Genomic DNA, 45,186 nt, shown 5'->3' on the forward strand with positions numbered 1-45,186 from the left:
GGCGTGTCAAGAGCGTCCAGGGATGGATTCACAGCGTGTCCCGGAAAAATGTCCGGAATCCCGGACGCTTGCACCTTGAGCCTTATCCGGATTAAGCGTTAGGAGATCGCCAGCTTCTGACAAAGCCGTAATAACGTCTCCAGCGCCAAACCACTGGCCTGCACCGGACTGTAGGCCAAACCAATCCGTCGCTCCAGCCCGGCCATGGCGATTGGGCGCAGCACCAGGTCCTGACGCTGGCGCAATTGCTCAAAATCCGGCACCAGGGCGCAAGCCACACCAGCCGACACCAAACCCAGCGCATACTCAATGGTATGAATATCGGCCCGAATATCCGGTGTTATACCTTGGCGTACCAACTCCGGATACAGCTTTTGCCAGGCTTCGCAAGGCGTCCGCTTAATCAGGGCCAACCCGTAAAAATCCTGCAAACTGATCCGTTGTTTAAGCGCTAAAGGGTGGCCGGCCGGTAAAGCCAGCTGAAAGTGATCATGGTACATCGGCTGAAATTGCTCGCCGCTTTTTAACAGCTCCGGGGTAATGATGCGGGCATCGCATGGCTGCTCCGGCTCCACCAGTTGCAACTCCAGGCCGGGCAATTGCAGACTGAACTGACGCAACAAATCACTCATCCGCTCCACGCCAAGCGCTCGTATCAGCCCAAGCCGACAGCGAACTTTATCGACCGGCTCGGTAAAGGAGCGCTGCAGCGCCTGAAACTGACCCAGCAGCCGGCAAGCGTGGCCATAGAGACGCTCACCATCCTCGGTTGGAGTAACTCCTTTGGGTTGACGCAGAAACAAGGTGACATTCAGTTGCTGCTCCAACTGGCGAATGGCAGCCGACAGCGATGGTTGGGCAACAAAGCATTGCCGCGAGGCCGCGCTGACACTGCCTTGCTCGTACACAGCGACAAAATACTTCAGATGGCGTATATCCATAGTTTTAAACTATACCAGATACAGAATTAATATATTTTAACTTTACATCAAGGCTGGCTAATCTGGCTAGCAATGCGTTTATTTCTTGAGGAAAAAACACCATGAGCAGAGCCCCATTCAACTGGCAAGACCCGTTTCATTTATCTGAAATGCTAACCGAAGAAGAGCGGATGATCCGCGACAGCGCGCATCAGTATTGCCAGGAGCGGCTGATGCCGCGCATTTTGCTGGCCAACCGTAATGAGCAGTTTGATCGCGCCATTATGACGGAATTGGGAGAGCTTGGCCTGTTGGGAGCTACCTTGCCGGAAGAGTATGGCTGTGCCGGCGTCAACCATGTTTGCTATGGTCTGGTTGCCCGTGAAGTGGAGCGGGTTGATAGCGGTTATCGCAGTGCCATGAGTGTGCAATCCTCCCTGGTGATGCACCCCATTCATGCTTATGGCACCGAAGCTCAGCGCAAGAAATACCTGCCGAAGCTCGCCACCGGCGAATGGGTGGGCTGCTTTGGCCTGACAGAACCAGATGCAGGCTCGGATCCGGCCAGCATGCGCACCACCGCCAGGAAAATTGACGGCGGTTATCTGCTCAATGGCAGCAAGATGTGGATAACCAACTCGCCGATTGCCGATGTGTTTGTGGTCTGGGCCAAACTGGACGGTGAAATCCGCGGCTTTGTGCTGGAGAAAGGCTTAAAGGGTCTGAGCGCTCCCAAAATTGAAGGCAAGTTCTCCTTGCGTGCTTCCATCACCGGTGAAATCGTGATGGATCAGGTGGAAGTATCCGAAGAGGCGCTACTGCCTAATGTCAGTGGCTTAAAAGGCCCCTTTGGCTGTCTGAACAAAGCCCGCTACGGCATCGCCTGGGGTGCGCTCGGCGCAGCCGAGTTCTGCTGGCACGCCGCCAGGCAGTACACCCTGGATCGCACTCAGTTCAACCGGCCGTTGGCAGCAACTCAGCTGGTGCAGAAAAAACTGGCGGATATGCAAACCGATATTAGCTTGGGGCTGTTGGGCTGCCTGCAAGCCGGCCGCCTGATGGATGCCGGTACCCTGGCACCTGAGACCATTTCGCTTATAAAACGCAACTCCTGTGGCAAGGCGCTGGAGATAGCCCGTCAGGCCCGTGATATGCACGGCGGTAATGGCATTGCGGATGAATACCATGTGATCCGCCATGTCATGAACCTGGAAGCGGTCAATACCTACGAAGGCACCCACGATGTGCATGCGCTGATCTTAGGCCGTGCTCAGACCGGCCTGCAGGCTTTTGGTTAAAAGTGCTCTGGGGCTGAAACCAGCCCCAATACGACCCAACAGGAGTTCCGATGGCCAGTTCACAACATCCCTGGCTGCAGGCCTATCTGCAGCGAATTTTGCACCATCAATTACCCGAAGTCGCCCTAAGCCAAGGCGAGCTTGCCCCAGCCCTGCTGTTTCAATTGTTTGAAAGTCAGCTGCAAAGCCGTTTGCTGGATTTACGCTCGCGGCTGATGCAAGCCAAAGGGCAGAGTTTTTACACCATCGGTAGCAGTGGTCATGAAGCCAATGCGGCGGTTGCTGCAGGCCTTCGGCCGACTGATCCGGCTTTTTTGCACTACCGCAGTGGCGCTTTTTTTATCCAGCGCAGCAAACAGGTAGCAGGGCAAACCCCGTTGTACGATATGCTGTTGTCGTTCGCCGCTTCAGCCGAGGATCCCATCTCCGGTGGCCGGCACAAGGTGTTGGGCAGCCTGGCGCTGAATATACCGCCGCAAACCAGTACCATAGCGTCGCATTTACCCAAGGCGGTTGGGACAGCTTTTGCTATAGCGCTGTCCAGGCGTTTGCAGCATGAGGGCAGCTGGCCGGATGACAGCATTGCTTACTGCAGCTTTGGCGATGCTTCGCTGAATCATTCCACCACTCAGGGTGCACTGAATGCCGCTTGTTGGGCTGCTTTTCAACAGGTACCTGTCCCGGTGCTCTTTGTCTGCGAAGACAATGGGCTGGGCATTTCTACTCCAACACCCACCGGTTGGGTGCAGCAAAACCTGAACAACCGCCCTGGTCTGACGTATTTTCATGCCGATGGCCGTGATTTGGCCGGCACCTATCAGGTGGCGCGGCAGGCTGCCGATTATGTACGACGTTACCGCAAACCGGCGGTGCTGCATTTGGCCACAGTGCGGTTGTTTGGCCATGCCGGCTCCGATGCCGAAGTGGCCTATCGCAAGAAAGAGCGCATTACCGACGAGTTGGAGCTGGACCCTTTGCTGTTTAGCACCGCTCAGATCCTGCAGCAGGGCTGGATGAACCCGACTGAACTGAGCGGTTGGGTGCAGGCGCTGGATCAGCGTATTGAGCGCATTGCCGAACAGGCCAGTAGCCGGCCTAAACTGACTTCAGCTGCCGGGGTGATGGCCTCCATTGCCCCAGAGCGGCCTGAAAAGCCATTGCCGATGCTGCCGGATGCGGCTGCACGTGAGGCTTTGTTTGCGTTTGATAAACACAATCAGGGCAAGCCACAACATTTGGCCAAGCTGCTGAACTGGTGTCTGCATGATCTGATGGCGCAGTACCCCGACATTGTGTTGTGCGGTGAAGATATTGCCAAAAAGGGTGGCGTTTATAATGTCACCCAGCATTTGGTGCATGCCTTTGGCTACAACCGGGTGATCAACACGCTGTTGGATGAACAAAGCATCCTGGGGCTGGCCATTGGGCTGGCGCAGCAGGGCTTTGTCGCCATGCCGGAAATTCAGTTTTTGGCCTATGTTCACAATGCCGAGGATCAAATACGTGGCGAAGCGGCTACCCTGCCGTTTTTCTCCAATGGCCAGTACCACAACGGCATGGTGATCCGGATTGCCGGCCTGGCTTATCAGAAGGGCTTTGGTGGTCATTTCCATAACGACAACTCCTTTGCGGTGTTCCGTGATATCCCAGGCTTAATTTTACTTTGCCCGTCCAATGGTGAAGATGCGGCCTTATTGCTGCGCCAGGCCGTGCGGCTGGCGCAGGAACAAAAACGACTGGTGGTGTTTTTGGAGCCTATAGCGCTGTATATGACGCGGGATTTGCTGCAGGCCGGCGATGGCCTTTGGGTGCGTAATTACCCAAGTCCGGAGACGCCGCTGCCAGCTTTGGGCGAGCCTGCGGTGTTTGGTGATGGCCAGGAGCTATGCATTCTTAGCTACGGCAATGGCTATTATCTGTCGCGCCAGGCAGAGCTGGAGTTACGCGACCAGGGCTATAGGTTGCGTTTGCTGGATTTACGCTGCCTGATCCCCCTGCAGCTAGATGCTATCTTGAGTGCCATCGGGCCTTGTCGCAAGTTACTGATTGTCGATGAATGCCGTCGCCGTGGCTCGGTCAGTGAAGAGCTGGTCACTTTGCTGCATGAAGCCAGGCCCGGTCAGTTTCAGCTTGAGCGCATCGCAGCCGAAGACAGCTTTATTCCGCTTGGCGCCGCTGCCTATCAGGTGTTGCCATCGAAAGAACAGATCATCGCCAGGGTACGAAGTATGGCGGATGTAAACATTAGCACCGAAGCACAACCACAGGAGCGCAGAGCATGAAAAAAAACGCTGTGGTGGTCTGCCCGGGGCGTGGCAGTTACAACAAGCCGGAGCTTGGCAGCATTGGCCGTTTGCATGGCGATAAAGCCGCTTTACTGAACGAACTGGATAAAGTCCGCGCTGAACTTGGCCTGGCTGGTATTCGTGAGCTGGATGGCGCCGACCACTATGCCAGTCGTGTGCATCAACAGGCAGAAAACGCTGCTGGCCTTATTTTCAGTGCCGGCCTGCTGGATTATCAGAGCATCAATCAGGCGGAGTTTGACGTGGTGGCTATCACCGGCAACTCCATGGGATGGTACACGGCCCTTGGCTGTGCCGGTGTCTGGCATCCGGCTGCTGCAATGCAGTATGTCTGTCAGATGGCACAGTTCACCGCAGGGGCGGCGGGAGGTCAGTGCATCTATCCACTGGTTAACAACGACTGGCAACCTGATGCAGACAAAATAGCTCTGGTGGATGGGCTGTTGGCTGATTATGCCGGTGAGCTGTTTGAGTCCATTCGTTTTGGTGGCTATGCGGTGCTCGCTGGCAGCGAGGTGGCGATGCAAGCCGTGCTTCGTCGTTTACCCAGGGTTGATGAGCGTTTTCCGCTGTTGTTACCTGGCCATGCCGCTTTTCACTCTCCTTTGATGGCCGAGGCCGCCAGTAAAGCCATGGCAGCCATTCCTGCCAGTGCTTTCGCGCGCCCAGAGCTACCGCTTATTGATGGTTGTGGTCGCATCTGGCAGCCTCTTGCCACTGAGGCGGCGGCGCTCAAGCGTTATACGCTGGATCGTCAGGTGCAGGGCTGTTACGACTTCAGTTTGGCGATTGAAGTGGCAGTGAAAGAATTTGCTCCTGATGTGTTGATCCTGCTTGGCCCAGGCAGCAGCTTAGGGGGCGCTGTAGCGCAAAGCCTAATCCGGCTGAACTGGCAGGGACTTGGCAGCAAAGCTGATTTTAGTGCGCGTCAGCAACAAAACCCACTGTTGCTGTCAATGGGGTTGTCGGAGCAGCGCAGCCTGGTGCTGTAAACTGCTTTTCTCTGTGCACACATCTTGCTTCACACGTCTCTCTGCCGTGCTTGAGCGCTGCCATTTCCCAAAAAACCGCAGTCGGGAGACTGCGGTTTCTTGTAATTTTATTACAGAATAATTAAGCGAACAATGCTGTGGCGTTGGCTAAAAAACAAGCTCTTAGTGAGGTGTTTTGAATAAATATCTGTTTAATATGGATATTTCTATGGTTTATAATGCTTATTTGCTGAGGGTTTTCTGAAAGCCGGTGGTGCCGAGTTACAAAATTTGCTATCATAGCCGCGGTTTTAAAAACGGAGGAGCTATGTTGAACCCATCCTGGCGCAGGATAGTGCTTAAAGTCGGCAGTGCATTAATTGCCCCCGATCCCCAGGCCGGTTGCAGTGAAAAATATTTAGGCCCCATCGCTGATTTCATCCGTCAATGTCGTGACCGCGATATCGAGGTGATCCTGGTTTCATCAGGTAGTGTTGCTGCAGGCAGGCATCATTTTAATTTCAATCACCACCGGGTTCCCATTGCCTTAAAACGGGCCATGGCTGCGGTTGGCCAAAACCAGATGATGAATTTCTGGTCCAATTGTTTTGATTTTCCTTGTGCTCAGGTACTGTTGACGCACGGTGATCTCAGTGATCGGGTTCGTCATGTCAATGTGCGCAATACCTTACGGCGTTTGCTGGATCATCAGGTGTTGCCGATTGTCAACGAAAACGACACCATTGCCACCGAAGAAATCAAAGTGGGTGACAACGATAATCTGGCTGCTATGGTCGCCACCGTTGCAAATGCGGATGCGCTGATCATTTGTTCGGACATTACCGGGCTTTTTACTGCCGATCCTAACAAGGATCCATCAGCCCAGCTGATTCCGGAAGTACGGACCATTGATGAGCGCATTTACAGCCTGGCCGGCGGGGCCAGCTCGAGCGTAGGCACCGGCGGCATGCGGACCAAGGTGCAGGCGGCTGAAAAAGCCACCACCCATGGCGTCGATACACTGATCGTGGATGGCCACCAGCAGGATACTTTTACCCGTTTGCTGGATGGTTTTAATCCGGGCACCATTTTCCATGGCCATAAAGATCCGATGTCCGGTAAAAAGCACTGGGTACGCCATACGCTGCGGGCCAAAGGCGAGATCTGGGTGGATGATGGCTGCATGAAAGCGCTGCGCCATCAGGGGGCTTCCTTGCTGTGCAGTGGCATTGTGCATGTGCAAGGTGAATTTGAGCCTGGCGATGCGGTGATTGTTCGTTGTGGCAGTGGTAAAGTATCCATTGCCAAGGGCGTCAGCCGCTACAGCGCCCGTGAGCTGTTTAGCATCAAAGGTCAGCAGACGAGTGAAATCGCAGAGCACCTGGGGGATATCCTGCCAGGCAGCACCTACGAAGTGATTCACCGTGATGAAATGACATTATTGGAGAGATTATGAGTACCTTTAGCGAGGGAATTAGTGCGGCGACTCTTGCCGCTCAGGCTGCCAAGGCAGCCAAAGCCGTTGCGCATTTATCAACGGAACAAAAGAATTATGTGTTGCAAAGCATGGCCAACGCCATTCGCTCGGCTACTCCGGCTATTTTAGCGGCTAATGCAGCTGAGCTGGAAACGGCCAGAGCCAACCAAACCAGCGCAGCCATGCTGGATCGACTGACCTTAACCCCAGAGCGTATTGATGCGATGGCAGCCGCCATCGAACAAATTATTCATTTGCCCGATCCGGTCGGTAGCAAACGCTTTATTGAAGAGCGTCCCAATGGCATACGCATTGAAAAACGCCGTATTCCACTGGGCGTGATTTGCATGATTTACGAAGCAAGGCCCAATGTCACTGCCGATGCCGGTGCTTTGTGTTTTAAATCCGGTAATGCTGTGATCCTGCGCTGTGGTCGTGAGGCTATTCAGACCAGCCTGGCTATTGCCAAGGCCATGCATCAGGCTCTTGCCGAGCATCAGTTGCCCGAAGATGTGATCACCATAGTACCAAACCCAGATCGCCAGCTGATGTTGGACTTGATTCAGCAAGATCAGTTCATCGACTTAGTGATCCCGCGCGGTGGTGAAGGCTTGATTCGCTTTGTCACTGACAACAGCCGGGTACCGGTGATCCAGCACTTTAAAGGCGTATGCCATCTGTATGTGGATCAAAGCGCCGATCTGAATATGGCGTTGGAACTGTTGTTAAACGGCAAAGTACAGCGTCCGGGCGTGTGTAATGCCTTAGAATGCCTGTTGGTTAATAAACATCAAGCGGCCGATTTTCTGCCGATGGTGGCTGATGCTTTGCGCGCCCATCAGGTGAAAGTGCATGCCTGTGAGCGCAGCATCAGTTACTTTGAGGGGGCCGAGCCCATTGGGGCAGCTGATTTTGGTCAGGAATACCTGGCAGCGGAAATCGCCATCCGGCTGGTAGATGATTTGGACGCTGCCATGGCACACATCGATCAGTTTGGCAGCTACCATACCGAGGTGATCTGCACCCAGGATCAGGCAAGCGCCGATACCTTTATCAATCAGGTGGATGCAGCCGTGGTGATGCACAATGCTTCATCCCGCTTCTCCGATGGTGGTGAACTTGGCCTTGGTGCTGAAATCGGCATCTCGACCAGCAAGCTGCATGCCTACGGTCCGATGGGCTTAGAAGCCCTGACCACAGAACGCTTTGTGGTCACCGGCCAGGGCCAGACGCGTTAAAACGGTTAGATTTCCTGGGACAAGTAAGCCGCCTGTGGGCGGCTTACTGCCGTCTGAGCGCGATGAAAATAGCGGCAAATGACGAAACTGGGGCAGGGGGCTCGACTTGCTGTTTTTCGCTCGCTATAATGCCGCGTCCTATTCAACTACAAGTCTGTTGAGCTGCGGCTCAGGCGAGAATCAGACTCGATTTTTTTCGGCGTGACATCAAGCGCCTGAATTTGATTTTGAGGTAACAAGATGCAAGTTTCTGTGGAAACCACTCAGGGTTTAGAGCGCCGTTTAACTATTACTGTGCCGGCTGATGCGATTCAGTCTGAAGTAAAAAACCGTTTGCGTGATCTGGCTAAGCGCCAGCGCATCGACGGCTTCCGTCCAGGTAAAGCGCCTGTATCTATCATCCAAAAGCGTTATGGTCAGGCAGTATTGCAGGAAGTTGCTTCCGAGCAAATGCAGCGCAGCTTCTACGAAGCTATTATTGAGCAGAAAATCACCCCTGCAGGCTCACCAACTTTTGCCCCTCAGGCATTGGAAGAAGGTAAAGACTTGCAGTTTGCTGCCACTTTCGAAGTCTACCCAGAGGTAGAAGTTCAGGCGCTGGACAAAATTGAAGTCAGCAAGCCAGTGGTGGAAATCACGGATAAAGATCTGGATAAAATGCTGGAAACCCTGCGTAAGCAACACGCTACCTGGGCCGAGAAAAAAGGCAAAGCAGCCAAGAACGACCGCATTATCATGGATTTTGTTGGCAGCATTGATGGCGAAGAATTTGAAGGCGGCAAAGCCAGCGACTTCACATTGGAGCTTGGCCAGGGTCGCATGATTCCAGGTTTTGAAGAAGGTCTGATTGGCAAGAAAGCCGGTGAAGAAACCACGCTGGAAGTGACTTTCCCGGAAGATTATCACGCTGCAAACTTGAAAGGCAAAGCAGCCAGCTTCGCAGTGACTGTGAAGAAAGTTGAGAAGCAGGTACTGCCTGAACTGAACGATGAGTTCGCCGCCCTGTTCGGCCTGGCTGAAGCCACTGTGGATGCGTTAAAAGCTGAAGTGCGCAAGAACATGGAGCGTGAGCTGAAGCAAACGGTTCGTGGCAAAGTCAAAGATCAGGTGATCAAAGGCTTGCTGGCCAACAACGAAGTGGAAGTTCCTAAGTCACTGGTTGCTGGCGAAGTAGACGTACTGCGCAAGCAAGCGATGCAGCGTTTTGGTCAGAACATGGATCCAAAACAACTGCCTGAACTGCCAGCGTCTTTGTTCGAAGAGCAGGCGAAAGATCGGGTGAAAGTAGGTTTGTTGCTGGGTGAAATCATCAAAACCAACGAGCTGAAAGTGGACGATAGCCGGGTTCAGGAACTGATTGCCGATGTGGCTTCTGCTTACGAAGATCCGCAGGAAGTAGTTCAGTACTACAACAGCAATCAGGAGCTGTTGCAAAGCATGCGTAATGTTGCGTTGGAAGATCAGGCCATCGAGCTGGTGCTGAGCAAAGCGACTGTAACTGAAGCCCCTGCCAAGTTTGATGAGATCATGAATCCACAACAGGCTGCCAACTAAGTTAGCTAGTCAACTAAGATTGACTTCTGTTGGTAACGCAGTTTTAATGGCTCGGACAGTTTTGTTCGGGCCATTTTATTTTCAGGCGCCTCGTCGCCAGTCATCAGGAAATCATCTATGTCGTTACACAGCACTCCGCATCAGGATTTAATCAACGCCTTAGTTCCCATCGTGATAGAACAAACCGCCAAAGGCGAGCGTTCTTTTGATATCTATTCCCGCTTACTGAAAGAGCGTGTTATTTTTCTGACCGGGCCGGTGGAAGATCACATGGCCAACCTGATTTGTGCTCAATTGCTGTTTTTAGAGTCCGAGAATCCGGAAAAAGACATCTACATTTATATCAACTCGCCGGGTGGTGTCGTTACTGCCGGCATGTCGATTTATGATACCATGCAGTTTATCAAGCCGGATGTAGCCACTGTCTGTATGGGGCAGGCCGCTAGCATGGGTGCTTTCCTGCTTTCCGGTGGTGCTAAAGGCAAACGTTATTGCTTACCGAATGCCCGGGTGATGATCCATCAGCCGTTGGGCGGTTTTCAGGGCCAGGCTACCGATATTGAGATCCATGCCCGTGAGATCTTAAGTATAAAGGAACGATTGAACCGTTTACTGGCAGAACATACCGGCCAGAGTTACGAGAAAGTGTGTCATGATACTGAGCGCGATAACTTCTTGACCGCCCAGGCGGCGAAAGAATATGGTCTGGTGGACGCAATTTTGACACAACGGGACGCGAAATAACGGCAAATTTTTGCTATGGTATTAAGATACAAAGCGCTCAATGTGTTATTGGGGGCGAAGTGGAAGAGGAAGTTACATGGCTGATAACCGCACTGACGGTGACAAAGGCGGTAAATTGTTGTACTGCTCCTTTTGTGGCAAGTCACAGCATGAGGTGCGCAAGCTGATCGCTGGGCCGCAGGTCTATATCTGCGACGAGTGTGTTGATTTATGCAACGACATTATCCGTGAAGAAATCAAGGATATCTCGCCAAAGCGTGAAGCCGATAAGCTGCCAACCCCGCATGAAATCCGCCATCACCTCGATGATTATGTGATTGGGCAGGAGCATGCCAAAAAAGTACTGGCTGTAGCGGTGTACAACCATTACAAGCGGCTGCGTAATGCTGGCAACAAGCCGGATGTCGAGCTGGGTAAAAGCAATATTTTGCTGATTGGTCCAACTGGTAGCGGTAAAACCTTGCTGGCAGAAACCCTGGCACGCTTGCTGGATGTGCCTTTTACTATGGCCGATGCCACTACGTTGACCGAAGCGGGTTATGTCGGTGAAGATGTAGAGAACATCATTCAAAAGCTATTGCAAAAGTGCGATTACGACGTTGAAAAAGCCCAACGGGGTATTGTCTACATCGATGAAATCGACAAAATTTCACGCAAGTCCGATAACCCCTCTATTACCCGTGACGTCTCCGGGGAAGGAGTGCAGCAAGCCCTGTTGAAGCTGATTGAAGGTACCGTTGCTTCAGTACCACCACAGGGAGGACGTAAGCATCCTCAGCAGGAGTTTTTGCAGGTGGACACCTCAAAAATTCTGTTTATCTGTGGCGGTGCTTTCGCGGGGCTTGATAAAGTGATCGAGCAGCGCTCTGCCAAAGGCGCAGGCATTGGTTTTGGCGCTGAAGTGAAAAGCAAAGAAAGTAGCCGCAGTCTGACTGAATCATTTAAAGATGTTGAGCCGGAAGATCTGGTGAAGTACGGTCTTATTCCGGAGTTTATCGGTCGCTTGCCAGTGGTTGCTACTCTGACTGAGCTGGATGCAGAAGCCTTGGTACAGATTCTTAGCCTTCCTAAGAATGCTTTGGTCAAACAGTTTGCCTCTTTGTTCGATATGGAAGGGGTCGAGTTGGAGTTTCGTGAAGACGCTTTAAAAGCCATTGCGCAAAAAGCGATGGAGCGGAAAACCGGTGCTCGTGGCCTGCGTTCCATTGTGGAAGGAGTGCTGTTGGACACCATGTACGAATTGCCATCAATGGAAGATGTCAGCAAGGTGGTGATTGACGATACCGTTATTCGCGGTGAGTCCGATCCTATTCTGATTTATCAACGTAAAGATCCTGCGGTCGCAGAATCGCATTAGCCCCTCATCGGGCAGCTGGCAGCTGCCCGAGTTTTTCTGGCTTGACACATGCAGATGCAGGAAATCGGCAGCAAGCAATTGAAGTTCTGAAAACCGGCCTCATATAGATACCATATCCTTTTGCAGCTGCATGCAACTTACTCGAGAGTGAAAAATGACTGAACAACAGATTGAACGTCGTCATATGCCGGTGTTGGCCCTGCGCGATGTGGTGGTGTACCCGCATATGGTGATCCCCTTGTTTGTCGGTCGGGCGAAATCCATCAAGTGCCTGGATGCCGCCATGGACAACGACAAGCAAATCTTTTTGGTGGCACAAAAAGATGCCAGCCAGGATGATCCTAAGGCCGAAGATCTCTACGAAATCGGCACTGTCGCGACTATTTTGCAGCTGCTGAAATTACCGGATGGTACCGTCAAGGTTCTGGTAGAGGGCAGCCAGCGTGCTCGTTTGCTGGAGTTTACTGAGACTGAGCACAGTTTTGCGGCTGACATCGAAATGATTGCTTCGCTGGAAGTTGACAGCCGTGAACAAGAAGTCTTCCTGCGCTCTGCCATCAACCAGTTTGAAGGCTACATCAAACTTAATAAGAAGATCCCCCCGGAAGTTCTGACGGCGCTGAGCGGTATCGAAGATGCTGCCCGCTTGGCCGATACCATGGCCGCGCATATGCCGCTCAAAGTTGAAGACAAGCAGAAAGTGCTGGAAATCAGCGATGTTACTGAACGGCTTGAATTTTTAATGGCGATGATGGAAAGCGAGATCGACATTTTGCAGGTCGAGCGTCGTATCCGTAGCCGGGTGAAAAAACAGATGGAGAAAAGCCAGCGCGAGTACTATCTGAATGAGCAAATGAAAGCTATTCAGAAAGAACTGGGTGAGCTGGAAGATGCGCCAGATGAGTTCGAAACGCTGAGCAATAAGATTGAACAGGCCAAAATGCCGGCCGAAGCGGCCGACAAAGCCAAAGCCGAGCTGCAAAAGTTGAAGATGATGTCGCCAATGTCGGCTGAAGCCACGGTGGTGCGCAGTTACATCGATTGGCTGAGCAATGTGCCATGGAAAACCCGCAGTAAGGTGAAGAAAGATCTGGCCGGCGCTGAAAAAATCCTTAACTCGGATCATTATGGTCTGGAGAAAGTCAAAGAGCGCATCATCGAGTATTTAGCGGTGCAGCAGCGTGTTAATAAACTAAAAGGCCCAATCCTTTGCTTGGTAGGCCCGCCGGGAGTCGGTAAAACCTCGTTAGGGCAGTCGATTGCTAAAGCAACTGGGCGTAAATACGTGCGGATGGCATTAGGTGGGGTGCGTGATGAAGCCGAAATTCGTGGCCATCGCCGTACTTACATTGGTTCGATGCCGGGCAAAATCATTCAGAAAATGGCCAAAGTTGGCGTACGGAATCCATTGTTCTTGCTGGACGAAATCGACAAGATGGCGTCGGATTTTCGTGGCGATCCGGCTGCTGCTTTGCTCGAAGTGCTAGACCCGGAGCAAAACACCAGTTTCAGCGATCATTACCTGGAAGTTGACTACGATCTGTCGGATGTGATGTTCGTCGCTACTTCCAACAGTCTGAATATTCCAGCGCCTTTGCTGGATCGGATGGAAGTGATTCGCTTATCGGGTTATACCGAAGATGAAAAGCTGAACATCGCCAAGCAGCACCTGATTAGTAAGCAAATTGGGCGCAATGGCTTAAAGCCTGATGAGATCGTTATTAAAGACGATGCCATTATCGGCATTATTCGCTATTACACCCGCGAAGCCGGGGTGCGTAGCCTGGAGCGGGAAATCTCCAAACTGTGCCGTAAAGCAGTCAAAGAAATTCTGCTGAATAAAGATACTAAAACCGTGGTCATTGAGCAGGCGAACCTGGAAAGCTATCTGGGCGTGCAACGTTTTGATTACGGCAAAGCGGAAGACAACAACCGCATTGGTCAGGTCACCGGCCTGGCTTGGACCGAAGTGGGTGGTGACTTATTGACCATCGAGGCGGCGGCAGTGGTAGGTAAAGGCAAGCTTACCTTTACTGGCTCACTGGGGGATGTGATGAAGGAGTCGATTCAGGCTGCAATGACGGTAGTGCGTAGCCGGGCAGAATTACTCCGTATCAACGATGACTTCTATGAAACCCGCGATATTCATGTGCATGTGCCAGAAGGGGCTACGCCAAAAGATGGTCCTAGCGCTGGTATTGGCATGGTAACGGCACTGGTCTCCAGCTTAACCGGCAATCCGGTACGGGCCGATGTCGCCATGACCGGTGAAATTACACTGCGTGGTGAAGTACTGCCGATTGGTGGCTTAAAAGAGAAGTTACTGGCTGCGCATCGTGGAGGTATTAAACGGGTGTTGATCCCGCACGATAACCTGCGTGACCTAAAAGAAATCCCTGAGAACGTCAAAGCAGACCTGGAAATTAAAGCGGTAAAATGGATTGATGAGGTGCTGGAACTGGCATTGCAAGAGCCGCTAAGCCGCTTCCAGCCTGAAATCTTGCCAAAAAAAGCAGCAAAAAGTGCAAAAATAGAAAAAAATGCCCATTAAAGGCTTTTCATTCTCTATGGCTGTGCTAACTTAAGGAAAGTTCTCCAGCCCTTATTGGATAAGGGCTGGGGCTCAAAGTGGAAAAATAGTTGTAGGATGCTCTCTTCTGCTTGCAAGCGCTCTGAATGCTTGTTATAACATGGGCGCGTACTTACAACATCAATACGTGTAGTTGTTGAAAACAATAACAATTGAAGGGGATGATATTGTGAACAAGTCTCAACTTATCGACAAAATTGCTGCTGGTGCTGAATTGTCTAAAGCGGATGCTGGCCGTGCTCTGGATGCATTTATCGGTGCCGTGACTGATGCACTGAAAGAAGGCGATTCTGTTGCTCTGGTTGGTTTTGGTACTTACTCTGTTCGTGAGCGTGCTGCCCGTACCGGCCGTAACCCACAAACTGGTGCTACCATCCAGATCGCTTCAGCAAAAATTCCTTCATTCAAGCCTGGCAAAGCGTTAAAAGACGCTGTCAACTAAGAATGAGCGTTGCCCGGCGCGCCGGGTAACTCAGCCAGGCAGCAGACTGTTCGCCATCATTGTAAATGAGATGGTCGCGAAGAACCCAGGTTCAGTCGGTAACTGCTTCGCCAAGGCTTCAATCAGAAAGGCGCATCTGTTAAGATGCGCTTTTTTTATGACGTAGCTTCATGATCATGACATAGCTACATGGCATAGTTCATGCGTTGCAAACAGAGATAAAGGCACGATGTTAGAGAAAATCAGAGAAGGTTCACAAGGACTAACCGCCAAGATCATTCTTGGTTTGGTGATCCTGACGTTTGCCCTGGCCGGGGTTGGTGGTTATCTTGGTTCGACCAAGGAGACGCCAGCAGCTGAAGTGAATGGTGAAGGGGTAACCCGTGCAGCCCTGGAGCAGGCCTATCAGAACGAGCGTGCCCGTATGGAGCAGCAGTTTGGCGAGATGTTTGAGATGTTGGCGTCGGATCCTGCTTATATGGCTGGTTTTCGTGCCGATGTACTGGAGCGGCTGATTGACGAAACCTTGCAGAAACAGTATGCCAGGCAGCTGGGTTTGCGTGTCAGCGACGATGCTGTACGTGATTTGATCCGCTCGATGCCAGAGTTTCAGGTTGGTGGTGTCTTTAACAATGATCGTTACCTGGCATTGTTGCGCCAGGCAGGATTACAGACCGCTGAGTTCCGCGATATGTTGCGCGACCAAATGATACGGCAGCAGTTGATCCGTGGTTTGATCCTGTCGGAGTTTGCCACTCCAAACGAATTGCAGCGTTTAATGACGTTGCAACAGCAAAGCCGTGATATCCAGTATATTAAGTTTGCGGCGGAAAATTTCGCTGATCAGGTAGAACTGACCGAAGCTATGCTGGAACAATATTATTATGACAATCTGCTGCGCTATGAAACCGAAGAAAAAATTGCGGTGGAGTACATCGAGCTTTCCATTGAGCAGATTGCCAAAGATGTGATGGTAACTGAAGCCGATGCTCGTGCTTTTTATAATGCCAATCAGGCATTATATAGCACCGAGGAGCGTCGTCAGGTCGCTCATATCTTGTTTGAAAGTATGAGCAGCAATGCTGATATTAAAGCGAAAGCTGAACAAGTGTTGGCGGAGCTAAAAGCCGGAGCGGACTTTGCTGAAGTGGCAGCTCGTGAGTCGGACGATACTTTTTCTGCCGCCGAAGGTGGCGTACTGCCATGGTTAAACCGTGGTGATATGGAGGCTGCTTTTGAAGAAGCCGCTTTTGCGCTGACTGAAGCGGGTGAACTAAGTGCAGTGGTGCAGACTAGCTTTGGTTACCACATTCTGCAATTGCATCGCTTTGAGCCATCAACGCTGCGTGACTTTGCAGAAGTAAAGTCGGAGATTACTCAGGCTTTGCAGCAGGAGCGTGCCTACGATCGTTTCTTTGAAGTTCAGCAGTTATTGGCAGATGTCAGTTTTGATGTGCCAGATAACTTACAGGAAGCTGCTGACGTGACTCAATTGCCGCTTCGTAGTCAGGCACTGTTCTCGCGTCAGCAAGCCGCAGCGCCTTTAAATCATCCTCAGGTACTGCAGCGTTTGTTTAACTTACGCTTTATTGGCGAAGGCTTAAACAGCGAACCACTCGAAGTCGGTGCTCAGCACTTGGTGGTGGCTCGTGTTACTGAACACCAGCCAGCTCGTACTCAGTCGCTGGATGAAGTGCGTGATCAGGTGACAGCCTCTTTGCGCCGTCAGCAAAGCTCTGAGCTAGCGCGTCAGCAAGCGGATCAGATCTTGGCGCAGTTTAAACAAGATGGTGATTTTGCAGCGGCGGCAGCGGCAGCAGGGTTAGAGCCTCAGCTGGCCAGCAATACAGCGCGTTTTGGTGGTAGCCTGGATGCAGAAATTCGTGCCAAAGCCTTTGCTTTGCCTCGGCCAAGTGATGCACAGCCCGTGAGCGCTGATCTGGCCGAGCTGATGAGTGGTGATATGGCCTTAGTTGCAGTCACTGCTGTTCGAGATATCGAAGTCACTGAACAGCCAGATGCTGAAGATTTAGAGCGTTTTGCCAACCAGCATGCCCAGCAAGCCTATGAGGCTATGTTGGCGGCATTAAAAGCGGAAGCCAAAATTAAGCGGCCTCGCCTGGAGATGCCGGAAGATCGCTTCTAAGCAATCGACCATTAAAATGAACCCCGCGACTTTGCGGGGTTTTTTATTGGCAGTGCAGCCAGCCTGGGGCAGCAGCAAAGACTAACTTAAAAGACTAACTCAACCCCATCAATCTACGAGTGTGGGGATGATGAGGCTGTTCTAATAATTGCTCTGTCGCCCCGGCTTCAACTACCTGGCCGTGTTGCATCACCAAACAATGATCGCTGATGTGACGCACCAACCGCAGATTCTTACTGATTAATAAATACGACAAACCCTTTTGTTGCTGCAGCTCCAGCAACAGGTTGACGATTTGTGCCCGCAGGGTTGGGTCCAGAACTGTCAGGGCTTCATCCAGAATCAGAATTTTGGGATCAAGGATTAAAGCTCTGGCTAATGCTACCCGTTGTTGCTGTCCGGCAGAAAACATGTGCGGATAAAAGTTGATGTGTTCATCCATCAGCCCGACTTGTTGCAAACTTTGCAGGATTTTCTGTTGGCGCTGATTCTCATCCAGCACGGTGCTGAAACGAAGTACATCGTCCAGCATGCTACCCACCTTTTGACTGGGGTTCAGAGCCCGCTCTGCATCCTGAAACATATAGCGGATTACATGGTTGTACTTGCGGTAGTGGCTTAACGTCACAGCTTTACCTGCCAGTCGGATTTCTCCCTCATCCGGTTGCTCAATGCCAACCAGCACTTTGGCCAGGGTGCTTTTGCCTGAACCTGTTTCGCCGACCACGGCCAGGGTTTGCGCTGCATCTAACGAAAAGCTCACGTGATCCAAAGCCTGAATTGTGGTTTGGCGGAAAAGACCAAGTTGTTTACGATAGTGTTTGCATAGATTCACCACCTCCAGTAGCTGACTCATTCTGACTCCTTGTACTGCAATGGGAAGTGGCAGCTGTAAAAGTGGTGCTGCTTCCGCTCCAGTGCTGGCGTATGCACACACTCCTTTCTGGCATTGGGACAGCGAGGTCCAAGCCGACACCCAACAGGCAAATGCTGCAAGGTCGGGATGCTGCCAGGCAGTGCATAGAGTTGACTTTTCGGCACCAGTTCAGGTTGAAACTCTGGTACACTTTTAATCAGTGCATTGGTGTATGGATGGAAAGGTTGCGCTAACAGCTTGGCGGTTTCACCGGATTCGACCAACTGGCCGCAGTACAGTACTGATAAACGATGGGTGTAGCGGGCGATACTGTCCAGCTCATTGCTGATTAGTAAGACGGACATGCCTTTGAGCTGATTAAGACTGCTAATCAGGCGAAATAGTTGCGCCTGAGTAGAGGCCTCAAGCGCGGTGGTAGGTTCATCAGCAATCAGCAGCTTCGGGTTTTTGGCGATGGCCATGGCGATCATCACTTTCTGGCATACCCCTTCCGACAACTGATAGGGATAGCTTTCCAGCACCGATTGGTGCTCTTTGATACCGACCTTATGCAGTAAGGCAATGGCTTTCTTACGCTTTTCCCTGGTACGATTCCACCAGCCACCTTTTAACAGCTGATTGGGGATGGACTCATGCAGTTGCTCAGCTATGAGTGCTGTTGGATCCAGGCATTTGCTCGGCTCCTGATAGATCATGGCAATGTCACGGCCGATGATTTTTCGCTGTTGATCGTAAGGGAGTTGCAGCAAGTCGACTCCACACCAGTGGAATCGATCAGCTTTGATCCGCCAGCGTTGATTAAGCACACCGACGATGGCCTTGGCAATCAGGCTTTTACCCGAACCAGATTCACCAACCAGGCCACGGATCTCTCCTTCACGCAAGCTCAGGCTCACTCTGTCCACGGCTCGTATCAAGCCTTGGCTGGTTTCCAGCTCAAGTGTCAGATTGCGGATATCGAGAAGTAACATCAGCTTTCCTGCCGTTTGCGTACCGCGGTTCTCAAACCATCGGATACCAGATTGACGCTTAGCACCGCAATAAAAATCAGTAAACCAGGCAAGGCAATACTCCAGGGCGATAGGTAAATCAGATCCAGTGCATCGGCTACCATCAGACCCCATTCTGCAGCGGGTGCCTGTGCTCCCAGACCTAAAAATCCCAGTGCTGCTATATCCAGTATAGCGGTGGATAACGCCATACTGAACAGGACCGTCAGTTGTTCCCAGGTATTGGGAAAAATAACGTAGCGCAAAATTTGCCAGTTGTTGGCGCCATCCAGGCGGTACGCAATGACATACTCCTGCTCCAGCTGTTGCAAGATGGTGTTGCGGACACCGTGCACAAAATGTGGCAGCAAAGCCAGCATAATGGCCCAGATCGTGTTGATAAGACCCGGGCCAAGAATAGCCACAATAATGATGGCTAATAACAACGATGGGATGGTCAGTGCCAAGTCCAACACATGGTTGAAGGCGCTGGCACGAAAGCCTTTGCTCATGCCTGCTAGAACGCCAAGCAGAAGGCCAAGGAACATGGCTCCCAGCGCTGTGATCAATGCAATACCGAAGGTGTAACTGGCTCCTTTGATCAGTCGTGAGAGTTGATCCCGGCCTAAGTCATCGGTACCAAGTAAGTAGCGTACATCCCCCATATCATCCCAAGACGGCGGTAATAGCAAGGCATCCGGATTTTGCAAGTAGGGATCATAAGGCGTAAGCACAGGGCCAAACAGGGCAATCAGGGCAAAGAAGCCAAATAGCATCAAGCCAATGACTGCCGAGTGCTGTTGACGGAAACTGGCCCAGAGCTGACTAAGTGGTCCATGCTCTGTTTTATGATAAAGCCATTGAAATTTAGCCATTGGCTTGTTTCCTTGCCAGTGGATTAAATAGGGTATGCAACACATCCATCAGGATATTGACCAGGATCACCAAACTGGAAATTACCAGCAATCCGCCCTGAATCGCCGGGTAGTTGCGTTGACTGATGCTGTCGAGCAACCAGAGACCAATGCCTGGCCAGGAAAAAATCAATTCAGAGATCATTGCCAGCGTCACTAGGGTACTAAACTGTAGGCCAAGCTGACGCATGACTGGCAACATGGCGTTACGTAAACCGTGACGATAGAGTACCTGGCTACGGCTTAAACCTTTGGCACGCGCGGTTTTGATGTAGCTTTGTTGCCATACATTCAGCATGGCATCGCGGGTAAAGCGGATCATCACCGTAGTCGGGTAGGTCGCTAACACAAAAGCCGGTAGCCACAAGTGACGGATGGCATCCTGAAAGGCGGCTTGCCAGTATGTTTGGCCAGATAGCAAAATGTCCGGCAGCATAAAACCGGTTACAGAGGGAATTTCATACAGCACACTGATACGGCCTGAAGTCGGAAACCAACCAAGACCGATACTGAACAGCATGATCATCAACAGGGCCCACCAGAAAATAGGCAAAGAGTAGCCAAGCAGGGCGATGGTTGAAATCACCCGCCCAGACCAGTGGCTGGCTTTAATTGCAGCCAGTAGTCCAAGTGGTACGCCTAAAACAAACGAGATCAGCAAGGCATAGGCAACCAACTCCAGTGTGGCAGGGAATACCTGCGTAAGTTCGAACAGTACCGGTTGCTGGCTAGCCAGCGATAAGCCCCAATCTCCTTGCAAAATGCGCTGTAAAAAGGCGATGTATTGCTGCAAATAACCATCATCCAGTCGATACTGTTGCACAAGTACCGGCAGCAGTTCATCATCTGGCTGGCTGATGCCACTGAAGTTCACCAGCGGATCGCCAGGAAACAGGTGCCCTAAACTAAAAGCAAAGCAGGTCAGAGCAAAGAATACGAAAGACAGCAGGAATAATCGTCGGATCAGATAATGCCAGATCATGGCGTGTCCTTATCCGGCCGCTTAAAAGCCGTCGAAAGATCAATGCCGCCATAAGGGTTAATGCCAACGCCTTCAACCCGGTGATTCACAGCTTGAAAACGTTTGGCATGGGCCAGTGGCAGTAGGGGCAGATGTTCAGCCAGATACTGCTGGGCTGCCCAATAATAGCTACGACGAATGGTTTGATTGTCAGTGAGCAGTGCTTGCGCGATCAATGCATCAAAGGCTGGATCGCACCAGAGTGCTCGATTGGTGCCACTGTCAACGCCGTTGCAGCTAAGTAGTGGCCGAAAGAAGTTATCTGGATCGGTGTTGTCGGCATTCCAGCCCAGCAATACAGAGTCATGTTCTCCTTGCCTGAGTTGGCGGCGAAAGGCATTCCACTCCAGAGTAACAATACTGGCACGCACCCCAATTCGAGCCAGATCGGCCTGCATCATTTCAGCCATCCGGGTGGCATTTGGGTTGTATAATCGCTGGATAGGCATAGCCCAGATGGTCATACTAAAACCATAAGGATAGCCTGCCTCTGCTAACAAGGATCTGGCTGCTTCGGGATTGTATGGTACGGGCAGTAGGGTGGGGTTGTGGCCCCAAGAGGTTGGGGGCAATAAAGAGGTTGCTGCTTCTGCCTGATCAAAGTACACCGCTTGCAGAATAGCGTCACGATTAATGGCCATGGACAACGCCCGGCGAACTTTGCTGTTATTGAATGGCTCCTTGCTGGTGTTAAAAGCCCAGAAGCCAACATTCATGCTGGTTTGCTGTTGCACCCGCACATCGTCACGCTTGCTGATAAGTTCTAGTTCCGCCATCCGCGGGTAAGCAATGATGTCGCACTCGTGGGTTAGCAAGCGGGCCATGCGTTTGGCGTTATTGGGTTCAATATCGATCACCAACTGTTCCAGCTGGCTGGGCTCTCCCCAATAGCTGCCGTGACGGTAGTAGCGAATAAATACATCTTTACGGTATTCGCGAAATTTAAAAGGGCCGGTGCCGATGGGGTGCGTATCCAGCCGCTGCCGCTGGTTTTGCTCTATCAGCTGCTCTGCGTATTCGGCTGAATGGATCACGGCAAAATCGGTGGCCAGGTTGGATAAGAAAGAGCTATCGCGCTGACGCAGATAAAAGACCACCTGATCATCTGTCGGAGTGGCGATACGAACAACACGGTTGGCCCAGTCGACGGTCTGAAAATAAGGGTAATCGCCTCCGCTAACAGCATGAAAGGGATGCTCTGTCAGCATGATCCGCTCGAAGCTAAAACGAACATCGGCCGATGTTAATGGCCGGCTTGGGCTAAAGTAGTCGGTTTGATGAAACTGCACATCCGGTCTCAGATAAAAGGTGTAGCTCAGGCCATCTTCGCGACGTTCCCAATGGGTTGCCAGAGCAGGTTTGAATTCGCCGGTGTCTGGATTTATATCCAGCAAACGATCAAATAGCTGCCTGCTGGTAGCGTCAATGGTGGTGCCTGAAGTAACCAGCTGAGGATTGAAGCTTTCCGGAGAGCCTTCACTACAGTACACAAGACCCGAGCGCACTTCGGCTGGCATATCTGGCTGGCAAGCTGCCAGCAACAAAGCAAGCAGGGCTGTTGGTAGGCTACGGCTAATCAATGGCTTCGGCATGCGAGTCCTGTTGGCTGTCCAGTAACTGGTATTTTTTCATATAGCCACGCAACTGATGATAGGTTAATCCCAGGCATTCGGCGGTTTTTTTCTGGTTGTATTGGCAGGTAGCAAGCGCCTGCTTTAGCAGGTTAATTTCAAACTGTTGTGAGACCGCTTTAAAGTCGAGCGGCTGCTCGGGGTTTAACTGAGGCAGCTCGGGCAATATCTGGCCAGTGCCGTTCATTTTCGCTGAGGATTCACTGGTCACCAGCTTACCTGATGGTTCGGCTAAAGCACCGTTCTGCCGATCCCGTGTTTTTACCCGTTGCTTTGGCCGAAATGGCGACTCAAAGGGATCAAGCAGGATCTCATGCACCGGCACATAAGGGTTGTTGGTGCGGTAGACGCTGCGTTCCACCACATTTTTCAGTTCCCGCACATTACCTGGCCAGTGGTAATCCAGCAGGGTTCTTTTGGCTTTGTCGCTGAAGCCACTGAACAGTTCGAACTCCAGTTCGCGGGCCATATTGATGGCAAAGTGCTCAGCCAGCAGCAGAATATCTTCACGCCGCTCGCGCATCGGCGGCAAGGTGATGACATCAAAAGCCAGCCGGTCCAACAAATCGGCACGAAATTCGCCTTGTTCAGCCAGGGCTGGTAAGTCTTCGTTGGTGGCGCAAATTAGCCGTACATCCACTTTCACCGAGCGGCTACCACCGACCCGCTCAAACTCGCCGTATTCAATCACCCGCAGCAGTTTTTCCTGCACCAGACTTGGAGTGTTAGCCAGCTCATCCAAAAATAAAGTACCACCGTTGGCTCGCTCAAAGCGGCCTTCATGTCGCTTGCTGGCACCAGTAAAAGCCCCGGCTTCATGACCGAACAACTCACTTTCCAGCAGGTTTTCGTTCAGGGCAGCACAGTTCAGTGTCAGGTAGTTTTGATCCCAGCGTTGAGATAAAAAATGCAAGCGGGCAGCTATCAGTTCTTTGCCGGTACCGCGTTCGCCAATAATAAGCACCGGCTTGTTCAGCGGCGCGGCTTGCGATACTTGCTCCAGCACAGTCAGAAAGCTGTTGGACTGGCCGATCAGATTATCTTGTTGTTGTGTTCTGCTCATCGGGTAACTTTAGTGAAAATGACCAAATAATAGTGTATTTCATTATAGTGCCTAGCCATAGTTCTTTCTGCTTAATTTATTTTTTTAATAAATTCAATGATTAATGGCTCTGGAAAAGTTGGCAAGGAATGTGAATGTACTCTGTTGTATCCCGACCAATTGAAGAGGTAACTAAGATGGGTATTTTCAGTCGCTTTACAGACATTATCAACTCAAATTTGAATTCACTGCTGGATAAAGCCGAAGATCCGGAAAAAATGGTGCGGTTGATCATTCAGGAGATGGAAGACACCCTGGTAGAAGTGCGTTCATCCTCTGCCAAGACCATTGCCGAGAAAAAAGATCTGCAACGGGCGCTGAATCGCCTGAATGATGAAGTGGCCGATTGGCAGAGCAAAGCCGAGCTGGCATTATCAAAAGAGCGGGAAGATTTAGCCCGCGCCGCTCTGGTCGAGCGGGAAAAAGCCGCTGAGCAAGTCAATGCGGTGGAAACGGATATTGCCCACTTAGATGAGCACATCAATAAGTTGCAGCATGAAGTAGCGCAATTGCAAGAAAAGTTGGCGGATGCCAAAGCCCGGCAGAAGTCGATGCTGATGCGGCAAAAAACCGTGGCCAGTCGCTTGGATGTGAAAAAGACACTGCATAGCGAAAAGTTGAACGATGCGATGCATAAGTTCGAGCGTTATGAGCAGAAAATTGATTCGATGGAGGCGCAGGTCGAATCCTACGATCTGGGTAAGAAAACCCTGAAAGATGAGTTTGCTGAGTTAGCCGCGCAGGATAAAATTGACAATGAACTGGCAGCATTAAAAGCGAAAGTTGTCAGCAAAAAAGACAGCAAAGCAGACTAAGCGGACCAAGCAGACTAGGAGCTAGCTATGGGAATTCAGGAAATGATTTTTGTGCCGATGATCTTATTTATGATCTTTGTGGCACCGCTATGGGTGATTATGCACTACCGTAGCAAAAACAAGATTGGTCAGGGACTGACCGATCAGGAGCTTGGCCAACTCAATGAGCTGGCGCGTAAAGCCGATAAAATGGCTGAGCGTATTAAAACGCTGGAGGCGATTTTGGATGCCGAAAGCCCTCGTTGGAGACAACGTCATGACTAAGCCACGTAAACCGCTGCTGCGTGATGATCGCAATGGCAAAATTGCTGGGGTCTGTGCCGGTGTCGCCGATTACTTTGGCATTGAAAACTGGCTGGTACGAATCATTACCCTGGCAGCTTTATTTCTTGGTATGGGTAGCTTTGTGCTGGTGCTTTATTTTGCTGCCTGGGTGGTCTTGGAGAAGAAGTCCAAGTACGAGGCCAGCCATGGCAGCATTGAGCAGGACAGAGATGAAGACAGTGTCGAGGTAAAAACCCAGGTTTGGCAAAAGGGCGAGCCTCCAAAGCAAGCCTTGCAGCATTTGAACCATAAATTCACCAGCCTGGAGCTGCGGCTGCGGGACATCGAGCGTCATGTGACCTCGAGCACCTTTCAACTGAACCGAGAGTTCAACAACTTGTGAACTTTGGTTGACACTTCGCCACAGGCTTGCCTGGTCATCCGGACAGCAAGCCGTCTGGCTTGCTTCCAATCGCTTTAAATTCTGCTATCTGTAGTGCATTCATCCCTTAGCAGAATAACGAACGGATCGTATGCACAGCGCTTTTAAATCCCCTGCCACTTTATGCATTCATGCAGGCAAAACACGCAATGAACATGGCAGCTTAGCTACCCCTCTGTATCAAAGCTCTACCTTTATTTTTGACAGTGCCGAGCAAGGTGCGGCCCGTTTTGCCGGCGAAGAAGCGGGCTATATCTACACCCGACTGGGTAATCCGACCACCCGCGAGCTGGAACTAAAAATTGCCGCGCTGGAAGGCATGGAGGATGGCGCCGCCACGGCCACAGGTATGGCTGCGGTATCCGCTGCCACTCTGACCTTTTTGCAGCAGGGCGATCACATGATCTGCAGCAAAGCCATTTATGGCTGCAGTTTCGCCTTGTTTAGCCATCAGTTTGCCCGCTATGGTATTGAGGTCAGTTTTGTGGATATGACGGATCATGCCGCAGTGCAGGCTGCACTTCGACCCAACACTAAGTTGCTGTTTGCCGAAACACCCATTAACCCCAATCTGGTGGTGTTGGATCTGGCTTTCTTAGGTGACTTTGCCCGCACGCATGGTTTGCTATCGGTGATTGACAATACGTTTTTAACGCCCTTGTTGCAGCGCCCGGCCGAGTTTGGTATCGATATTGTGATCCACAGTGCTACCAAGTACCTGAATGGCCATGGCGATGTGGTGGCAGGCCTGGTGGTGGGTCGTAGCGCCTTGATCCATCAAATCAAAATGACCACTTTAAAAGACATTGGCGGCACCATCAGCCCGCACGATGCCTGGCTGATCATTCGTGGCATGAAAACGCTGGCGGTACGGATGGAGCGCCACTGCCAGAATGCGCAGCGGGTGGCGGAGTTTTTACAGCAGCATCCGGCGATTGCGACCGTCTATTACCCAGGTTTGTCTGAGCATCCAGGCCATCGTTTTCTTGGTACACAGATGAAAGCCGCAGGTGGTGTGCTGGCATTTGAGCTGCATGGCAGCCTTGAAGATGGCCGCTACTTTATCAATCAATGCCAGCTGCTCAGTCTGGCCGTCAGCCTTGGTGATGCCGAGTCGCTTATTCAGCATCCTGCTTCGATGACACACAGTCCCTACACAGCCGAAGAGCGTGCCATGGCGGGTATCAGCGATGGTCTTATCCGGGTATCGGTTGGGCTGGAGCAAGTGGAAGATATTGTTGCTGATCTGGCTCAGGCGCTGGCCGCCATGCAGTCGCAGCAAGCCCGTTCAGCCTGATCTCAGGCCGCTTACCACGCACCTGTTGTAATTTATTCTTTACGGCCAGCCGCACGCTAAGTTGCGCTGGCCCGATTAACAGCCGAACCCATTTCGACTAGTATCGGTCACAGCTACAAGGGCTGGTCCCAAATCAGAATATAAGCAACAGGGTATCTATGAGTAAGTCAAGCAACTATGTTTCGAGGCAGTCCGGCGAGCATGGTGTTATTGCCTGGTCGGACGAAGAAAATCAAATCTGGCATGAGCTGATTACACGTCAGCTCGGCTGTATTGAAGGCAAAGCCTGCGATGAGTTTATGGCCGGATTGGAGCGCCTGCAACTGCCAACCGATCGTATTCCGCAACTGGAAGAAGTAAGCAAAGTGCTGCGTGAAACCACGGGTTGGGAATGTGCCGAGGTGCCGGCACTGATCAGTTTTGATCGCTTTTTTGAGCTGTTGGCCAACAAGAAGTTTCCGGTAGCGACCTTTATTCGCTCGCGCGAAGAGTTCGATTATCTGCAAGAGCCGGATATTTTCCATGAAATTTTTGGTCATTGCGCCATGCTGACCAACCCGGCTTTTGCCGAGTTCACCCATGCCTATGGCAAAATTGGTCTGGCTGCCAGCAAAGAAGACCGGGTCTATTTGGCGCGCCTGTACTGGTTCACCATTGAGTTTGGTTTGCTGCAAACCAAAGACGGCCTGCGCATCTACGGTGGCGGTATTTTATCTTCTCCGGGTGAAACCATTTATGCCCTGGAATCGGAAAAACCAGAGCGCAAACCTTTCGATGCCATCGATGTGTTAAGAACCCCCTACCGCATTGATATCATGCAACCGATTTATTTTACCATCAGCCAAATCAATGATCTGTTTGATATTGCGCACCTCGACATGATGTCGCTGGTGCAGCAGGCCAAGCAGCTTGGCTTGCATGCGCCTAAATTTCCGCCTAAACAAAAACAAGCAAGTTAGAGAGGACTTGATGTCAGAATTAACCACCATGAAATGCGAAGCCTGTCGTGCTGACGCGCCCAGAGTATCCGATGACGAATTGCCGGTATTGATGCGGCAAATTCCGGATTGGACCCCGGTAGTCCGTGACGGAATTTTGCAGCTGGAGCGCCAATACAAATTCAAAAACTTTAAAGCCGCCTGGGCTTTTCACAACAAGGTTGCAGAAATGGCGGAAGAAGAAGGCCATCATCCGGCCTTGCTGCTGGAGTGGGGCAAGCTAACCGTGACCTGGTGGTCACACTCCATCAAAGGCCTGCACAAAAACGACTTTATCTGCGCCGCAAAAACCGACGCTTTGTTGGCAGAGTAAGTTTGTAGTAAGTTTGTAAAAGGCCGCAGACGATTCACCTTGTCTGCGGTTTTTCTTATCTGGATGCAGGCTCTTAGCCAGCTGCTCCCACTAATAATTGCCCTTAAATGTATTCTGACCCTCTAATGTTGCATTCAGCCCCTTTTTCATTGCAAGCCTCCGCATTAGCATCGAAAATCTTCGGCTGGATAGTCAGCGCTCTCGCTCTTGATCGTTGTTGATCCCGATCACGTAAACTTTCGACCATAAACGAACTTCCTACTATTGGACATGACAACATGATAATTTTTTCCTCTTCAGGACTACGGCGGTCGGCACTCGCCAGCGTAGTTGCGATGAGCTTTTTGCTACAGCCCGCATTCGCAGATCAAGACAACAAGAAAGAAGCCAAAGGGTACAGCGAGCTTGTTGCAGAACTCAAGGTTCAGCAAGGTTTGTTCAACTTTTACCGCAACATGGAATCCGGTGAGACTATGCTGTCATTGCGTGAGTCGCAGCTCAATCAGCCGTTTATCTATCATGCTCAGACCATGGATGGCGTGGTTGAGGCCGGTCACTACCGTGGTAATTTTCGGCAGACGCGTTTGATTGAGTTTCGGCGTAACTTTAAACGCATTGAGGTTGTCAGTTGGAACCCACGTTATGTCTTTGATACTGAGAATCCACTAAGCCGCGCTGCTGAGGCTAACCGCAGTGAAGCACTTTTGGCGGTGCTGGATATTGAAGCGAATGAGGATGGTCGTATTCTGGTTAAAGCCGATCCTTTGTTTAAAAGTCAGGCCTTGCATCGCATCACGCCCTGGGCAAACCCAAATCAGACGGGACCACGTTTTTCTCTGGGAACTCTAAACGTGGACCGTTCGCGCATCGCTCGCGAGCGCCTGTATGAGCGAAATATGGATGTGGTGGTGGACTATGTGTTCATCAACGAAGAGCCGGTGGTGTTTGGTTCGGCTGCCATTGCCGATCCACGTTTCATTACCATTAGTCTGCAGCACTCCTTTATTGAAATGCCAGACAATGATTATCAGCCCCGCCGGGATGATCCCCGGGTTGGCTACTTTACCCAACAGTTCGATCAGATGACCAACCCAGAGTGGACGCCATGGGGCGATGTGATCAATCGCTGGAACCTGGTGAAAGAAGATCCTCAGGCCAGGCTGTCTGAGCCGGTACAACCCATAGTCTGGTGGATAGAGAATACCACGCCTCATCAGTGGCGAAGTGCCATTCGCCAAGGCGTGGAAGACTGGAACATTGCCTTTGAAGCGGCTGGCTTTAAGAATGCCATTGTGGTGAAAGAGCAGCCAGATAATGCGGATTGGGACGCAGGGGACGTCAATTACAATGTATTGCGCTGGACCTCGTCACCACGCCCACCTTTTGGCGGCTATGGCCCGTCTTTAGCGAACCCGAAAACCGGTGAAATCATCAGCTCCAACATCATGCTTGAGTTTGTCTTTATGTCGAACCGTTGGACCCTGGGTGAGCTCTTTTCAGGTGGCGCGAACCTGATGGCTGATCATCACTCGGCTGATGATCATCAGTTACATTGCAGCCTGGGCCATTCCTTGCAAATGGGGCATATCGTGGCGCGGCTTGCCTCGGATACACGCATGTACGACAACATCGACGATGATCCAATTTTGGAACAGGCATTACGCCACCTGATTATGCATGAAGTGGGTCATACCCTGGGGCTGAATCACAACATGCGTTCACACAGTTTGTGGAATAATCAGCAAGTGCATGATGCAGCACTGACACAAGGGGTGCTATCCGGCTCAGTGATGGATTACAACCCGGTGAATATTGCACCAGTCGGTGTGGAGCAAGGGGATTATTACAGTTATAAACCAGGCCCCTACGATATCTGGGCTATTGAGTATGGCTACTCTACCGGCCTTGATGATGCCGAAGCGGAAGAGCAGCGACTGCAAACCATTTTAAGCCGCTCGCATTTGCCTGAGCTTGCTTTTGGCAATGATGCGGATGACATGCGTGCACCCGGCCGGCACATTGATCCGCGCGTTATGATTGGTGCTATGAGCTCGGATCCCATTGCCTATGCGCAGGATCGTTGGCAGCGTGTCAACCATGAATTTTCCCAGTTGTTGGAGAAAGGACGTGTCGATGGTGAGTCTCACCAACGTGTTTTAACCAGTGCCAACATGCTGTTTGGTCAGTACGCAGGCCAGGCCAATGTTGTTAGTCGGTACATTGGTGGTGTCTATGTTGAGCGTGCTTTTATTGGTCAGCATGACGATGTGAAACCCTTTCAACCCGTTCCCCGGGCTACCCAGCGTCAGGCCATGACGGCGCTGAACAGCTATGTGTTTGCCGCCGATACCTTACAAAGCATGCAGCCTGTGTTGGCTTACATGCATGCTCAGCGCAGGGGGTTTAGCCATCGCGGCAACAATGAAGATCCACGCATGCATCGAATGATACTGGGGATGCAGCGCAATGTGCTCGACCATATTCTGCATCAGCAAGTGCTGCAGCGTATTTCCGATACGGCTTTGTATGGCAACGAGTACAGCCTGACCGAGATGCTGAATGATCTGACGAAAGGGATTTTTCAGGGCGAGTTGACCACGCTCAGCCAGAATCTACAGTTGGAATATGTGAATCGTCTGATCAAAATCTCAGGGCTTGAGGATGACTCAGATTATGATCATCTCAGTCAGGCTGCAGCAGTCGGTCAACTGCGCGCCATTCGCAACCTGTCGGCACCGCGCCGGTCGGCTGATGCTGTCCGTAATCATTACCACTACCTGCATCTGCTGATCGATAGAGCTTTTGCCGCTTAATCAGCTCTGTCGAAAACAACCTGTTGAAGTCCGGCTTGGCCGGACTTTTTTATGCCTGTTTTTTCCGATAGCCCCATACAATCATCGCTGCGCCAGAAGCAAACATGATGAGGCTGTAAATCGCCGATGGAATGGCCATGGTGCTGTTGTTCAGCAACATCGGCGAGGTAGCGATGGCGATGCCTAAGGTGCCATTCTGGATACCAACTTCAATGGTCAGTGAGCGGGTTTGCGGGCCACGACAGCCAATGCTGCGGGCCGCTAAATAGCCAGCCAGCATACTCAGCAGGTTCAGTAACAAAGCCGCGATACCAATGGCGAGGAAAAATCCCAGCAAGCGATCCAGTTCGTGCAGTAAAACACCCGCTACCACCGCAACCAAAAAGAATGACGAGAGCCACTTCACCGGCTGCTGGCAGCTTCTGGAAAACTCCGGCCAACGGGCTTTTAACCACATACCCAAAGAGACCGGCAACAGAATAATCACCAACAGCTGCAATACGGTGCGAGGTACTGAAAGTGCCACGTATTGGCCTTCACCCAAAAACAGCAACGATGCCAGGTTGACCAATAACGGTAGGCTGATAATCACCACCAGGCTACTGATGGCAGTCAGGCTGATAGAAAGTGCGGTATCGGCATGGGCTAAATGAGCAATCAGATTGGAGGTAGGGCCGCCGGGGCAGGCGGCTATCAGCACCAGGCCTACCGCCAGCTCGGGCGGCAACTGCAGCAAGTAAGCCAGCAAAAATGCCAGTGCTGGGATAGCGATAATTTGCATCGCAAGGCCAGTCAATACCGGTTTTGGGGTTTGCAAAAGTTGTTTGAAATGCACTGGCTTAAGGGATAAACCCATGCCGAGCATAATCACAGCCAGAGCTACGGGCAGAAAAACCTGGGTAAAAATATTGGCTTCCATAACGACCTTACAACTACTTTGGTTTCGCTACTATGGCAAATCAGACCAGTCAAGACAAGGTGTTCATATTTCTTTACAAAAATTCTGGTCTAATCGAACGGCTTTATCGTATGATGCTGCAACTGATTAAGCGTGAGGTAACACCATCGTTATGCGCCTAGAAATACATTGTCAGGACCGATTAGGAATTGCTCAGGAAATTCTAAATATTCTGGTCAGCTATCAACTGGACTTGCGTGGCATCGAAGTGGACGCCGCCTCCAGCCGTATGTTTGTCTCTTTTCCAAGCATTCATTTTGAACAGTTTCAGGAGCTGATGGCCAAGATGCGTCGCATTCCTGGCGTAGCCGATGTAAAAACTACCGCCTTTATGCCATCGGAGCGCCACCAGAACGAGCTCATCACCCTATTAAAAACCTTGCCAGATGGCATTATAGCTATTGATACCAAGGCACAGGTCAGTGTGATTAATGATGCAGCGCTTGAAGCGCTTGGCGTTGAGCGCAAAGCCATTGAAGGCGAGTTGCTGCCTGGCTTGGTAAAGGGCTTTAACTTTCTGCGTTGGCTGGAAAGCGATGATGTGCTGGCCCAGACCCGGCGGGTCGAAATTCAGGGCAAACATTTCATCGCGGATTTGCTACCCGTGATGGTACCGGACGAAAGTGGCCATGAGGTGCTGGCGGGTGCTGTGATCAATCTGAAATCAGAAAGCCGGCTAGGGCAGCATATGCTGGCCTTTAATAAAGGCAATCAGGAAAGCTTTCAGACGCTGCAGGCGCAGAGCCCGCAAATGCGTAAAGTGATTCGGGAAGCCAAGAAAATGGCGCTGCTGGATGGGCCTTTGCTGATTACCGGTGAAACGGGGACTGGTAAAGAGCTGCTGGCGCGGGCTTGCCATGCAGCTGGTAGCCGGGCTGGTAAACCCTTCTTAGCGGTCAATTGTGCCTCAATGCCTGATAATGTGGCCGAGTCCGAGCTGTTTGGCTATGGTCCCAATGCCTTCGCTGGCTCTTCTGAGGGTAAGAAAGGTATTTTTGAGCAAGCCAATGGCGGCATTGTTTTCCTGGATGAAGTGGGGGAGATGTCGCGTGAGCTGCAAACCAAGTTACTGCGCTTTTTGCAGGATGGCTCCTTTCGCCGTGTTGCCGATGAGAACGAAGTGAAAGTCGATGTAAGGGTGATTTGTACCACACAGAAGGACTTGCCGGCTATGGTACAGGAAGGCAAATTTCGTGAGGATCTGTATTACCGGCTTAATGTCTTTACCCTGGCATTACCGGCCCTGCGCGAGCGTAAGCAGGACATCGTGCCGCTTACCGAGCATTTTGTTGCCCGCTTTGCTGCCCGGCTGGGGCGTAAAGCACCAAAGCTAAGCGATAGCTGTGTTCAGTTTTTACAAAGTTACCCCTGGCCAGGTAATGTGCGTCAGCTGGAAAATGCGCTTTATCGCGCCGTTACCCTGCTGGAAGGCTATCAACTGGATAAAGAGCATCTGCAGTTGCCCAGCTTTACCAGTGATTTTGGCTATCTGGAGCAGGACTTTGATGGCACCTTAGATGAAGCGGTTAAACGCTTTGAAGCCAGCTTGCTGCGCAAGTTGTATCCGGCGTATCCAAGCTCACGGCAACTGGCGAAAAAGCTGGGACTTAGCCATACCGCCGTGGCCAATAAACTGCGTGATTACGGTATTAATCGCAAGACTGTAAAAATTTAATGCCACTTTGTGCTTAAATCGATACTCTGAGCCGCCAGCCCAAGCGGGCTGGTGGCTGCTACTTCCTGAACCCCTCGTAAAAATCCATATTGTATTGCAATCTTTACGCTTTTTACGTGCTAGTGAAATGGGCGCAAAAATGACAGTGGATGTTCATTCTGGTCAAACTAAAGCAAGATAGCGCCAACCGCAGCCAGGCTGCATAGACTGTACATAATTAGTTCGTGGAGATGTCGCATGCAAGACGTGTATAACCCCTTAGGTACCGATGGTTTCGAGTTTGTTGAGTACACTGCCGCTGATGCGGACGGTATTGCCAAGCTAAAAGCCTTGTTTCATGGTCTTGGGTTTACTGAGGTCGCCAAACATCGGTCAAAAGAAGCCTGGCTGTACAAGCAGGGCGATATCAACTTTATCATCAATGCGCAGCCTAACTCCCAGGCCGAAGCCTTTGCTCGTGAGCATGGTCCCAGTGTTTGTGCCATGGCGTTTCGGGTGCAAGATGCCGCCAAAGCACTGCAGCATGCGCTTGCCAATGGTGCCAAAGAATACAAAAACCAGATTGGCCCGATGGAGCTGAATATTCCGGCTGTGTACGGTATTGGCAGCAGCTTGCTTTATTTTGTCGATCGCTACGGTGCCTCTTCGGTGTACGACATCGACTTTAAATACTACGACAACTGGCAAACCGAGATGGCCAAGCATGGTGTTGGTCTGGAAGTGCTGGATCATTTAACGCACAACGTGATGCGTGGCAATATGAATGTCTGGTCTGGCTTTTATGAAAACATCGGTAACTTCCGTGAAATCCGCTACTTTGATATCGAAGGCAAGCTTACCGGCTTGGTGTCCCGCGCCATGACGGCGCCATGTGGCAAAATCCGAATTCCAATCAATGAGTCATCGGACGATAAATCACAAATCGAAGAATTCTTGCGTGAGTACAATGGCGAAGGCATTCAGCACATTGCCCTGACCACCGAAGACATTTATCAGACGGTGCGTACTTTGCGTGAGCGCGGTATGGACTTTATGCCGACGCCAGATACCTACTACGATAAAGTGAACAGCCGGGTCGAAGGGCATGAAGAAGATTTGGATCAGCTACGTGAGCTGCGTATTCTGATCGACGGCGCGCCAATGAAAGACGGTATTTTGCTGCAGATCTTTACCAAAACCGTGATTGGTCCGGTATTCTTTGAAATCATTCAGCGTAAAGGCAATGAAGGTTTCGGCGAGGGTAACTTTAAAGCCTTGTTTGAATCCATTGAAGAAGACCAAATCCAGCGTGGAGTGTTAGCGAATGCGTAAATGGGCCTCTTTTCCACTGCGGGAAGGCGATGTGTCACGTCAGGCACATGCCGACTTCCCGGAACAAGCGATTTATGAGCGCGAGACCGGTCGTAGTGGTTTTTTTGGTCCGGCCACGCACTTTCATCACCGCCATGCCCCAACGGGCTGGAGTGACTGGCAGGGACCTTTGCGTCCCCGACTGTTCGATTTAAACCAGCTAACCGAAAATCAGGTGGCCTCCCCCTGGCAAGTGCCTTTGCTGCTGCACAATGCGCACTGCAAAATGCGCACCTGGCGTGTGAACGAGCGCATGCCTTATCTGGTGCGCAATGCCGACGGCGATGAGCTGTTGTTTGTGCACGAAGGCAGCGCCGATCTTTACTGCGACTATGGTCATCTGGAAATCGTCGAAGGCGATTATGTCGTAATTCCACGCAGCACCATGTGGCGGTTAGAGCCAAAGCAGCCGATGCTGCTGTTGATGATTGAAGCGACCAACGATTCCTACCAGTTGCCGGAAAAAGGCCTGGTCGGTAACCATGCGATTTTTGATCCGGCCATGCTGGACACGCCAAAAATCAACGAGGCCTTCAAAGCGCAGTACTCGGAAGACAGCTGGCAGGTACAGATTAAACGCCATGGCCAGACTTCCGTAGTGACTTACCCCTACAATCCGCTGGATGCGGTTGGCTGGCACGGTGATCTGGCCGTGATGCGCATCAACTGGCGCGATATCCGGCCGCTGATGAGCCATCGCTATCATTTACCGCCATCGGCGCACACCACCTTTGTCGCGCAGCGTTTTGTGGTCTGTACCTTTGTGCCGCGGCCGATTGAAAGCGATCCAGGCGCATTGAAAGTCCCGTTTTACCACAACAACGACGATTACGATGAAGTGTTGTTTTACCATGCTGGCGACTTCTTTAGCCGCGACAATATCGAAAAAGGCATGGTGACTTTTCATCCGGCCGGTTTTACTCATGGCCCGCATCCGAAAGCCTTTCAAGCCGCTCAGGAATACCGTAAAAAGTTTACCGATGAAGTGGCGGTGATGCTGGATACCCGTGATGCGCTGGAAATTGGTGAAGCAGCGCTTGGTACCGAGAATCCGGCGTATGTGAACAGCTGGCAGGTTAAATAATTTGAGCATCTGATGGGTGCACTTTAGATGTTGTGCACAGAGTATAGAGTGCCGCAGTACAAGGATTTAGAATGAAATTTGCAACGTTAAATGATGGCAGCCGTGACGGCCAGCTGGTGTTAGTGAGTCGCGATTTAAGCCGTTGTCTGGCTATTCCGCAGGTTGCTGCTACCTTGCAGCAACTGCTGGATCAGTGGCAGCAAAAAGCACCTCAGGCCGAAGAGTTGTATCAGGCGCTGAATGCTGGCACGGCTGCTGGCAGCATGCCGTTTGAGCAGCCTAAATGCAGCTCCCCTTTGCCGCGAGCTTATCACTGGGCCGATGGCAGTGCTTATGTCAACCATGTTGAGCTGGTGCGTAAAGCCCGTAATGCTGAAATGCCACCCAGTTTCTGGACCGATCCGCTGATGTATCAGGGGGGGTCTGATGCATTTTTAGCGCCCTATGCGCCGATTGAGGTGGCCAGTGAAGACTATGGCATCGACTTTGAAGGTGAAATTGCTGTGATCACCGACGATGTGCCGATGGGGATCCCGGCTGAACAAGCCCGCGATCGTATCCGGCTGGTGATGTTGGTCAATGACGTTTCCTTGCGTGGTTTGATCCCGAATGAACTTGGCAAAGGCTTTGGCTTTTACCAGTCCAAGCCATCATCCAGCTTCAGCCCGGTGGCAGTGACTTTGGATGAATTGGCAGGCGTTTGGCAAGATGCCAAGCTGCATCTGCCGCTGCTCTCCACGTACAATGGCGAAGCCTTTGGTAAACCCAATGCCGGGGTCGATATGACCTTTGATTTTGGCCAGTTGATTGCACACGCCGCCCGAACCCGTCCGCTTTGTGCAGGTACCATTATTGGTTCAGGCACGGTGTCGAACAAGCAAGGCACCGAATATGGCACCGCCATTGCCGAAGGTGGAGTGGGCTATAGCTGCATCGCTGAAATCCGTATGATTGAAACCATTCGTGATGGCAAACCCAGCACCAGCTTTATGAAGTTTGGCGATCGTATTCGCATTGAAATGCTGGACCAACAGGGCCAAAGTATCTTTGGTGCCATCGACCAGCAAGTGGTAGAGTATAACTATCAGGGCTAATGCTTTTGGCAGTGTGTACGAATAAGAGAAGAGCTGCTGTGGCAGCTCTTTTTGTATGAAAGGATAAATCAAGACATGAAACTTTATGGTTACTGGCGCTCATCGGCTGCTTACCGGGTGCGCATTGCCCTAGCGTGGAAGGGTATGACGTACGAGTCCATTCCAGTGCACCTGGTCAAAGAAGGTGGGCAGCAGCATCAGGCAGCTTATCAGACATTGAACCCCGCTGAGCTGGTACCGACCCTGGTGGATAACGAGCTGACCCTGAACCAGTCGCTGGCCATTGTCGAGTATCTGGATGCGATTCAACCAGAGCCGTCTTTATTGCCGGCTGAGCCTAAGCAGACTGCCCTGGTGCGGGCCATGGCGCTGGATATTGCCTGCGATATTCACCCATTGAATAACTTGCGGGTATTGCAGTATCTGACCGGTCCTTTGCAATTATCTGAGCAGCAAAAAATGGCCTGGATCCATCATTGGCTTAACACAGGCTTTCAAGCTCTGGAGCAGCGGCTTCAGCAGTGCGCAGGACGCTTTTGCTTTGGTGATACCGTAAGCCTGGCGGATATCTGCCTGGTGCCGCAAGTCTACAATGCGCTGCGTTTTGGGCTGGATATGGCGCCATACCCAACCATCCAGGCCATATATCAGCAGTGCAATAGTCTGGAAGCTTTCGCATATGCTGCGCCAGAAGTGCAAGCCGATGCGCAATAACTGGATCCCCTGTTTTCCAACACGTTGGCTGAACCGGTCGTTGTTTTTGATCGGCACTGCTGGTATTGCATTGCAGTGGCTTGCAGTGGGCTACGCCTGGTGGCAGGGATTCAGTGTGTCTTTTCATTGGTGGTTTCACTGGCTGGCCCCTTTGCTTTGCGTGCTCTGGGGCACTATCCCGAGACTGCAACTACAGCCAGAGCCCAAGCCCTGATTGCTCTACGTTGTTGTTGCCTTGTTCTTACTGTCGGGGCCGTAAAAAGCTTTTTGGTTCAAGGCCTTTGATGCCAGATTGATCAAAGGTAAAGTCAATCTGGCCGATGTTACGGCTAAAGTGATGCCGAATACCATCAATTTCAATCACAAAGCTTCCTGGCATTCGCAAGCCTTCTTCTTTGTAAAGCTTGATATGATGACCGGCAATTTTAAAATCAAAGCCTATCAGTGGTGCATTCGCAAAATCAGCAACCCAGACGTAATCGCTGTTATGCAGTACCAGGGATAATGAATACTTTTGCGGTACTTGCTGTACCGCCAGCTTATGAGGGCCTGCAATAAAGGTATTGCGCCCGTCAATACGTGTGAACGTAAAACCGAACTCAACCAGCCGGCTGGTGCCATCTTTGAGCTGGACAACGCCGCTACCTTGCACTTCAAAATAAGCCTGGGCCGGGAAACTGAAGATCAGCCCGAACAAAATACTTAACAGTACGATTCTCATCCAGGCGTCCTCCGCTTTTAAGATTGGGTTACATCCACCAACAGGCGAAGCTGTTGTCCTGGTTGCAGGTGTTGATCAATGCTCAGCTGGTTCCACTCCAAAATATCCGCCACCTGCACCCGATAACGCTGAGCGATGCGTGACAACGAGTCACCACGGCGTACCCGGTAGTTGATGGTGCGGGTAACACCTGTGGTGGCTGGCTGCGCTGTCGCTGCACTCGTTTGTGCCTGAACAATGACCAATTGCTGACCAGGGCGAATGGGATCGCGTGCTGTCATACCATTCCAGCGTGCCAGGTCGTTGACTCGAACCTGATGCGCCCGGCTAATGTCCCACAGGGTATCACCCTGTTTGACCGTATAGTGCAGCCGTTGTTCCGGATTGGTGCGCTCTTGTGCCTGAGCAATTCGGCCAGGCTGGCTTAATTGGTATGCGTCGGCATTTTTAGCCGATACCGGAACCAGCAAGTGCTGGCCAATTCGAATGGTATGGCCATTCAACTCATTCAGACGCTGAATAGCTGCTACGGAGGTCTGGTACTGTTGTGCGATTTTACCTAAGGTATCTCCGCGCACTACGGTATGGCGCTGCCAGCTTAGCCATTGATCGGTTGGGGTGCTGGCCAGTTGCTCCCGAAACTGTGGTTTGTTATCCAGTGGCAGCACCAGCCGATGGCTGCCATCCGGATCGGTGGCCCACTGATTAAAGGCTGGGTTTAAGGCATGCAGCTCATTTAGACTTAAGCCTGCCATTTCGGCAGCCACAGCCAAATCAATTTGGCGACCAACCTCGACGATACCTATTTGTGGTTGATTCGGGATCGGTTGCCACGCAATACCGTAAGTCTCTGGCTGACGGACTAAATCAACCAGTGCCAGCAGCTTGGGGACATAAGCTGTAGTTTCGCGCGGTAAGTCAAGCGACCAGAAATCGGTTGGCAAGTTGCGGTTTTTATTATGGCGAATGGCCCTAAGCAAGCGACCTTCCCCTGAGTTGTAGGCTGCAATGGCATTGAGCCAGTCACCTTCCAGCCGATCGTGCAGATACTGTAAGTAATCTAAGGCGGCGCGGGTCGACTCAATCACATCACGCCGGCCGTCATACCAGTAATTCTGTTGTAAACCAAAGCGTTTGCCGGTGGCAGGCATAAACTGCCACAGGCCAGATGCGCGGGCATGAGAGTAAGCAAAGGGATCAAAAGCACTCTCAACAATAGGAAGTAAGGCCAGCTCCAGCGGCATATTTCGCGCTTCCAGCTGCTGGACAATGTAGTACAAATAGGGCTCAGCCCGATTGGATACCCGATCCAGATAGGCTTGATTGCGGGCAAAAAAGTTGCGTTGCTCAGCAATTGCCCTTCGCTCAGGGACCTCAAAGGTTAATTGCAGCTGGATGCGCTGCCAGACATCATCCACTTTGGTAACATCCAGTGGTGTTGGCGGTTGCTGCTTTGTGCTGCGGACAGGGGTAAGCAAGCTTGCTGCAATTAGTTCGGCACTGGCTGCCTGTTCAAAAGACGCGTTGGGTGTTTCACTGACTGGTTCGGTCGCAGTTTGTAGTTGGTTGGTGGGAGCACAACCGGCTAGAAGAGCGGTCGCAACAACAGTTAAAACGCGTACTTTCATGCAAGAGTCCTGTCAGTTTTTCTATCAGATTGCATGTTACCTGCTTGCAGACTGATTGCAAGTCAGGATTTAAAGCGGTCTTTCTCTGCTCTTAGTGCTGTAAAAGCGGCCTGCTCAGTGGTACTGGCATATTTTCTTTGCAGATCAGGCAGGTGACAGCGTAAAAAAGGATTAATGGCTTTTTCTGTTGCCAGCTTGCTTGGCAGGGTGGGTAATTGATTATCACGCAGTTGCTGGCATTTGGTCACATGCTCTATCACAGCCTGATTGTCTGGTTCAACGGCTCGGGCAAAGGCTAAGTTGGCTAAGGTGTACTCATGGGCACAGTATATGTGCGTTTCATCCGGCAATACAGACAGTCGTTGCAATGACTGATGCATCTGCTCGGGGCTGCCTTCAAACAAACGGCCACAACCTGCACTAAATAGCGTATCGCCGCAAAACAGCGCGGGAGTTTGGTTCAGCAGTGCAGTGTAATAGGCGATATGGCCTAAGGTATGGCCTGGGATATGTAATACCTTGAACCTCACGCCAAACTCGCTCAGTTCTACGATATCCCCATCGTGCACGGTTTGTGTCAGGCTGTTTATGCGCTCTGCTTCGTACGCTGGCCCGATAACCCGCGCATGCGGCCACAGCTGTTTAAGCGCGGCAATGCCATCGGTGTGATCCCAGTGGTGGTGAGTGATCAGGATGCTGCTTAGTTGTTTTTGAGTGTGGCGGGCAAACTGCAGCACCACATCAGCATCACCTGGGTCGACCACAACCAAGGCATCGCTATCCGGTTTGGTCAGACACCAGATATAATTGTCCTGAAAAGCGGCTAATGGCGTGATGGTCAGTTTCTCTGGTTGCATCTGGTATACTCAATCGGATGATAGAACTTTTTAAGGTAGCAAGTTTTGATGAAACCCGCCTTAAGTGCCAGTAACCGGCCTGGGCCTGCCAATTGGCAGCAGATCCCTCAGGGTGAAGCGCTGCGCGCTGCTACTGAGCAGTTGCTAGCAGAGTGGTGGCCACAGATCTTTGGCTATTACCTGCTGAAGGTGGGAGACCTCAGTTGCCAGCTTGATACCTCCGCTAGCCCTATTAAGCATCATATTCATCTTGGGATCAAGGCAAGCCAGTGTCAGGTTAAAGCCGAATCGGATGCCTTGCCCTTGCTGGATCTGAGTGTGGATGCGCTCTTGCTTTGCCATGCCCATGAGTTTTGCAGCGATCCGCATCACCTGATGCGGGAGATGCACCGGGTTTTGCGAGCGGATGGCTACCTGTTGCTTAGCGGATTCAACCCCTTGAGTCTGGCCGGCTTACTAAAACTCAATCCTTGGTTTAAAAATAAAGCACCTTGGAATGGCCGCTTTTTTACCTTATCGCGTTTAAAAGACTGGTTGTACTTGCTGGGCTTTGAGGTGGTGATGGAGCAACGTTTTTATGCGTCCAGTTTGCTGGGTAAAGAGCCTGCCGCTAGTCGTTGGCGTAGCTTTGTTGCTCGGTGCTTTGGCAGTAGTTATCTGCTGGTTGCTCGAAAGCGCGAACTGCCGCTAACGCCAATCCGGCCAAAATGGCAATTGGCCAGCGATTACCCACAAACAGTGCGAGGCACCCTGACCACCAATAGACTGAACAATCAAAAGTCAAAGCTTTGATTTTTAGAGTTTATGGCATGAAGCTTTTCAAAGTGCCTGACAATTTTATGTAGCCCAATACCATTCGAGGCTTTAAATACCAGTAGGTCATTATGTTCAAGATCGCGCAGCAGAGCTTGTTGTAATGGCTGTATATCATTCCAGCAGCTGAGGTTTTCTTGCTCCGTAAGCTCTGCTTTCAATGCTGTCATTTCTGCTCCTACCAAATACAGTCTATCTGGAACACATTGCTTGATGCCAGGCACCAGAGCTTGGTGATAAGTCTTAACGTTTTCACCTAACTCTAGCATATCACCTAACACTAATAGGAGGCGGCCTTGCCTTGGCAACTGTTGCAGCATCTGAAATAAAGCCTGCATCGATGCCGGGTTTGCGTTATAAGCATCATCCAATAAAGTGATCTGGCCCTGTTCAAGTTTTATGTTTTGCTGATGACCGCGACCTGGTATGGCCCTAAAGTCAGCAAATGTGTTGAGCAGTTCGGGCAAGGCCAGCTGCAAATGACTTGCTACCGCTAAAGCGGCCAGGCTGTTATAGACTTGATGCAAGCCTGGACTGCCCAAACGAAAGCGCAGTCGTTGACCTGACAATATGACTGTTATTTCATCCGAATTAGTGGTTAACAGTCTCACATCCGCTTCGGAGTGACTGCCAAAGCTGAGTATTTTTAGAGCTCTTGCGCTTGCTTCAGCTGCCAGGATTGGCCATTGCTGTATATCTCGGTTGATAACTGCGAGATTGCCAGGCGCCATCTCATGAAAGATGCGACTTTTCTTACGAGCAATATTTTCAACATTTTTGTGGTATTCAAGATGAGCTGGTCCTATGGTGGTAATAATCGCAATACCAGGCCTGGCTAATCGGCTGCTTAGCCGGATGCTACCGATGGCGAGTTCTAAAGCGATAAAGTCGGCATCCCACGGCATGGATGCTAAGTTCCAAGCGACACCCAACGGTAAATTAGCATTTGCTTGGTTACCAACTGTTTTGCCAAACGGCTTTAAGCAGTGTTGCAGCATAGCAATCATAGTACTTTTGCCAGCACTACCCGTAACAGCAATCACACAGCCTTTCATTCTGCTGCGAGCAAAACTACCAAGATCCAGGATAGCCTGCTGGCTATCATGCACACGTAATGTTGGTAGCTCTGTTTGAGCCGCCTCAGTGGATTCAGACAAAGCCGCAGCAATTCTCGCACGATAAGTGGTTAGCTGGGAGGCTTTAAAACCGGCAGCGGTGGCTTCAGGAGCCAACATAACTAATGAATTCTGGCCCAAACCATGCGCACTCACAGCTACACTATCTATCTGAAGATTGGTTGGGGTGTTATTACTCCAGGTACCTCCTGTTGCCATGGCAAGACTTTGTACCGTCCAGCCATTAGCCAAGCCTCTTGCTGAAGGCTCGGGGATGGTCGTTTTTTGTTTGCTTCCAAGGAACCGGCAATAAGCGATATAACCCGATAAGTAATGCTCAATATCATCAATTCGAATTCGAAAGGCGTGATGGCGAATAAAAAAGCTGTGGCAAATTTTATTGGGTGCTCGATAGTACATGGCCAGCTCAGGCCAGAAAAAGCCGTTCAACATGTGCTGTGCACGCTGGTGCATTGCAAAGTAAAACTTTTCAAGATTAAGGCTATGGTAAAGATGGTACAGTTCGGGATGGCTGACTAAATTTTCCAGCAATTGCTGTGCCGCCATCATCAGCTCTAATAAGGTTGGAAAGGTGGTGATGCGTTCAATTACAAAATCCAGATGGCCCATCACATTCTGCAAACCAAACTGAAAGTATTTGGCCTCCGGGCGGTATTTCACCAACTCATTGACACTGTAACTCAGCCAGTGGTCGTGGGCTTTCCAATGTTCTCGTGCAATAAAATCATCAAAGGCCAGCGCAGCTGCATCCAGCCAACGAGTGTCTTGACTGATGGCATAGTAACGTAACAGGGCGAAACAGGCTTCGCCATCGTAGTAGATGATGCGAAAGTCTTGTTTGACGCTAAAATCCTGGCTATTTAGCACATGAACAAAGCGGCCGTTGGATGGATTCTGCATACTCAGGATGCCAGCGGCCAACTGCTGCATCAATGGCTTATAGTGCTCGCTGCTGGTTAATTCGGTGTATTTGCAAAGTGCCAGTAAGCCAAGCGCATTGCCTCCTAACTTAATCTCGTTGTGCTCATCCTGCAAAAACGCCATTTGCTGTCCGTCGACATTGGTTTTATACACGAGCATCTGTTGTGTAAGCGCTTGCAAGGCTCGTTCTATCGCGTTTTTGATTTCCTCTCTGGGATTGAATTCACAGGCTTCGATGAGGGCATAAGTGGAGCTCGCATGGCGCAATGTATTGTAAGTTTGAATAGGCCGATGAAAGCAGGGGAAATAACCGTAGTGATAGCGGCCCTTTGGCTGCACCTGTTTTGCCAGATAGTCGGAGGCATGGTTGATAATGGCGCCAAGCAGTTTATGGGTTAATCCTGGAAGTTGTCGCCTGCTAGCATTAGGTCCTGAGGGGTATAGCAGATGCAACTGACCATCGGAGCCCAAAAAAATCCCCTGAGTTTCCAGTTGCCATATCAGCTGATCAGCTGCGAGTGCACTAGGGTTGGGCAGTTCTTCTGTAAAGCGCCGTTTTTGATAAACACTAAAGTTATGTGAATTGAGCTCACAATAGCTGATCTGACTGCCAGCATAGAGTAAGGCATTGGCGTTTAGTTCTTGCTCGGTATAAAGCTGAAGTAACTCATGATCAAACGCTAGACCATAGCGGTAATAATTGCGCTTGGTATTGCGCAGTCTGTGTATCAGTTCGTGCATTTGCAATGGTGTGGCGTTAGTTACCCAGTCGATGCGAAGGTACAGTACCGCTAACTTTTTGGCTTGAATAAGCTCGATACACTTTTGTTGCAACTGTTGCCAACATAGCTCGAATGTATCAGCAGAGCTATGGACTACCCAGCTGCGTTGTTCGCCATTGGAAACTGCGCAGCAAAAGCAAAATCGATCTATTCCGCTTGCAACGGTAGGGCAGTTTTTTCTTAGTTGATGCCGAAGCAGGCTCCACGGAATGTCAATTTGCATAAACTTGTACAGAAGAATTTCATTGGATCTACTCTAGCATGGTAAAAAAAGATAAACAGCTAAAGCATCTTGTTTGATTTGAAACATACTAACAGTCTTCACATTTGTTGATTTTGTCGCCACTTTGATAGACAATATCGAATGTAGTCGCATGGCCGTAGGCAGTAAAAGGATTTTTTATGTTGAAGCAGTTGGTTACCGTTGAACCGGTTTTGGTGTTGTCTGTTGGCGGTAAAATCTGGCTAAAACAAGCCAATGGAGATTTAGAACTCGTCAGTGTCGGCCAGCAGCTCCCTGCTGACGCTCAAATATTCTTTGAGGAAGGTGCTTCCATCAATGGCGACGAGTTGGTCGCTCTGCAATTGCCCGATGATCCCATACTCGATCCTATTCTTGCCGCCGAAATTGAAGCCATTCAACAAGCCCTTTTGTCAGATCAGGATATTAGCCTGATCCCGGCAGCCGCCGCTGGTGAAAATGCGACAGATGGCACCAGTAGTGCTAGTGTGCTTGACCGCGACGGTAATGAGGTCTTACCAGCTGCCGGCTACGATACCGATATTGCCACTGCCGCACCGACCACCGATACTCAAGCCTTTATTCCTAATTTTGCAGCGTTAGCTGACGATACAACTGAAACTGGTGTTGAACCAGAACCAGAGCCAGAGCCAGAGCCAGAGCCAGAGCCAGAGCCAGAGCCAGAGCCAGAGC

Annotated in this window: 37 protein-coding genes and 1 pseudogene; 26 read left to right on the plus strand and 12 right to left on the minus strand. The window is 51.0% G+C overall.

Annotated features, from left to right (window positions below; translation table 11 throughout):
• Positions 1 to 98: 98 nt before the first annotated feature.
• A complete protein-coding gene (locus JJU14_RS10520) occupies positions 99 to 941 on the minus strand; it encodes a LysR family transcriptional regulator (RefSeq protein ID WP_228613301.1) in 843 nt (280 codons plus the stop codon).
• A 101-nt stretch (positions 942 to 1,042) separates the two neighbouring features.
• Here JJU14_RS10520 and JJU14_RS10525 point away from each other — a divergent pair, with 101 nt between their 5' ends.
• The 11 genes from JJU14_RS10525 to JJU14_RS10575 all read left to right on the plus strand — a co-directional run bounded on the left by JJU14_RS10525 (position 1,043) and on the right by JJU14_RS10575 (position 17,043).
• Positions 1,043 to 2,218: an acyl-CoA dehydrogenase gene (locus JJU14_RS10525; protein WP_228613303.1), complete on the plus strand. Its 1,176-nt coding sequence runs from the start codon at positions 1,043 to 1,045 to the stop codon at positions 2,216 to 2,218.
• Between the two features lie 50 nt (positions 2,219 to 2,268).
• Positions 2,269 to 4,500, plus strand: a complete 2,232-nt coding sequence (locus tag JJU14_RS10530; RefSeq protein WP_228613305.1) for a thiamine pyrophosphate-dependent enzyme — start codon at positions 2,269 to 2,271, stop codon at positions 4,498 to 4,500.
• Positions 4,497 to 5,516: a malonyl CoA-ACP transacylase gene (locus JJU14_RS10535; RefSeq protein WP_228613307.1), complete on the plus strand. Its 1,020-nt coding sequence runs from the start codon at positions 4,497 to 4,499 to the stop codon at positions 5,514 to 5,516. Before JJU14_RS10530 ends, JJU14_RS10535 begins: the two co-directional genes overlap by 4 nt.
• Before the next feature lie 307 nt (positions 5,517 to 5,823).
• The gene (gene proB, locus JJU14_RS10540; RefSeq protein WP_091344534.1) at positions 5,824 to 6,951 is read left to right on the plus strand and encodes a glutamate 5-kinase; all 1,128 of its coding nucleotides are present in this window, start codon (positions 5,824 to 5,826) and stop codon (positions 6,949 to 6,951) included.
• Positions 6,948 to 8,210: a glutamate-5-semialdehyde dehydrogenase gene (locus JJU14_RS10545; protein ID WP_228613309.1), complete on the plus strand. Its 1,263-nt coding sequence runs from the start codon at positions 6,948 to 6,950 to the stop codon at positions 8,208 to 8,210. The genes proB and JJU14_RS10545 overlap by 4 nt, the downstream gene beginning before the upstream one ends.
• Before the next feature lie 240 nt (positions 8,211 to 8,450).
• Positions 8,451 to 9,764: a trigger factor gene (tig, locus tag JJU14_RS10550; protein ID WP_228613311.1), complete on the plus strand. Its 1,314-nt coding sequence runs from the start codon at positions 8,451 to 8,453 to the stop codon at positions 9,762 to 9,764.
• A 117-nt stretch (positions 9,765 to 9,881) separates the two neighbouring features.
• Positions 9,882 to 10,508, plus strand: a complete 627-nt coding sequence (clpP, locus tag JJU14_RS10555) for an ATP-dependent Clp endopeptidase proteolytic subunit ClpP (RefSeq protein ID WP_228613313.1) — start codon at positions 9,882 to 9,884, stop codon at positions 10,506 to 10,508.
• 76 nt (positions 10,509 to 10,584) lie between these two features.
• A complete protein-coding gene (gene clpX, locus JJU14_RS10560) occupies positions 10,585 to 11,865 on the plus strand; it encodes an ATP-dependent protease ATP-binding subunit ClpX (protein ID WP_091344526.1) in 1,281 nt (426 codons plus the stop codon).
• Positions 11,866 to 12,019: 154 nt separating this feature from the next.
• Positions 12,020 to 14,416 carry an endopeptidase La gene (gene lon, locus JJU14_RS10565; RefSeq protein ID WP_228613315.1) on the plus strand — a complete coding sequence of 799 codons (2,397 nt, stop codon included), beginning with the start codon at positions 12,020 to 12,022 and terminating at the stop codon, positions 14,414 to 14,416.
• A gap of 208 nt (positions 14,417 to 14,624) precedes the next feature.
• Positions 14,625 to 14,897 (plus strand): nucleoid-associated protein HU-beta, encoded by a 273-nt coding sequence (gene hupB / locus JJU14_RS10570; protein WP_091344524.1) that lies wholly within the window; start codon positions 14,625 to 14,627, stop codon positions 14,895 to 14,897.
• A 229-nt stretch (positions 14,898 to 15,126) separates the two neighbouring features.
• Complete coding sequence (locus tag JJU14_RS10575; protein ID WP_228613317.1) at positions 15,127 to 17,043, plus strand: SurA N-terminal domain-containing protein; 1,917 nt, start codon at positions 15,127 to 15,129, stop codon at positions 17,041 to 17,043.
• A gap of 94 nt (positions 17,044 to 17,137) precedes the next feature.
• On the opposite strand, the gene JJU14_RS10580 is transcribed toward JJU14_RS10575, so the two are convergent.
• From JJU14_RS10580 to pspF, 6 genes are read right to left on the minus strand one after another with little or no spacing between them, the layout of a single operon-like run.
• Positions 17,138 to 17,899 carry an ATP-binding cassette domain-containing protein gene (locus JJU14_RS10580; RefSeq protein WP_228613319.1) on the minus strand — a complete coding sequence of 254 codons (762 nt, stop codon included), beginning with the start codon at positions 17,897 to 17,899 and terminating at the stop codon, positions 17,138 to 17,140.
• Positions 17,896 to 18,891 (minus strand): oligopeptide/dipeptide ABC transporter ATP-binding protein, encoded by a 996-nt coding sequence (locus tag JJU14_RS10585; protein ID WP_228613321.1) that lies wholly within the window; start codon positions 18,889 to 18,891, stop codon positions 17,896 to 17,898. The genes JJU14_RS10580 and JJU14_RS10585 overlap by 4 nt, the downstream gene beginning before the upstream one ends.
• Positions 18,891 to 19,784, minus strand: a complete 894-nt coding sequence (locus JJU14_RS10590) for an ABC transporter permease subunit (protein WP_228613323.1) — start codon at positions 19,782 to 19,784, stop codon at positions 18,891 to 18,893. Before JJU14_RS10590 ends, JJU14_RS10585 begins: the two co-directional genes overlap by 1 nt.
• Entirely contained in the window at positions 19,777 to 20,805 is a 1,029-nt protein-coding gene (locus JJU14_RS10595; protein WP_228613325.1) for an ABC transporter permease, read from the minus strand. The genes JJU14_RS10590 and JJU14_RS10595 overlap by 8 nt, the downstream gene beginning before the upstream one ends.
• Positions 20,802 to 22,436 carry an ABC transporter substrate-binding protein gene (locus JJU14_RS10600; protein ID WP_228613327.1) on the minus strand — a complete coding sequence of 545 codons (1,635 nt, stop codon included), beginning with the start codon at positions 22,434 to 22,436 and terminating at the stop codon, positions 20,802 to 20,804. Before JJU14_RS10600 ends, JJU14_RS10595 begins: the two co-directional genes overlap by 4 nt.
• Complete coding sequence (gene pspF, locus JJU14_RS10605) at positions 22,417 to 23,538, minus strand: phage shock protein operon transcriptional activator (protein WP_228613329.1); 1,122 nt, start codon at positions 23,536 to 23,538, stop codon at positions 22,417 to 22,419. Before pspF ends, JJU14_RS10600 begins: the two co-directional genes overlap by 20 nt.
• Before the next feature lie 176 nt (positions 23,539 to 23,714).
• Between pspF and pspA the strand changes: the two genes are divergently transcribed.
• The 7 genes from pspA (at position 23,715) to JJU14_RS10640 (ending at position 30,519) form a co-directional block, all read left to right on the plus strand.
• On the plus strand, positions 23,715 to 24,392 hold the full coding sequence (pspA, locus tag JJU14_RS10610; protein WP_228613365.1) for a phage shock protein PspA: 678 nt from the start codon (positions 23,715 to 23,717) through the stop codon (positions 24,390 to 24,392).
• A 27-nt stretch (positions 24,393 to 24,419) separates the two neighbouring features.
• Positions 24,420 to 24,656 carry an envelope stress response membrane protein PspB gene (gene pspB, locus JJU14_RS10615; protein ID WP_091344512.1) on the plus strand — a complete coding sequence of 79 codons (237 nt, stop codon included), beginning with the start codon at positions 24,420 to 24,422 and terminating at the stop codon, positions 24,654 to 24,656.
• Complete coding sequence (gene pspC / locus JJU14_RS10620; protein WP_228613331.1) at positions 24,649 to 25,059, plus strand: envelope stress response membrane protein PspC; 411 nt, start codon at positions 24,649 to 24,651, stop codon at positions 25,057 to 25,059. The genes pspB and pspC overlap by 8 nt, the downstream gene beginning before the upstream one ends.
• A gap of 130 nt (positions 25,060 to 25,189) precedes the next feature.
• A complete protein-coding gene (gene megL / locus JJU14_RS10625) occupies positions 25,190 to 26,395 on the plus strand; it encodes a methionine gamma-lyase (RefSeq protein WP_228613333.1) in 1,206 nt (401 codons plus the stop codon).
• Positions 26,396 to 26,553: 158 nt separating this feature from the next.
• Positions 26,554 to 27,354 (plus strand): phenylalanine 4-monooxygenase, encoded by an 801-nt coding sequence (phhA, locus tag JJU14_RS10630; RefSeq protein ID WP_228613335.1) that lies wholly within the window; start codon positions 26,554 to 26,556, stop codon positions 27,352 to 27,354.
• A 10-nt stretch (positions 27,355 to 27,364) separates the two neighbouring features.
• Positions 27,365 to 27,706, plus strand: a complete 342-nt coding sequence (locus JJU14_RS10635; protein ID WP_228613337.1) for a 4a-hydroxytetrahydrobiopterin dehydratase — start codon at positions 27,365 to 27,367, stop codon at positions 27,704 to 27,706.
• 335 nt (positions 27,707 to 28,041) lie between these two features.
• On the plus strand, positions 28,042 to 30,519 hold the full coding sequence (locus JJU14_RS10640) for a zinc-dependent metalloprotease (protein ID WP_228613339.1): 2,478 nt from the start codon (positions 28,042 to 28,044) through the stop codon (positions 30,517 to 30,519).
• A 49-nt stretch (positions 30,520 to 30,568) separates the two neighbouring features.
• On the opposite strand, the gene JJU14_RS10645 is transcribed toward JJU14_RS10640, so the two are convergent.
• On the minus strand, positions 30,569 to 31,438 hold the full coding sequence (locus JJU14_RS10645; RefSeq protein ID WP_228613341.1) for a bile acid:sodium symporter family protein: 870 nt from the start codon (positions 31,436 to 31,438) through the stop codon (positions 30,569 to 30,571).
• A 151-nt stretch (positions 31,439 to 31,589) separates the two neighbouring features.
• Between JJU14_RS10645 and tyrR the strand changes: the two genes are divergently transcribed.
• From tyrR to JJU14_RS10675, 6 genes are all read left to right on the plus strand, one after another.
• On the plus strand, positions 31,590 to 33,152 hold the full coding sequence (gene tyrR / locus JJU14_RS10650; protein ID WP_228613343.1) for a transcriptional regulator TyrR: 1,563 nt from the start codon (positions 31,590 to 31,592) through the stop codon (positions 33,150 to 33,152).
• 237 nt (positions 33,153 to 33,389) lie between these two features.
• Positions 33,390 to 34,463 carry a 4-hydroxyphenylpyruvate dioxygenase gene (hppD, locus tag JJU14_RS10655; RefSeq protein WP_228613345.1) on the plus strand — a complete coding sequence of 358 codons (1,074 nt, stop codon included), beginning with the start codon at positions 33,390 to 33,392 and terminating at the stop codon, positions 34,461 to 34,463.
• On the plus strand, positions 34,456 to 35,586 hold the full coding sequence (locus JJU14_RS10660) for a homogentisate 1,2-dioxygenase (RefSeq protein ID WP_228613347.1): 1,131 nt from the start codon (positions 34,456 to 34,458) through the stop codon (positions 35,584 to 35,586). Before hppD ends, JJU14_RS10660 begins: the two co-directional genes overlap by 8 nt.
• A gap of 71 nt (positions 35,587 to 35,657) precedes the next feature.
• A complete protein-coding gene (locus JJU14_RS10665; protein ID WP_228613349.1) occupies positions 35,658 to 36,680 on the plus strand; it encodes a fumarylacetoacetate hydrolase family protein in 1,023 nt (340 codons plus the stop codon).
• Between the two features lie 75 nt (positions 36,681 to 36,755).
• Positions 36,756 to 37,394, plus strand: a complete 639-nt coding sequence (gene maiA / locus JJU14_RS10670; RefSeq protein WP_228613351.1) for a maleylacetoacetate isomerase — start codon at positions 36,756 to 36,758, stop codon at positions 37,392 to 37,394.
• The gene (locus JJU14_RS10675) at positions 37,384 to 37,608 is read left to right on the plus strand and encodes a hypothetical protein (RefSeq protein ID WP_228613353.1); all 225 of its coding nucleotides are present in this window, start codon (positions 37,384 to 37,386) and stop codon (positions 37,606 to 37,608) included. The genes maiA and JJU14_RS10675 overlap by 11 nt, the downstream gene beginning before the upstream one ends.
• A 27-nt stretch (positions 37,609 to 37,635) precedes the next feature.
• Here the strand turns inward: JJU14_RS10675 and JJU14_RS10680 are convergent, their stop codons facing one another.
• From JJU14_RS10680 to gloB, 3 genes are all read right to left on the minus strand, one after another.
• Entirely contained in the window at positions 37,636 to 38,115 is a 480-nt protein-coding gene (locus tag JJU14_RS10680) for a hypothetical protein (RefSeq protein WP_228613355.1), read from the minus strand.
• A gap of 17 nt (positions 38,116 to 38,132) precedes the next feature.
• The gene (locus JJU14_RS10685; protein ID WP_228613357.1) at positions 38,133 to 39,743 is read right to left on the minus strand and encodes a LysM peptidoglycan-binding domain-containing protein; all 1,611 of its coding nucleotides are present in this window, start codon (positions 39,741 to 39,743) and stop codon (positions 38,133 to 38,135) included.
• Between the two features lie 62 nt (positions 39,744 to 39,805).
• Positions 39,806 to 40,600, minus strand: coding sequence for a hydroxyacylglutathione hydrolase (gloB, locus tag JJU14_RS10690; RefSeq protein ID WP_228613359.1), 795 nt, complete (start codon positions 40,598 to 40,600; stop codon positions 39,806 to 39,808).
• Positions 40,601 to 40,648: 48 nt separating this feature from the next.
• Here gloB and JJU14_RS10695 point away from each other — a divergent pair, with 48 nt between their 5' ends.
• Positions 40,649 to 41,392, plus strand: a complete 744-nt coding sequence (locus JJU14_RS10695; protein ID WP_228613361.1) for a class I SAM-dependent methyltransferase — start codon at positions 40,649 to 40,651, stop codon at positions 41,390 to 41,392.
• Here JJU14_RS10695 and murF read toward each other — a convergent pair.
• Positions 41,374 to 43,479, minus strand: coding sequence for a UDP-N-acetylmuramoyl-tripeptide--D-alanyl-D-alanine ligase (gene murF / locus JJU14_RS10700; RefSeq protein WP_228613363.1), 2,106 nt, complete (start codon positions 43,477 to 43,479; stop codon positions 41,374 to 41,376). The genes JJU14_RS10695 and murF overlap by 19 nt on opposite strands.
• A gap of 1,175 nt (positions 43,480 to 44,654) precedes the next feature.
• Between murF and JJU14_RS10705 the strand changes: the two are divergent.
• Positions 44,655 to 45,186, plus strand: a pseudogene (locus tag JJU14_RS10705) (hypothetical protein); the annotation flags it as partial.

Source organism: Alkalimonas sp., from assembly GCF_020831925.1.
Taxonomy (GTDB): Bacteria; Pseudomonadota; Gammaproteobacteria; order Enterobacterales; family Alteromonadaceae; genus Alkalimonas.

Bases quoted from the DNA above. Each gene is read 5' to 3' on its own strand.
- JJU14_RS10520 (WP_228613301.1), bottom strand. From the start codon at position 941: ATGGATATACGCCATCTGAAGTATTTTGTCGCTGTGTACGAGCAAGGC.
- JJU14_RS10525 (WP_228613303.1), top strand. From the start codon at position 1,043: ATGAGCAGAGCCCCATTCAACTGGCAAGACCCGTTTCATTTATCTGAA.
- JJU14_RS10530 (WP_228613305.1), top strand. From the start codon at position 2,269: ATGGCCAGTTCACAACATCCCTGGCTGCAGGCCTATCTGCAGCGAATT.
- JJU14_RS10535 (WP_228613307.1), top strand. From the start codon at position 4,497: ATGAAAAAAAACGCTGTGGTGGTCTGCCCGGGGCGTGGCAGTTACAAC.
- proB (WP_091344534.1), top strand. From the start codon at position 5,824: ATGTTGAACCCATCCTGGCGCAGGATAGTGCTTAAAGTCGGCAGTGCA.
- JJU14_RS10545 (WP_228613309.1), top strand. From the start codon at position 6,948: ATGAGTACCTTTAGCGAGGGAATTAGTGCGGCGACTCTTGCCGCTCAG.
- tig (WP_228613311.1), top strand. From the start codon at position 8,451: ATGCAAGTTTCTGTGGAAACCACTCAGGGTTTAGAGCGCCGTTTAACT.
- clpP (WP_228613313.1), top strand. From the start codon at position 9,882: ATGTCGTTACACAGCACTCCGCATCAGGATTTAATCAACGCCTTAGTT.
- clpX (WP_091344526.1), top strand. From the start codon at position 10,585: ATGGCTGATAACCGCACTGACGGTGACAAAGGCGGTAAATTGTTGTAC.
- lon (WP_228613315.1), top strand. From the start codon at position 12,020: ATGACTGAACAACAGATTGAACGTCGTCATATGCCGGTGTTGGCCCTG.
- JJU14_RS10575 (WP_228613317.1), top strand. From the start codon at position 15,127: ATGTTAGAGAAAATCAGAGAAGGTTCACAAGGACTAACCGCCAAGATC.
- JJU14_RS10580 (WP_228613319.1), bottom strand. From the start codon at position 17,899: ATGAGTCAGCTACTGGAGGTGGTGAATCTATGCAAACACTATCGTAAA.
- JJU14_RS10585 (WP_228613321.1), bottom strand. From the start codon at position 18,891: ATGTTACTTCTCGATATCCGCAATCTGACACTTGAGCTGGAAACCAGC.
- JJU14_RS10590 (WP_228613323.1), bottom strand. From the start codon at position 19,784: ATGGCTAAATTTCAATGGCTTTATCATAAAACAGAGCATGGACCACTT.
- JJU14_RS10595 (WP_228613325.1), bottom strand. From the start codon at position 20,805: ATGATCTGGCATTATCTGATCCGACGATTATTCCTGCTGTCTTTCGTA.
- JJU14_RS10600 (WP_228613327.1), bottom strand. From the start codon at position 22,436: ATGCCGAAGCCATTGATTAGCCGTAGCCTACCAACAGCCCTGCTTGCT.
- pspF (WP_228613329.1), bottom strand. From the start codon at position 23,538: ATGAGCAGAACACAACAACAAGATAATCTGATCGGCCAGTCCAACAGC.
- pspA (WP_228613365.1), top strand. From the start codon at position 23,715: ATGGGTATTTTCAGTCGCTTTACAGACATTATCAACTCAAATTTGAAT.
- pspB (WP_091344512.1), top strand. From the start codon at position 24,420: ATGGGAATTCAGGAAATGATTTTTGTGCCGATGATCTTATTTATGATC.
- pspC (WP_228613331.1), top strand. From the start codon at position 24,649: ATGACTAAGCCACGTAAACCGCTGCTGCGTGATGATCGCAATGGCAAA.
- megL (WP_228613333.1), top strand. From the start codon at position 25,190: ATGCACAGCGCTTTTAAATCCCCTGCCACTTTATGCATTCATGCAGGC.
- phhA (WP_228613335.1), top strand. From the start codon at position 26,554: ATGAGTAAGTCAAGCAACTATGTTTCGAGGCAGTCCGGCGAGCATGGT.
- JJU14_RS10635 (WP_228613337.1), top strand. From the start codon at position 27,365: ATGTCAGAATTAACCACCATGAAATGCGAAGCCTGTCGTGCTGACGCG.
- JJU14_RS10640 (WP_228613339.1), top strand. From the start codon at position 28,042: ATGAGCTTTTTGCTACAGCCCGCATTCGCAGATCAAGACAACAAGAAA.
- JJU14_RS10645 (WP_228613341.1), bottom strand. From the start codon at position 31,438: ATGGAAGCCAATATTTTTACCCAGGTTTTTCTGCCCGTAGCTCTGGCT.
- tyrR (WP_228613343.1), top strand. From the start codon at position 31,590: ATGCGCCTAGAAATACATTGTCAGGACCGATTAGGAATTGCTCAGGAA.
- hppD (WP_228613345.1), top strand. From the start codon at position 33,390: ATGCAAGACGTGTATAACCCCTTAGGTACCGATGGTTTCGAGTTTGTT.
- JJU14_RS10660 (WP_228613347.1), top strand. From the start codon at position 34,456: ATGCGTAAATGGGCCTCTTTTCCACTGCGGGAAGGCGATGTGTCACGT.
- JJU14_RS10665 (WP_228613349.1), top strand. From the start codon at position 35,658: ATGAAATTTGCAACGTTAAATGATGGCAGCCGTGACGGCCAGCTGGTG.
- maiA (WP_228613351.1), top strand. From the start codon at position 36,756: ATGAAACTTTATGGTTACTGGCGCTCATCGGCTGCTTACCGGGTGCGC.
- JJU14_RS10675 (WP_228613353.1), top strand. From the start codon at position 37,384: ATGCGCAATAACTGGATCCCCTGTTTTCCAACACGTTGGCTGAACCGG.
- JJU14_RS10680 (WP_228613355.1), bottom strand. From the start codon at position 38,115: ATGAGAATCGTACTGTTAAGTATTTTGTTCGGGCTGATCTTCAGTTTC.
- JJU14_RS10685 (WP_228613357.1), bottom strand. From the start codon at position 39,743: ATGAAAGTACGCGTTTTAACTGTTGTTGCGACCGCTCTTCTAGCCGGT.
- gloB (WP_228613359.1), bottom strand. From the start codon at position 40,600: ATGCAACCAGAGAAACTGACCATCACGCCATTAGCCGCTTTTCAGGAC.
- JJU14_RS10695 (WP_228613361.1), top strand. From the start codon at position 40,649: ATGAAACCCGCCTTAAGTGCCAGTAACCGGCCTGGGCCTGCCAATTGG.
- murF (WP_228613363.1), bottom strand. From the start codon at position 43,479: ATGCAGCAGTTGGCCGCTGGCATCCTGAGTATGCAGAATCCATCCAAC.